The sequence below is a fragment of the Streptomyces sp. 796.1 genome (assembly GCF_047525675.1).
Taxonomy (GTDB): Bacteria; Actinomycetota; Actinomycetes; order Streptomycetales; family Streptomycetaceae; genus Streptomyces.
This window is the reverse complement of sequence record NZ_JBLIWA010000008.1, coordinates 1-57,671: the sequence shown is the minus strand read 5'-3', so window position 1 is coordinate 57,671 and position 57,671 is coordinate 1. Positions and strand designations below refer to the sequence as shown.

Here is a 57,671-nt window from a genome sequence, read left to right as displayed (position 1 = left end):
CGCGGGTACTCGGCCTCGCCGCCGACGCCACGCCCTGGCTGTGGCAGCCGCGGGCGACGGGCCAGGCGTAGGCCACGCCGCCGTACCACTACGCCCGTACGCGACCCGAGCCCCGCGCGGGGCCGGCCCAGCCAGCAGGCAGGCCCCAGCACACCCAATTCAGCCTGCCCCCAACCAACCAGCCGGCAGCCAGCCACCTCACCCAGCCCAGCCCCCACCCAGCCGACAGACAACTGGCAGGCGGGGAGACAGGCAAGCAGACAGGCAGCCAACCTGCGCACGAAAAAACCCGGGCCCCACCCGCTGCGATGAGCGAGTGGGGCCCGGGTCTGAGCCACGCGGGGCGCGGCTTTCCGGCCCGTTGGGGCGCGTCGCCTCGCGAGGAAGCGTTCGCCCGGTGGGGTGGGGCTGCCGCGGGGGCCGCCCCGGCTCCGGGCCGGCCGCGCCCAAAGGCGCGGGCGACCTGGGGCCCGGAGGGGATCAGATCACTTGTTGATCTTGGTGACCTGACCGGCGCCGACCGTACGGCCACCCTCACGGATGGCGAACTTCAGGCCCTCTTCCATGGCGACCGGCTGGATGAGCTGGACGGACATCTCGGTGTTGTCGCCCGGCATGACCATCTCGGTGCCCTCGGGGAGGGTCACAACGCCCGTCACGTCCGTGGTACGGAAGTAGAACTGCGGACGGTAGTTGTTGAAGAACGGCGTGTGGCGGCCACCCTCGTCCTTGGAGAGGATGTAGGCCTGGGCCTCGAACTCGGTGTGCGGCGTGACCGAACCGGGCTTGATGATGACCTGGCCGCGCTCGACGTCCTCGCGCTTGATGCCACGGAGGAGCAGACCGACGTTCTCACCGGCCTGGCCCTCGTCGAGCAGCTTGCGGAACATCTCGATGCCGGTGACCGTGGTGGTGGTCTTCTCCTGCTTGATCCCGATGATGTCAACGGTCTCGTTGACCTTCAGGATGCCGCGCTCGATACGACCGGTGACGACGGTGCCACGACCAGTGATCGTGAAGACGTCCTCGATCGGCATCAGGAACGGCTTGTCGACGTCACGCTCGGGCTGCGGGATCGACTCGTCGACGGCCTTCATCAGGTCGAGGACGGACTTGCCCCACTCGGCGTCGCCCTCAAGGGCCTTCAGCGCCGAGACCTTGACGACCGGCAGGTCGTCGCCCGGGAACTCGTACTCGGAGAGCAGCTCGCGAACCTCAAGCTCGACGAGCTCCATGATCTCCTCGTCGTCCACCATGTCGGCCTTGTTCAGGGCGACAACGATGTACGGCACGCCCACCTGGCGGGCGAGGAGCACGTGCTCCTTGGTCTGCGGCATCGGACCGTCGGTCGCGGCGACCACGAGGATCGCGCCGTCCATCTGGGCGGCACCGGTGATCATGTTCTTGATGTAGTCCGCGTGACCCGGGCAGTCAACGTGGGCGTAGTGACGCGACTCGGTCTGGTACTCGACGTGCGCGATGGAGATGGTGATACCGCGCTGGCGCTCCTCAGGAGCCTTGTCGATCTGGTCGAAGGCCGAGGCCTCGTTCAGGTCCGGGTACGCGTCGTGCAGCACCTTGGTGATCGCCGCGGTAAGCGTCGTCTTACCGTGGTCGATGTGACCGATGGTGCCGATGTTGACGTGCGGCTTAGTCCGCTCGAACTTCGCCTTCGCCACTGGGGTCCTCCTGTGGACTGGTGCTGTACTCCATCCACACTTTGCGGATGGGTTCAGGTGGTCTTACCGAACCGACCAGGACCCCGAGGGGATGCCCTTGGCCGAATTCGCTTGGGGGCCGGCGCCCGGGGCCCCGCCACAGAAGCGTGGTGCGTTCTGTGGCGGAATGCCCCGATGCCTTTGCTCCAGCCTAAAGGCTGAGCAACGTAGAGGGCTCATCCCCACTGCTGCGGGGACGGGCCGACGTTACTCGCCCTTGGCCTTCGCGATGATCTCCTCGGCGACGTTCCGGGGAACCTCGGCGTAGGAGTCGAACTGCATGGAGTAGCTGGCGCGGCCGGACGTCTTGCTCCGCAGGTCACCGACGTAGCCGAACATCTCCGAGAGCGGAACCAGGCCCTTGACGACCTTGGCGCCGCTGCGGTCCTCCATGGACTGGATCTGGCCACGGCGGGAGTTGATGTCACCGATAACGTCACCCATGTAGTCCTCGGGAGTGGTGACCTCGACGGCCATCATCGGCTCCAGCAGAGCCGGCGACGCCTTCCGAGCACCCTCCTTGAACGCCATGGAGCCAGCGATCTTGAACGCGAGCTCGGAGGAGTCCACCTCGTGGTAGGCGCCGTCGAGCAGCGTCACCTTCACGCCGGTCAGCGGATAGCCGGCCAGCACGCCGAACTCCAGGGCCTCCTGGCAGCCGGCGTCCACGGACGGGATGTACTCCCGCGGGATGCGGCCACCGGTGACCTTGTTCTCGAACTCGTACCCGTCGCCCTCAAGCGGCTCGATCGCGATCTGCACCTTGGCGAACTGGCCGGAACCACCAGTCTGCTTCTTGTGCGTGTAGTCGATCCGCTCGACGGCCTTGCGCAGCGTCTCGCGGTACGCGACCTGCGGCTTGCCGACGTTGGCCTCGACCTTGAACTCGCGCTTCATACGGTCGACCAGCACGTCGAGGTGCAGCTCGCCCATACCCGCGATGATGGTCTGGCCGGTCTCCTCGTCGGTGTGGACCTGGAACGACGGGTCCTCTTCGGCGAGGCGCTGGATGGCGACACCCAGCTTCTCCTGGTCGCCCTTGGACTTCGGCTCGATGGCGACCTGGATCACCGGGGCCGGGAAGTTCATGGACTCAAGGATGACCGGGTTGGCCGAGTCGCAGAGGGTCTCGCCGGTGGTGGTCTGCTTGAGACCCATGACGGCGACGATGTCGCCGGCACCCACGCTGTCGATCTCCTCACGCTTGTTCGCGTGCATCCGGTAGATCTTGCCGATCCGCTCCTTCTTGCCCTTCACGGAGTTCAGCACCTGGGTGCCGGTGTCCATGCGGCCGGAGTAGATCCGGACGAAGGTGAGCTTGCCGAGGTGCGGGTCGCTCATGATCTTGAAGGCGAGCGCGGAGAGGGGCTCCTCGTCCGACGCCTTGCGGAAGATCTCGGTGTCCTCGTCGTCGACCTTGTGACCGGTCACGCCCTCGACGTCCACGGGGGACGGGAGGTACGCGACGACCGCGTCGAGCAGCGGCTGGACGCCCTTGTTCTTGAACGCGGTGCCACAGAAGACCGGGGTGAGGTTGCCGGCGATGGTGGCGCGGCGGATGCCGGCCTTGAGCTGCTCCTCGGTGGGCTCCTGGCCCTCCAGGTACAGCTCCATCAGCTCTTCGTCGCCCTCGGCGGCGGTCTCCAGGAGCTTCTCGCGCCACTCGGCCGCGGCCTCGGCGTGCGTGTCCGGGATGTCCAGGACGTCGTACATCTCGCCCTTGGCGGCCTCGACGGGGTAGACGAGGGCCTTCATCTGGACGAGGTCAACCACGCCCTTGAAGTCCGCCTCGGCACCGATCGGGAGCTGCATGACGAGCGGGGTCGCACCGAGGCGGTCGACGATCATGTCGACGCAGCGGTGGAACTCGGCACCGACGCGGTCCAGCTTGTTCACGAAGCAGATGCGCGGAACGTTGTAACGGTCGGCCTGACGCCACACCGTCTCGGACTGCGGCTCCACACCGGCAACACCGTCGAACACCGTCACGGCGCCGTCGAGCACGCGCAGCGAACGCTCCACCTCGACGGTGAAGTCGACGTGGCCCGGGGTGTCAATGATGTTGATGGTGTGATCGACGTTGTTCACCGGCCAGTGACAGGTGGTCGCGGCCGACGTGATCGTGATGCCGCGCTCCTGCTCCTGCTCCATCCAGTCCATGGTGGCAGCGCCATCGTGGACCTCACCGATCTTGTAGCTCACACCGGTGTAGAACAGGATCCGCTCGGTGGTCGTCGTCTTGCCCGCGTCGATGTGGGCCATGATCCCGATGTTGCGGACCTTGGCCAGGTCAAGTGAAGTGGTGGCCATCTGGCTCAGTCTTCTCTCGGTTCTCGATGGGGGTAGCGACTACCAGCGGTAGTGCGCGAAGGCCTTGTTGGACTCGGCCATCTTGTGAGTGTCCTCGCGGCGCTTGACCGCGGCGCCCAGACCGTTGCTGGCGTCCAGGAGCTCGTTCATCAGACGCTCGGTCATGGTCTTCTCGCGACGGGCGCGCGAGTAGCCCACGAGCCAGCGCAGCGCGAGGGTGGAGGCGCGACCGGGCTTGACCTCGACCGGCACCTGGTAGGTGGCGCCACCGACGCGGCGGGACTTCACCTCAAGGGTGGGCTTGATGTTCTCCAGCGCGCGCTTGAGCGTGATGACCGGGTCGTTGCCGGTCTTCTCGCGCAGCCCCTCCATGGCACCGTAAACGATGCGCTCAGCGGTGGAGCGCTTGCCGTTCAGCAGCACCTTGTTGATGAGGGAGGTGACAAGAGGAGAGCTGTAGACCGGGTCAATGATGACCGGGCGCTTCGGGGCGGGGCCCTTACGAGGCATTCTTACTTCTCCTTCTTGGCGCCGTAGCGGCTGCGAGCCTGCTTGCGGTTCTTGACGCCCTGGGTGTCGAGCGAGCCACGAATGATCTTGTAGCGAACGCCCGGCAGGTCCTTCACACGACCGCCACGCACGAGCACGATGGAGTGCTCCTGCAAGTTGTGGCCCTCACCCGGAATGTAAGCGGTGACCTCGATCCCGCTGGTCAGACGCACACGCGCGACCTTACGCAGGGCCGAGTTCGGCTTCTTCGGGGTGGTCGTGAAAACACGCGTGCAGACGCCACGACGCTGGGGGGAACCCTCCAGCGCAGGCGTCTTGTTCTTCTCGACCTTGTCCTGCCGGCCCTTGCGGACCAGCTGCTGGATCGTAGGCACCGTTTCTCCGGTTTCTGTGTGCCGTCTAGTAAAGCTAACCTGGGGTTTCTCCGACCCACGCGGTCGGGTGTGTCGCGCGCTCTAGACCGCTGCGATGAGCGAGAGAGTGCGGAGTCTGGGTGCAGAACACCTCGGTCCCCCAGAAACTGGGGGAACTCCTCCGGACTCCGGCTCGGGCACCTCACCCCGACGAAGATCGGGGAAGTGTGCGCGCACGGGAGCCCAGGGACACGCCAGGCACAAGGTCAGAGCGTACCTACCGCATCGGCTGTGGTCAAAACAAATGCACACGCGTAGGACACGCCGGGCGGCTTACGGCGCTGCCGCTACCGTAGTGCGCCCACCCCCGCCGCGGAACCGTGTCTCAGCCGTCGAACGCCCCCCGACATCCGGCCGTCACATCCCACGCCGCATCGGCTCCCGCCGGCCCTCACGAACGCCAGCGCGCCCCACCGGCGGCCCCACCCGACCGGCCGGCCCACCGCTCGGGTGACCCACCACCCGAGCGGCCGGCAGCGCGATCACCTCAGGCCCACCGCCAGCGCCACGGCCACCACCACCAGCGCCACGAAGCCGATCACCAGATAGCCGAGCACCAACCCGGCGACCGCCATCCCGTCGCCCTGCTCGCCGCTGCGTCGGATCTCCGCCCGCGCCTTGTGGCCCAGGACCACCGCAGGGATCGCGGTGATGCCGACCATGGTGCCGAGGATGCCGCAGACCAGGGCCCCCGTCGCACTGCTGTTGGTCCGCGGCGGCGCCGGCAGGAAGGTCTGCGGTACGGCCGGGGCCACCGGCCGCGGCGTGAACTGCACCTGCGGGACCGGCCCCTGCGGCAAGTCCCCGACCAGTACCTGGAGTTCACCGTACGTCTGCGCCTGGTAGGCCCGAGTGATGCGCTGCTCGTACTCCGGCTGTGGCAGCCGCCCCTCGGCGAAACCCGCCTTGAGCACGTCGACGGCGCGCTCCCGGTCGGCGTGCGAGGCCCGCATCGTCGGTGAGTTGTTCGTCGGCTGGGCCGGCTGCCCGCCCTGCCACGGTTGGAACGCCACCCTGAAACCTCCCCCAGCTAGACAGCTCCCTCCATCATCCACGACGAACCGCGGGGCGGTCATCCCAGTCTGGGATGACCGCCCCGCGGTTCTCACCGTATGCACGCCCTCCGGTTGGCCGACCCGGGTGCGCCCCGACTCCGCGGGGCGCACCCGGACCTGACGCCGGTCTGGGGCCTACTGGTTGTACGGACCGTAGTCGTAGTCCTCCAGCGGCACGGCCTGACCCGAACCCGTCCCGAAGGGCGAGTAGTCGATGTCGTCGTAGCCGACGGCCGAGTACATCGCGGCCTTGGCCTCCTCGGTCGGCTCGACCCGGATGTTGCGGTAGCGGGACAGGCCCGTACCGGCCGGGATGAGCTTGCCGATGATGACGTTCTCCTTGAGGCCGATCAGGGAGTCCGACTTGGCGTTGATCGCCGCGTCGGTGAGCACCCGGGTCGTCTCCTGGAAGGACGCCGCCGACAGCCACGACTCGGTGGCCAGCGACGCCTTGGTGATGCCCATGAGCTGCGGACGACCCGAAGCCGGGTGGCCGCCCTCCTGCACCACGCGCCGGTTCTCGTTCTCGAAGCGCGAGCGCTCCACGAGCTCGCCCGGCAGCAGCTCCGCGTCGCCGGACTCGATGATCGTCACGCGGCGCAGCATCTGCCGGATGATGATCTCGATGTGCTTGTCGTGGATCGACACACCCTGCGAGTTGTAGACCTTCTGGACCTCGCCGACCAGGTGCACCTGGACGGCGCGCTGGCCGAGGATGCGCAGCACGTCGTGCGGGTTGGTGGCACCGAGCGTCAGCGCCTGGCCCACCTCGACGTGGTCGCCCTCGCCCACCAGCAGACGGGCTCGCTTGGAGACGCCGTAGGACGTCTCGTCCGAACCGTCGTCCGGGGTGACGACGAGCTTCTTGGTCTTCTCGGTCTCCTCGATGCGCACCCGACCGGCCGCCTCCGAGATGGGGGCGACACCCTTGGGCGTACGGGCCTCGAAGAGCTCGACGACACGCGGCAGACCCTGGGTGATGTCGTCACCGGCCACACCACCGGTGTGGAAGGTACGCATCGTGAGCTGGGTGCCGGGCTCACCGATGGACTGGGCCGCGATGATGCCGACGGCCTCGCCGATGTCGACCAGCTTGCCGGTGGCCAGCGAGCGGCCGTAGCAGAAGGCGCAGGTGCCGACGGCGGACTCGCAGGTGAGGACCGAGCGGGTCTTGACCGTGGTGACGCCGTGCGCGACGAGCTGGTCGATCAGGACGTCGCCCAGGTCGACGTTGGCCGGCGCGATGACCTTGCCGTCCACCACGACGTCCTCGGCGAGCATCCGCGCGTACACGCTGGTCTCGACGTCGTCCGTCTTGCGCAGCGTGCCGTCCGCGCCCTTGACCGCGATGGCCAGCTTCAGGCCGCGCTCGGTGCCGCAGTCCTCCTCGCGGATGATCACGTCCTGCGAGACGTCCACCAGACGACGGGTCAGGTAACCCGAGTCGGCGGTGCGCAGGGCGGTGTCCGCGAGGCCCTTACGGGCACCGTGGGTGGCGATGAAGTACTCAAGAACGGAGAGGCCGTCACGGTAGGACGCCTTGATCGGGCGCGAGATGGTCTCGTTCTTGGCGTTCGACACCAGACCACGCATACCGGCGATCTGACGCATCTGCATCATGTTTCCGCGCGCGCCGGACTCGATCATAATGAAGATCGGGTTGGTGCGCGGGAAGTTCCGCTGCATGGCCTCGGAGACCTCGTTGGTCGCCTTGTTCCAGATGACCACGAGCTCCTGGTGGCGCTCGTCGCGGGTGATCAGACCACGCTCGAACTGCTTCTGGACGTGCAGCGCCTTGGCCTCGTACTCGTCCAGGATCGCCGGCTTCTCCGGCGGGCCGAGGATGTCGGAGAACGCCACGGTCACACCCGAGCGGGTGGCCCAGTGGAAACCGGCCGCCTTCAGGTTGTCCAGCGTCGCCGCCACGATGACCTTGGGGTACCGCTCGGCCAGGTCGTTGACGATCTCGGAGAGCTGCTTCTTGCCCACCGAGTAGTCGACGAACGGGTAGTCCTCGGGCAGCAGCTCGTTGAAGAGCGCACGGCCCAGCGAGGTGGTCAGCCGGAAGCTGTCACCCGGCTGGTACGGGCGGGAGAGCTCGCCGTTCTCGTCCTCGGTCGGCTCCGGCGGGGTCCAGCCCCGCGGCGGCATGGTGCCCACCGGGAACCGGATGTCGATCTTCGCCTGGAGCGACAGCTCCCGGTTGTCGAACGCCATGATCGCCTCGGCCGTGGAGCCGAAGGACCGGCCCTCGCCGACCGCCTTGCGCTCCGCCTCGTCGGTGGTGAGGAAGAACAGACCGAGGACCATGTCCTGGGTCGGCATCGTCACCGGCCGGCCGTCGGCGGGCTTGAGGATGTTGTTCGAGGACAGCATCAGGATGCGGGCCTCGGCCTGCGCCTCCGCGGAGAGCGGCAGGTGCACGGCCATCTGGTCACCGTCGAAGTCCGCGTTGAACGCGGTGCACACGAGCGGGTGGATCTGGATGGCCTTGCCCTCGACGAGCTGCGGCTCGAAGGCCTGGATGCCGAGGCGGTGCAGGGTGGGCGCACGGTTGAGCAGCACCGGGTGCTCGGCGATGACCTCTTCGAGCACGTCGTACACGACGGTCCGGCCGCGCTCGACCATCCGCTTGGCGCTCTTGATGTTCTGCGCGTGGTTGAGGTCAACCAGGCGCTTCATCACGAACGGCTTGAAGAGCTCCAGCGCCATCGCCTTGGGCAGACCGCACTGGTGCAGCTTGAGCTGCGGGCCGACGACGATGACGGAACGGGCCGAGTAGTCGACGCGCTTGCCGAGCAGGTTCTGCCGGAAACGACCCTGCTTGCCCTTGAGCATGTCGCTCAGGGACTTCAGCGGACGGTTGCCGGGACCGGTGACCGGGCGACCGCGGCGGCCGTTGTCGAACAGCGCGTCGACGGCCTCCTGGAGCATCCGCTTCTCGTTGTTCACGATGATCTCGGGGGCACCGAGGTCAAGGAGACGCTTGAGGCGGTTGTTCCGGTTGATCACACGACGGTAGAGGTCGTTGAGGTCGGAGGTGGCGAAGCGGCCACCGTCGAGCTGCACCATCGGGCGCAGGTCCGGCGGGATGACCGGGACGCAGTCCAGCACCATGCCGTTGGGGCTGTTGCGGGTCTGGAGGAACGCGGAGACGACCTTGAGCCGCTTGAGCGCACGGGTCTTCTTCTGGCCCTTGCCGGTGCGGATGATCTCCCGCAGCCGCTCGGCCTCCTCTTCGAGGTCGAAGGACTCCAGGCGCTTTTGCAGCGCGGCGGCGCCCATGCCACCCATGAAGTAGGTGCCGAAGCGGTCGCGCAGCTCGCGGTAGAGCAGCTCGTCGCCCTCCAGGTCCTGGACCTTGAGGTTCTTGAAGCGGTTCCAGACCTCGTCCAGGCGGTCGATCTCGCGCTGGGCACGGTCGCGGAGCTGCTTCATCTCGCGCTCGGCGCCCTCGCGGACCTTGCGGCGGACGTCGGCCTTGGCGCCCTCGGCCTCCAGCTCGGCGAGGTCGGTCTCCAGCTTCTTGGCGCGCGCCTCCAGGTCGGCGTCGCGACGCTGCTCGACCTGCTGCCGCTCGACGGAGACGTGCGCCTCCAGCGAGGGCAGGTCGCGCGTACGGCGCTCCTCGTCGACCCAGGTGATCATGTACGCGGCGAAGTAGATGACCTTTTCCAGGTCCTTCGGCGCGAGGTCGAGCAGGTAGCCCAGGCGCGACGGGACGCCCTTGAAGTACCAGATGTGGGTGACGGGCGCGGCCAGCTCGATGTGGCCCATCCGCTCGCGGCGCACCTTGGCGCGGGTGACCTCGACACCGCAGCGCTCACAGATGATGCCCTTGAAGCGGACGCGCTTGTACTTGCCGCAGTAGCACTCCCAGTCCCGGGTGGGGCCGAAGATCTTCTCGCAGAAGAGTCCGTCCTTTTCGGGCTTCAGGGTGCGGTAGTTGATGGTCTCCGGCTTCTTGACCTCGCCGTGGGACCACTGCCGAATGTCGTCCGCGGTGGCCAGGCCGATCCGCAGCTCGTCGAAGAAGTTGACGTCGAGCACTTGTCGTCAATCCCTCTTTCAGGGTCGTGCCCCTCGCGTCAGCGAAAATGGGGGCTCTTCATCATGGTCTGTACGGGTCCTGGGCGACCGGGGCGCCTTGACGTGCGCCCCGGTCAGGCCCGTCAGACCTCTTCGACGCTGCTCGGCTCGCGCCGGGACAGGTCGATTCCGAGCTCCTCCGCCGCGCGGAAGACATCTTCGTCAGTGTCACGCATCTCGATGGACATGCCGTCCGAGGACAGCACCTCCACATTGAGGCACAGGGACTGCATCTCCTTGATGAGCACCTTGAAGGACTCCGGGATGCCGGGCTCCGGGATGTTCTCGCCCTTGACGATGGCCTCGTAGACCTTCACGCGACCGGTGACGTCGTCGGACTTGATGGTCAGCAGCTCCTGGAGGGCGTACGCGGCGCCGTAAGCCTCCAGCGCCCACACCTCCATCTCACCGAAGCGCTGGCCACCGAACTGAGCCTTACCACCCAGCGGCTGCTGGGTGATCATGCTGTACGGGCCGGTGGAGCGGGCGTGCAGCTTGTCGTCCACCAGGTGGTGCAGCTTGAGGATGTACATGTAGCCGACCGAGATCGGGTCCGGGAACGGCTCGCCGGAGCGGCCGTCGAAGAGCCGCGCCTTGCCGGACGGCTGGACCATCCGCTCGCCGTCCCGGTTCGGGATCGCGGCCTCGAAGAGACCGGCGATCTCGTCCTCGCGGGCGCCGTCGAAGACCGGGGTGGCGACGTTGGTGCCGGAGGCCACGTCGTCCGCGCCGATCGCCTGGAGGCGGCGCATCCAGTCCTCGTCGCCGTCGACCTTCCAGCCCTGCGAGGCCAGCCAGCCCAGGTGGATCTCCAGGACCTGTCCCGGGTTCATTCGGGAGGGCACGCCGAGCGGGTTGAGGATGATGTCGACCGGGGTGCCGTCCTCCATGAACGGCATGTCCTCGACCGGCAGGATCTTCGAGATGACGCCCTTGTTGCCGTGTCGGCCGGCGAGCTTGTCACCGTCGGTGATCTTGCGCTTCTGGGCGACGTAGACGCGGACGAGCTGGTTGACGCCGGGCGGCAGCTCGTCGCCCTCCTCGCGGTCGAAGACGCGGACGCCGATGACCTTGCCGATCTCGCCGTGCGGCACCTTCAGCGAGGTGTCACGCACCTCACGGGCCTTCTCACCGAAGATCGCGCGCAGCAGCCGCTCCTCGGGGGTCAGCTCGGTCTCACCCTTGGGGGTCACCTTGCCGACCAGGATGTCGCCCGCGACGACCTCGGCACCGATGCGGATGATGCCGCGCTCGTCGAGGTCGGCCAGCACCTCTTCGGAGACGTTCGGGATGTCCCGGGTGATCTCCTCGGGGCCGAGCTTGGTGTCCCGCGCGTCGACCTCGTGCTCCTCGATGTGGATCGAGGAGAGGACGTCGTCCTGCACCAGCCGCTGGCTGAGGATGATCGCGTCCTCGTAGTTGTGGCCCTCCCACGGCATGAACGCCACCAGGAGGTTCTTGCCGAGCGCCATCTCACCCTCGTCGGTGGACGGACCGTCGGCGAGCACCTGACCGGTGATCACGCGCGCGCCCTCGTCCACGACGACCTTCTGGTTGAAGGAGGTGCCCTGGTTGGAGCGGGAGAACTTGGCCACCCGGTAGGTGGTGTACGTGCCGTCGTCGTTGGCCACCGTCACGTAGTCGGCGGAGACCTCCTGGACGACACCGTCCTTCTCGGCCTTGATGACGTCGCCGGCGTCCACCGCACAGCGGTACTCCATGCCGGTGCCGACCAGCGGCGCCTCCGCCTTAATCAGCGGCACGGCCTGGCGCATCATGTTGGAGCCCATGAGCGCGCGGTTGGCGTCGTCGTGCTCAAGGAAGGGGATCATGGCGGTCGCGACCGACACCATCTGGCGCGGCGAGACGTCCATGTAGTCGACTTCTTCGCCCGGGATGTAGTCGACCTCGCCGCCACGGCGGCGCACCAGCACGCGGGACTCGGCGAACCGCAGCTCGTCGGTGAGCGGCGCGTTGGCCTGCGCGATGACGAAGCGGTCTTCCTCGTCGGCGGTCAGGTAGTCCACCTCGTCGGTGACCTGGCCGCCGGTGACCTTGCGGTACGGGGTCTCGACGAAGCCGAAGGCGTTGACCCGGCCGTACGAGGCGAGCGAGCCGATCAGACCGATGTTCGGGCCTTCCGGCGTCTCGATCGGGCACATCCGGCCGTAGTGCGACGGGTGCACGTCACGGACCTCGAAGCCGGCCCGCTCACGGGAGAGACCACCGGGGCCGAGCGCCGACAGACGACGCTTGTGGGTCAGGCCCGACAGCGGGTTCGTCTGGTCCATGAACTGGGAGAGCTGGCTGGTGCCGAAGAACTCCTTGATGGAGGCGACGACCGGCCGGATGTTGATCAGGGTCTGCGGCGTGATCGCCTCGACGTCCTGGGTGGTCATGCGCTCGCGCACGACGCGCTCCATCCGCGCCAGACCCGTGCGGACCTGGTTCTGGATGAGCTCGCCGACGTTGCGCAGACGACGGTTGCCGAAGTGGTCGATGTCGTCGGTCTCGACGACGATCGAGTTGCCGTTCTCGCCCAGCGTCTCGGTCTCGCCCGCGTGCAGCTTGACCAGGTACCTGATCGTCGCGATGACGTCGTCGGTGGTGAGCACGCCGGCGTCCAGCGGCTGGTCGGCGCCGAGCTTCTTGTTGACCTTGTAGCGGCCGACCTTGGCGAGGTCGTAGCGCTTGGGGTTGAAGTACAGGTTCTCAAGGAGCGTCTGCGCGGCCTCGCGCGTGGGCGGCTCGCCCGGACGCAGCTTGCGGTAGATGTCGAGCAGCGCGTCGTCCTGCCCCTGGGTGTGGTCCTTCTCCAGGGTGGCGCGCATGGACTCGTACTCGCCGAACTCCTCCAGGATCTGCTCGGTGGTCCAGCCGAGCGCCTTCAGGAGTACGGTGACGGACTGCTTGCGCTTGCGGTCGATGCGCACGCCGACCATGTCGCGCTTGTCGACCTCCATCTCCAGCCAGGCACCCCGGGACGGGATGATCTTGGCGGTGAAGATGTCCTTGTCGGAGGTCTTGTCGATCATGCTGTCGAAGTAGACGCCCGGCGAGCGGACCAGCTGCGAGACGACGACACGCTCGGTGCCGTTGATGCAGAAGGTGCCCTTGTTCGTCATGAGCGGGAAGTCGCCCATGAAGACCGTCTGAGACTTGATCTCACCGGTCTCGTTGTTGGTGAACTCCGCGGTGACGAAGAGCGGCGCGGCGTACGTGAAGTCGCGCTCCTTGCACTCGTCGATGGAGTTCTTCGGCGGCTCGAAGCGGTGGTCGCGGAACGTGAGCGACATCGACCCGGAGAAGTCCTCGATCGGGGAGATCTCCTCGAAGATCTCCTCCAGACCGGACTTGGTGGGAACGTCCTGCCCACTCTCCAACGCGGCCTCGACGCGAGCCTTCCAGGCGGCATTTCCGAGCAGCCAGTCGAAGCTTTCGGTCTGCAGCGCGAGGAGGTTCGGGACCCCGAGGGGTTCCTTGATCTTCGCAAATGAGATGCGCAGCGGGGCAGTGCTGTCGCCGGTGTTCATATTGGCAGTCGAGGCGTTGCGCGAGGCGGCCAAGAGGGGGTCCTTCCGAGGGCTCGGACTCACTACGCGCATACCGGTCCCCTACGGAGCACACAGAGGAAAAGCCCTGGTCAGGGTGTTTCGATCGGCGTACTCACGTGCGGGCATGCCCCTGGTGACGGGCAGGGAGCAGCTAAACGGCAGCGCAAAGGGTCAGTGTAGCCACTTGGCCCACTGATGTCCAGAGCGGATATCCGGAGACTGGCAGTGCCAACCTCTCCCTCCGGGAGGGGTCTCCCCCTCGTTGTCATCCCACGCCGTCTTCCAACGCCTGCGGCAAGGCTTCCCGCTTCGCGCTCGTTCCATGCCTCGGCACGGAGACCGAATCTGCGCCCGGCCTGACCTCGCGTCCTGAGAATTGCGCGCCTCGTGCCGTTCGTCAAGAGCCACCCGGGCGCCGAGATCATCACAGCCACACCGGTGGAGCAACCGAAGATCACCATACCCGCAGGTACCGACAAGCGATCGACAAGACACCGTACCCCGTGCCCGAACGCGCCAGGGCGACCACCCACATGGGTGATCGCCCTGGAAACGATCGAGTCAGCGACTCAAGCCACGCGCCGGAGCGCGCGGAGGGAGGTCTTACTTGACCTCGACGGAGGCGCCGGCGCCCTCAAGGGACTCCTTGGCCTTGTCCGCGGCCTCCTTGTTGACCTTCTCAAGAACCGGCTTCGGGGTGCCGTCGACGAGGTCCTTGGCCTCCTTCAGACCCAGCGAGGTCAGCTCACGCACGACCTTGATGACCTGGATCTTCTTGTCGCCGGCGCCGGTGAGGATGACGTCGAACTCGTCCTTCTCCTCGACGGCCTCGGCGGCGGCGCCACCAGCGGCACCGGCGGCGACGACGGCGGCCGGGGCGGCAGCGGTGACGTCGAACTTCTCCTCGAAGGCCTTCACGAAGCCGGCGAGCTCGATGAGGGTCATGTCCTCGAACTGGGCGAGCAGGTCTTCCTGGCTGAGCTTCGCCATGATGGCGGTCCTTCCACTAATTCGGCTGGTGCCGGATGTACATGTCGGCGGGCGTGTGCCTGACGGCATTGCTCCGTAGACGGGCCCGCTGCGACCGTCGCCCTAGGCGGCGGTCAATGCGTGAGCCGAATTACTCGGCACCGCCCTGCTCGGCCTGCTTGGCACGAAGCGCCTCCGCGGTGCGGACGAACTTCGAGGGAAGCGCCTGGAAGAGCGCGGCAGCCTGGGACTGCTTGCCCTTCATGGCGCCCGCCAGCTTGGCGAGCAGAACCTCGCGGGACTCAAGTTCCGCAAGCTTGCTGATCTCTTCTGCGGAGAGCGGCTTCCCGTCAAGGACGCCGCCCTTGATGACGAGGTGCGGGTTCTCCTTGGCGAAGTCACGCAGACCCTTCGCCGACTCCACCGGGTCACCGGTGACGAAGGCGATCGCCGTCGAACCCGTGAACAGGTCGTCGAGCGAGCTGATCCCGGCCTCGTTGGCCGCGATCTTGGTCAGCGTGTTCTTCGCCACGCTGTACTGGGCGTTCTCACCGAGAGCGCGCCGCAGCTCCTTGAGCTGCGCAACGCTCAGACCGGTGTACGCCGTGACCACTGCGGCGTTGGAGCTACGGAACTTGTCCGTCAGCTCGGCAACCGCGGCAGCCTTGTCGGGCCTCGCCATGAGCCTCGGCCTCCTTCCGGGTGATCGGACCGAACTGGCTGAAGGAAGGAGACTGGGCAAAACGAAACGCCCCGGCGCAGGCGCACGGGGCGTAGCTCAACCGGAAGGAATCCGGGAACTCATCCACAGTCACCTGCGCGGGCCGTCCGCAGCTAGCGGAATCCTTCGGTCACCGCGTCCTTTGCAGGACACCGTGACGACCAGCGGTCTTTGGCTTCTGTGGAAGAGTACGTGAAGGCATCGCGACCGGGCAAATCCGGACTCCCGGACGTGCCCGCTGCGCTTCTCCGGCGCTCGCTCGGTGCCTCCTGGGGCCTGGCCCGGATCCCCGGTGGTCCCTACTGCTGCATGACGTCCGCGAAGTCCGCGGTGTCCGAAGCGTCCGGCAGCTCGACCGTGACCGGGGTGCCGTAGTCGGTGTAGAAGACCGTCGCATCGAAGGTGCCGTTACTGCTCTGCGCCTGCTCGCGCTTCTTGACCAGCAGGTTGTCCCCGTCGATCCACAGGTCGATGGTCTCGGTCTCCGTACCGGCCTGCTCAAGCTGCTCCTGGAGCCCGGCCAGGTCTTCCTTGGACAGCTCCTCGGACTGCATCTCGGCGAGCTCCGAGACGTTGACCACGCCCGTGTAGTGGGTGGTCTTCGTGCCCCGTACGTCCTCCTTACCGACCTCGCGCACCTTGCCGGTGGCGATGAGGACCTGCACGGCGCGCGCCGGGTCCGTGTTCTGCATCTGGTCCTTGAGGAACTTGCCGGCGGGGCCCGCCTGCTCGGCGAGCGTGGCGTAGTCGTACTTCAGCCAGTGCTTGCCGGCGGCCTGCGGGGCCTTGGCGAGCTGGTCGCCGAGGTTCATGTACATCGCGTCGGGCGTGTACAGGGCCTCGCGGGGCTGGCCGCTCACGCCCTGCTGCTCGGCCGCGGCGCCGGACTGGGTGAGGGTCATCGAGGCGCGCATGCCGTTCGACCAGTCCATGCTCCCCTTCATGGTGGACGTCGCGCCCGCCATGACCGTGGTGCCGTCGACCTTGGCGGAGTGCTGCTTGGTGGTGCTCTGCGAGGCCAGTTGGAGCGCGGCTATCGCGTTCTTGGGGGCCTCGTCGACCTTGCCGATCGGCTTCTTGGCACCCTCGTCGCCCGAGTCGCTGCCGCACGCGGTCAGGCCCGCCAGCAACGCCAGCCCACCCACCGCTGCGGCGGCGCGGGTACCCAGCCGTGCTGCCATCCGAGAATTACGCACAAGTCCCCCTCTTTAACCCACGTTTACTTCCTTTAGGAGGGTAGCCGAGCCACGGGAGACCGCAATGCGTGAGCCCCGCATCTCCACGAAGGTGGAGATGCGGGGCTCGGGTGCGTACGCGCTGCCGACTAGCGGATCAGACGGCGTCTTCCTCGGTGAGGAGGTTGCGGGTGCGGTTCGAGTCGAGCGGGATGCTCGGGCCCATGGTGGTGGTCACCGCGGCCTTCTTGATGTACCGGCCCTTCGCGGCGGACGGCTTCAGACGGAGGATCTCCTCCAGCGCCGCGGCGTAGTTCTCGACGAGCTGCTGCTCACCGAACGACACCTTGCCGATGATGAAGTGCAGGTTCGAGTGCTTGTCGACGCGGAACTCGATCTTGCCGCCCTTGATCTCGGTGACGGCCTTGGCGACGTCGGGGGTGACGGTGCCGGTCTTCGGGTTCGGCATCAGACCACGCGGGCCGAGCACGCGGCCGAGGCGGCCGACCTTGCCCATGAGGTCCGGGGTCGCGACGACGGCGTCGAAGTCGAGACGGCCCTTGGAGACCTCGTCGATCAGTTCGTCGGAGCCGACGATGTCGGCGCCCGCGGCCTCCGCGGCAGCAGCACGGTCACCGGTCGCGAAGACCAGGACCCGGGCGGTCTTGCCGGTGCCGTGCGGCAGGTTCACGGTGCCGCGGACCATCTGGTCGGCCTTGCGCGGGTCAACGCCCAGTCGCATGGCAACCTCGACGGTCGCGTCGAACTTGGTGGTGCTGGCGGTGTCCTTGGCGAGACGGACGGCCTCAAGCGGGGCGTACAGCCGCTCCCGGTCGATCTTCTCGTCCGCGCCGCGGAGAGCCTTGCTGCGCTTCACTGCTGCTCCTGAGAGTCACACCCGCGGCTGCCGCCGCGAGTCAGGGTTGGAGTCGTGGTCCGGGCCAGCGCCTGGCCCTGCCACAGAGGGGCCGTGGCCCCGGGGACGTGGAGGTGATCAGCCCTCGACCGTGATGCCCATCGAACGGGCGGTGCCCGCGATGATCTTCTCGGCGGCGTCGAGGTCGTTGGCGTTCAGGTCGGGCATCTTGGTGGTGGCGATGTCGCGGACCTGGTCGCGGGTGATCTTGGCGACCTTGGTCTTGTGCGGCTCGCCGGAGCCCTTGTCCACGCCCGCGGCCTTGAGGATCAGCTTGGCGGCCGGCGGAGTCTTGGTGATGAAGGTGAAGGAGCGGTCTTCGTAGACCGTGATCTCCACCGGCACGACCATGCCACGCTGCGACTCGGTCGCGGCGTTGTAGGCCTTGCAGAACTCCATGATGTTGACGCCGTGCTGACCCAGCGCGGGGCCGACCGGCGGAGCCGGGTTGGCGGCACCGGCCTGGATCTGGAGCTTGATCAGCCCCGTGACCTTCTTCTTCTTGGGAGGCATGTGCTCTCTCCGGGTCTAAGTGAGAGGTTTTCGCCCACCCATCCGGTGCTCCGGATGGAGGCATACCGCACAACGATAACGGGTATAGCTATGCGGCCAAAAACCGAGCAGGTCAGACGGCTGCCCGCGGCCCCGCTCGGGGGCCTGGGGGAGCCGGTCCGACCTGCTCGGCAGTGGCTGGTGTGACCCGAAGGGGTCAGTTCTTCTGGATCTGGTCGAAGCTGAGCTCGACCGGCGTCTCGCGACCGAAGATCTCGACGAGGCCCTTGACCTTCTTCGAGTCGGCGTTGATCTCGTTGATCGTCGCCTGGAGCGTCGCGAACGGGCCGTCGGTGACGGTGACCGAGTCGCCCACCTCGAAGTCGAGCACCTGGACCTCGACCTTGCGGCTCGGCGCCGGGACGCCGGCCTCGGCCGCGGCGGCCTTGGCGGCTGCCTCCTCGGCCTCCGGGGCGAGCATCTTGACGATCTCGTCCAGGGTCAGCGGGTACGGGTCGTAGGCGTTGCCCACGAAGCCGGTGACGCCGGGGGTGTTGCGCACCACGCCCCAGGACTCGTTCGTCAGGTCCATGCGGACCAGCACGTAGCCGGGGAGCTTGTTCTGCCGGACGGTGCGGCGGTCGCCGTTCTTGATCTGGACGACCTCTTCCTGCGGCACCTCGGCCTGGAAGATGTAGTCCTCGACGTTGAGCGAGACGGCGCGCTGTTCGAGGTTGGTCTTCACGCGGTTCTCGTAACCCGCGTAGGTGTGGATCACGTACCACTCGCCGGGCAGCGTGCGCAGTTCCTCGCGCAGCGCCTCGACCGGGTCCACGGCGACCTCTTCTTCGGCGTCCTCGGCCGCTTCATCCGCTTCGTCAGCGGCTTCGGCGTCGTCCGTCGCTTCCGCGCCCTCGGACTCCTCGCCGTCCGTCGCGTCGTCGGCGTCGGCTTCCTCCGCCGCCCCGTCCCCGCCCTCGGCCGTGTCGTCCTCGGTCACGCCCTCGGCTTCGGCGGCAGCCGCCGCGGCGTCCGCGTCGGCCGGAGCAGCCGCCGGGTCGGCCGTCGCCGCAGCCTCTTCGCCCTCGCGGGGCTCGATGGCTTCGTTCAGGTTCGGGTCAGACACGGTGGCTGCTTCTTCCTGGCTATCAAGAGGGGTGGAACGTGCGATAGGGGCGCCGCGCGGGTGCACGGAGCCCTACGCGGGATCAGCTGAAGATGTACTTGACGGCTTCGTTGAACCCGTAGTCAATCACGGTAACAAGACCGATCATGATGACGACGAAGACGATCACTACGGTGGTGTACGTCGAGAGCTGATTGCGCGAAGGCCAGACGACCTTGCGGAGCTCCGCGACCACCTGGCGGTAGAAGAGCGCGAGGCGGCCGAACGGCCCCTTCTTCCCGCGCTTACCGCCACGGCGGCCCTTCTTGGCGGCCTCATCGTCTTCTGGACGACCGCTTTCAGGCGTTGCGGTGGAGCCAAGGGCTTCCGTCACTCGTCCTCACCTGAATCCGGGTCGTGGCCGTGCCGCGTCCGGTCCGGCCGCACAGCGGTGCATTTGAGTTACTTACGCATGCACACACCCGTACGTGCTGGATGTGTGTAGCAGGGCCGGAGGGACTTGAACCCCCAACCGCTGGTTTTGGAGACCAGTGCTCTACCAATTGAGCTACGACCCTTTGTGGCCCCCAACGTACAGCATCCGGCCGGTTCCACGGAGTGCGTGGACGGATGCGGTTGTTGGGACCCGACGACGCATGAGTGTACGTGCTCAACGGCCCCCCGTCGAACGTTCGGCAAACGCAACGGCCTGCCAAACCGCCGTGCCGCCTTCCCGGCCGGTCTGCGACGATGCAGACATGACCGCTGCTACTCCGCAAGAGACCGCTCCCACCGACCGCCGGGTCTCGGCCCGCGTCGGGTCGATTTCCGAGTCCGCCACGCTCGCCGTGGACGCCAAGGCCAAGGCGCTGAAGGCCGCCGGCCGTCCGGTGATCGGGTTCGGTGCGGGCGAGCCGGACTTCCCGACGCCCGACTACATCGTCGAGGCCGCGGTGGAGGCCTGCCGCGACCCGAAGAACCACCGCTACACCCCGGCCGGCGGGTTGCCCGAGCTGAAGGCCGCCATCGCCGCGAAGACGCTGCGCGACTCGGGGTACGAGATCGAGGCGGCCCAGGTGCTGGTCACCAACGGCGGCAAGCAGGCGATCTACGAGGCGTTCGCCGCGATCCTGGACCCGGGCGACGAGGTCATCGTCCCCGCCCCGTACTGGACGACCTACCCGGAGTCGATCCGGCTGGCCGGCGGCGTGCCGGTGCCGGTGGTCGCGGACGAGACGACCGGCTACCGGGTCTCGGTCGAGCAGCTTGAGGCCGCCCGCACCGAGCGGACCAAGGTCGTGCTCTTCGTCTCGCCGTCGAACCCGACCGGTGCGGTCTACCCGCGCGAGCAGGTCGAGGCGATCGGCCGCTGGGCCGTCGAGCACGGGCTGTGGGTGCTGACGGACGAGATCTACGAGCACCTGGTCTACGGCGACGCCGAGTTCTCCTCGCTGCCGGTGGTCGTGCCGGAGCTGCGTGACAAGTGCATCGTGGTCAACGGCGTGGCCAAGACGTACGCGATGACCGGCTGGCGGGTGGGCTGGGTGATCGGCCCCAAGGACGTCATCAAGGCCGCGACCAACCTCCAGTCGCACGCCACCTCCAACGTCTCCAACGTGGCCCAGCGGGCGGCGCTGACGGCGGTGTCCGGGGAGTTGGACGCGGTCGCCGCGATGCGGGAGGCGTTCGACCGGCGGCGCAAGACGATCGTGCGCATGCTGAACGAGATCGAGGGCGTGGAGTGCCCCGAGCCCGAGGGCGCGTTCTACGCGTACCCCTCGGTCAAGGCGCTGCTCGGCAAGGAGATCCGCGGCAAGCGGCCCGCCACGTCGGTGGAGCTGGCCGGGCTGATCCTGGAGGAGGTCGAGGTCGCGGTGGTGCCCGGCGAGGCGTTCGGCACCCCGGGGTACCTGCGGCTGTCCTACGCGCTGGGCGACGAAGACCTGGTCGAGGGCGTGGCGCGGATCCAGAAGCTGCTGGCCGAGGCCCGCTGACGGCGGGTCCTGGCCCTGCGGCGGCCTGGTCGAAACGGGCGTCCGGCGTGTGCCGGGCGTCCGTTCGCGTGTACGGGCCGCCCATCCGATCGGTGAAAGTGGGTTCCGGGCGCGTCGCGCCATGCGGCAAAATCTGGGGATGTTGCACTTCCCCGCCCTCACTTCTCCCGGCGGGCGCACCGCCGACGCACCCGGACGGGACCTACGGCTGTTGCCCAAGGCCCATCTGCACCTGCACTTCACCGGCTCGATGCGCACGGACACGCTGCTTGAGCTGGCCGACAAGTACGGCGTACACCTCCCGGAGGCGCTCAGCAGCGGCGAGCCGCCCAAGCTGCGGGCGACCGACGAGCGTGGCTGGTTCCGCTTCCAGCGGCTGTACGACATCGCCCGTTCCTGCCTGCGCGCCCCCGAGGACCTGCAACGACTGGTGCGCGAGGCCGCCGAGGAGGACGTGCGGGACGGCTCGCGGTGGTTGGAGATCCAGGTCGACCCGACCTCGTACGCGCCCCGGCTCGGGGGGCTCATCCCCGCGCTGGAGATCATCTTGGACGCGGTGGACGCGGCGAGCCGGGACACCGGCCTGAACATCCGGGTGTTGGTGGCCGCCAACCGGATGAAGCACCCGCTGGACGCCCGCACGCTGGCCCGGCTCGCGGTGCGGTACGCGGACCGGGGCGTGGTCGGGTTCGGGCTGTCCAACGACGAACGGCGCGGCTTCGCGCGCGACTTCGACCGGGCGTTCGCCATCGCCCGCGAGGGCGGTCTGCTGGCCGCGCCGCACGGTGGCGAACTGGCCGGCCCGAGCAGCGTGCGCGACTGCCTGGACGACCTGTACGCGGCCCGGGTCGGGCACGGCGTACGGGCCGCCGAGGACCCGCGGCTGCTGCGCCGGCTGGCGGACCGGCAGGTGACCTGCGAGGTGTGCCCGTCGTCCAACGTGGCGCTCGGGGTGTACGAGAAGGCCGCCGACGTGCCGCTGCGGGCGCTGTTCGACGCGGGGGTGCCGATGGCGCTGGGCGCGGACGACCCGCTGCTCTTCGGGTCACGGCTCGCCGCCCAGTACGAGCTGGCGCGCGAGGTGCACGGGTTCACCGATCCGGAACTGGCCGAGCTGGCCCGCCAGTCGGTCCGCGGCTCGGCGGCCCCGCCGCAGGTCCGCGACGCGCTGATCACCGAGATCGACGGCTGGCTGGCGGCGGGGGCGTAGCGCGGGGCGGTCGGCGCGGACGGGTCAGCTCAGGCCGCGGAGGACGCAGCGGGCGAGGTCCGCGGCGAACTCCTCCAGCGGTGGCTCGTTCTCGTCCGTGCTGAGCAGGAAGGCGCGCTGGCAGCAGGCGCCGATGAGGAGGGCGGCGGCGCTGTCGCAGTCGGCGTCGGGGCGGATGCGGCCGGCGGCGCGTTCGGTCCTCAGGTACGCGGCCAGGCCCTCCAGCGGGCGGCGCGGGCCGGCGTCGATCTCCCGCAGCCCCTCGTTGTGGCGCTGGAGCAGGGTCGGCTCCGCGTACAGGGCCGCGACGATCGGGACGCTGGAGGCGTAGAACTCGGCTGCCCTCCGTACGATTTCGGCCAGGTTGTCGACGACGTCGCGCTCCTGCGGATGCTCGGTCAGTTCGGCCAGCAGGGGTCCGAGCCTCGGCAACCGCTCCTCCAGCACGTGGACGAAGATGTCCTCCTTGTTGCGGAAGTGCTTGTAGAGGGCGGCCTCGGAGCAGCCGGCGGCGCGGGCGATCTCCTTGGTGGTGGTGCGGGCCAGCCCGATGGTGCGCAGCAGCCGTTCGGCGGCTTCCAGAATCCGGGCCCGGGTGGGCTGCATGGCGAGGCTCCCTGGTGACGTGGCCGCGCCGAAGATCGACGGGCCGGGTCCGGCATGACTTGACGTAGCGGTGAGCGAATACTCACCCTAGTGGTGAGTGAATACTTACCCACCTCTGGAGGGAAGGCCATGCGACTCACAGTCTTCGGGGCGACCGGCGGCACCGGCGGTCACCTGGTGCAGCAGGCGGTGCAGGCGGGACACGAGGTCACGGCGGTGGTCCGGGACCCGGCCCGGCTCACGGTGGCCCACCCCGACCTACTGGTGATCACCGCGACCGACCTCACCGACGCGGCGGCCCTGCGGTCCGCCGTCGCCGACCGGGACGCGGTGCTCTCGGCCGTCGGCGCACCGACCAACAAGCAGGCGGGCATCGCGTCGGCCGCCACCCGCGGCATCCTGGAGGCCATGGCGGCCAGCCGCGTACGGCGCTTCGTCGCGATCAGCGCGGCGCCGGTCGGCGAGATCCCGCCGGGTGAGGACCTACTCGGCAGGAAGCTGGTGTTTCCGCTGATCAGAACCGCTTTTCGGAAGATCTACGCGGACCTGGCCGCCATGGAACGCGTCATCGCCGCCTCATCCACCGACTGGACCGTGCTCCGCCCGCCGCGGCTGCTCGACGGGCCCCTCACCGGCCACTACCGCACGGCGATCGGCGCCAACGTGCCGAACGCCCGCAGCATCTCCCGCGCCGACCTGGCGCACGCCATGCTGACGCTGCTGGACGAGCGCACGGCGGTGCGGCGGGCGGTGGGCGTGGCGAACTACTAGCCACCGCGCCCGCCCGTCGTCGGGTGGCCGCCCACCGGCAGCCCGCCCCTGCCCCCGTACGGACCGGCGGCCGGCCGCGCGAGCCGCCCTACAGCTCCACGCCGACCATCACCGGCTCGTTGACCAGCGTGATGCCGAAGGCTGCACGCACCCCGTCCACCACCTCGCGGGCCAGGGCCAGCAGGTCGTCGGTGGTGGCCGCGCCCCGGTTGGTCAGGGCCAGCGTGTGCTTGGTGGAGATGCGGGCCGCGCCCTGCCCGTACCCCTTGGTGAAGCCGGCCCGGTCGATCAGCCAGGCCGCCGACGTCTTGGTCAGCCCCTCGCCCGCGGGGTAGGCCGGCGGCGCCACGTCCGGGCCGAGCCGCTCCGCGACCCGGGCCAGGAACGCGGTGTGCTCGGCCGCGGTGAGGATCGGGTTGGTGAAGAACGAGCCGGCCGACCAGGTGTCGTGGTCCTCGGGGTCGAGCACCATCCCCTTGCCGGCGCGCAGCCGCAGCACCGTCTCGCGCGCGGTGCCCACCGGCACCCGGTCGCCCGGCTGCACGCCGAGCGACCGCGCCGTCTCCGCGTACTTCAGCGGCGCCGAGAGCCCGTCCGCGTCCTCCAGGGCGAACCGCACCCGCAGCACCACGTGCCGGTCGGGCTCCTGCTTGAAGCGGCTGTGCCGGTAGGCGAAACCACACTCCGCGTTCGGAATCGTGACCACGTCGCCGCTCTGCCGGTCGTACGCCACCACCTCGGTGATGGTGGTGGAGACCTCCTGCCCGTACGCCCCCACGTTCTGGATCGGGGTGGCGCCGGCCGAGCCGGGGATGCCGGCCAGGCACTCGATCCCGGCGAAACCGGCCTCGACCGTGCGCGCCACGGCCTCGGACCAGTTCTCGCCGGCCGCCAGCTCCAGCGTGGGGCGGCCGTCGGGGCCCGCTGCGTCGAGCACGAAGCCGGTGGTGGCGATGCGCAGCGCGGTGCCGTCGAAGCCCTTGTCGGAGATGACCAGGTTGCTGCCGCCGCCGACGAGCAGCAGCGGCGTGCCGGCGTCGTCGGCCGCGCGCACGGCGGCTATCACCTCGTCGTCGGTGGTGGCCGTGGTCAACCGGGCGGCCGGCCCACCGAGCCGGAAGGTGGTCAGCGGGGCGAGGGGGGCGTCATGGAGTTCCTGCACGCGCTCAAGCGTACGGAACCCCTCCGACAGCCGACGCCCGGCGCGGGCCCACGGCGCGGATCGAGGCTGACCGCCCGGGCTCGCCCCGGGGCCGCACCCGGCTCGCCCCCGACCGCCCCCGCACCCGCCCCGCCGTACGAGGTCCACCACCGCCCCCGCCCCGTACGCCCACCGGACCCGCGCGCCCACCGGCCCGTACGACCCGCCGGCGCTCCGGCAGCCCCTCCCCTCAGCGCCGGGCGGAGGACCGGGCCGGCTCCGCCCCGGCCCCCGGCCCGCTCCCGGCGGTCGGCCGCACGTCACCGGTCCCGACGGCTCCCCCGCTGATCACCGAGGTGTCGGCCACCGCACCCGCCACCGCCGCATCCTCGTCCCCCACCGCCCGCGCCGGGCGGGGGCGCGGCGCCAGGAGCACCAGGAGTGCCGCCACGGCCAGTGCGCCCGTGCCGACCCACAGGGCGGGGGTCAGCCCGTCGGTGAACTCCTTGGGCGAGCCGTACCCGCCGCGGGCGCTGAAGACCGAGGCCAGCAGGGCCACGCCGATCGTGCCACCGGTCTCGCGGAGCGCGTTGCTGGCGCCGGAGGCGATGCCCTGTTCGGTGGGGCGTACGGAGTTCATCACCAGGGCCGCGACCGGCGCGAAGAACAGCGCCATGCCGGCGCCGCTGACGGCGAAGGCCGGCACCTGGGCCGCGTACCCGACATCGGGCGCGGCGATCGCGGCCTGCCAGCCGAGGCCGATCGCCATCAGCACCAGGCCGGTCGCGACGATGTACCGCCCGTCGATCCGGTCCGCGAGGGCGCCGGCCAGCGGCGCGACGAGCATCGGCATCGCCGTCCACGGCAGCATCCGCACCCCGGCCTCCAGCGGCGAATAACCCTGGATGAGCTGGAGGAACTGGGTGAGCAGGAAGATCGAGCCGAACATGCCGAGGTACATCAGCAGCCCCGCCGCGTTGACCAGGCTGAACATCCGGGAGCGGAAGAGCCGCATGGGCAGCATCGGGGCGTCGGTGTGCAGTTCCCACCGGACGAACGCCACGAGGAGGGCCGCGCCGAGCCCGAACCCGGCCAGTACGGGGACGCTGCTCCAGCCGTCGATGTTGCCCTGGATCAGCGCGAAGACCACGCCCAGCAGGCCGAGGCTGGCCAGCACGGTGCCGACGACGTCGAGCCGGTCGGCCGGGCCGCGACTCTCCGCCAGCCGCAGCCGGGACAGCGGCAGCAGCAGGACGCCGACCGGCACGTTCAGCCAGAAGATCCACTGCCAGGACATGTGCTCCACCACGGCGCCGCCGATCAGCGGCCCGGCGGCGACCGCGAGCCCGTTGACCGCGCCCCAGATGCCGTACGCCATGCCGCGCCGCTCCGGCGGCACCGCGCCGGCCAGCAGGGTCAGGCTGAGCGGCATCAGCAGCGCGGCCCCGACCCCCTGGGCGGCGCGCGCGGCGATCAGGGCGCCGCTCTCCGGGGAGAGCGCAGCCGCCGCGGAGGACGCGGTGAACAGGGCGATGCCGACGAGGAACATGCGCCGACGCCCGAAGCGGTCACCGAGCGCCGCACCCAGCATGAGCAGCACGGCGAAGCTCAGCGTGTACGCGTTGACGGTCCATTCCAGCTCTTCGAGCCCGCCGCCGAGGTCCTTGCCGATGTCCGGGATGGCGGTGGTGACGATGAGGTTGTCCAGCGCCGCCATGAAGCCGGCGATGCTGGTGATGATCAGGGTCCAGACGGCGGTGGCCCGGCTGCCGGGCCGTTCGGTCTGCATAGCGCCTCCTAAATTAGTTATTACTCACTAAGTTTCTGGGTCAAAAAAACACGCCGCACGCAGCCGCCAGCGCGCCATCCCGCCAACGCCCGGGCACGCCCCGGCACGTGGCCACCAACCCCACCGCGACGCCCCACGGGCGACGCGGCGCCCGCCCCCTATCCGGCCATTCGACCCGTAGCGCCCTCACCCGACACCGGGTCCACCCGGACCTTCGCCGGCGGCGTCCGGCGGACCGTCCGGCGCCGCTTCCGCCGCGGCCGTGGCGGCGGCCTTGCTGTACTCGTCGAACGTCGCCCAGCACTGGTTGTCACCCGGCACACCCAGCGCGACCAGCACGTTGATGAGCATGCCGCGCGAGAAGAACTGCTCAAGCTCCTCCTCTGACGCGCCGCTCAGCCCCCGGACGACCTCCCACAGGTCCATCCAGCCCTGCCGTACGTACGTGACGATCGCCTCGTCGTCCGTGCCGCCGGCCGTCACGTAGAGCTGCATCTGCATCAGCAGCAACTCGCGGTCGACGATCAGCTTGGAGTAGGCCTCGCCCATCGCCTCCAGCGCTTCTCCCCCGCGCAGCCCCTCCGCGGCGCGCACGAGGGCGTCCGTGGTTCGCTGGAAGCAGAGTTCGGCGGCGGCCTGGAAGAGCGCCTTCTTGTTGGGGAAGAGCCGGAAGAGATACGGCTGGGAAACCCCGACCCGCCGCGCGATGGCCTCGGTCGACGTGCCGCTGTACCCACCCTTGGCGAACTCCGACATCGCCACGCGAACGGCGACCGCACGTCGCTCGTCCGCACTCATCCGGGGTGTGGAGTGCGCCATGCGGGCTAAGTTATTACTCAATAACTTACGCGTCAAGGCGTCCGCGGCCACCCCGGCGCACCACCCCCGCCGGCTGCCGTACGGACGCCGGCGGGTCCGCCGGCACAGCACGACGCCCCCGGCCGGGCGCTGGTGGAACCAGGCGCGGTCGGGGGCGGGTTGCGCGGTTGACCTGCGGCGCGGCCGGGCGCCACGGTACGGCGGGCCCGGCCTGCGGCCGGCTCAGGCCAGCCGCACCACGGCGCGGGAGCGGCCGAGCACCTTCAGTTCGTTGCTGACCGCGGTGAGGTCGACGCGCACCGTACGGGCCTCGTCGTCCAGCTTGGCGCTGACCTTGGCGCTCACCTCGATCAAGGCGCCCTTTTCGTCGTTCGGTACGACGACGGGCTTGGTGAACCGCACTCCGTACTCGGCGATCGCTGCCGGGTCACCCACCCAGTCGGTCACCACGCGAATGGCCACCGCCATGGTGAACATGCCGTGTGCAATCACATCCGGCAGTCCGACCTCCTTGGCGAACTTCTCATTCCAGTGGATCGGATTGAAGTCGCCGGAGGCGCCCGCGTACCGCACCAGAGTCTCGCGGGTCACCGGAAAGGACTGGGCGGGCAGTTCGGTGCCGACCTCGACGTCGTCGTACGCAATCTTCGCTGTCATCTGTCTCACTTCCCGTCAGCGCCACGGGCCACGAGCATCGTGCGCGCGGTCACCACGAGTTCGCCACCCTTATCGTGCACGTCTCCGCGCACGACGAGGATGTCGTTACCTGCCATGGTTCGGACCGACTCAATGGTGGAAGTGACCGATAGCCAGTCCCCCGCCAGGACCGGGCGGACATAACTGAAGCCCTGATCGCCATGGACGACGCGGTTGTAGTCCAGGCCGAGCTGCGGATCGTGCGTGACCTGATGCGCGGCACGGTAGGAGAGGGAGAACACAAAAGTCGGCGGGGCGACCACGTCCCGGTATCCATGGGCCCGGGCCACCTCGGGGTCGGTGTAGATCCCGTTGGTCTCCCCGATCGCCTCGGCGAACTCACGGATCTTCTCGCGGCCCACTTCATACGGTTCGGTGGGCGGATAGGTCCGTCCGACGTAGCCCTCGTCGAGCGGCATCGCTCGCACCTCCTAGACGGTCGTGATCTTGCGGAAGAACGCCACGAGGCCGCCCCCAGGCTGGGAGCGGCCTCGTGAACGAGCCTGAAATTATCGCGTCTCGCGGTGCGCGGTGTGCGAGTTGCAGCGCGGGCAGTGCTTCTTCATCTCAAGACGGTCCGGGTTGTTACGCCGGTTCTTCTTGGTGATGTAGTTCCGCTCCTTGCACTCCACGCAGGCCAGCGTGATCTTCGGGCGGACGTCGGTGGCAGCCACGTGAGTGCTCCTTGAACGTGGGGCCGCCCCAAGGAGTCGGTCCGAGGGGGCGGGTGGATGAACGCATAAAAGAGTAGCCGATCGAAGGACCGACCCCACAATCGGCTACTGTCAGTAGCGGTGACCGGACTTGAACCGGTGACACAGCGATTATGAGCCGCTTGCTCTACCGACTGAGCTACACCGCTGTGATGCGAGGGGCACCTATCTGGCGAACCAGATAGGTAACCTCACACATCAGAGCCCCAATACGGAATCGAACCGTAGACCTTCTCCTTACCATGGAGACGCTCTGCCGACTGAGCTATTGGGGCGAGCGATGAAGACATTACACGCTCTGCCGCCGATCGTGAAATCCGTATCGCCCCGCCAGACGGGTCGCCCCGTGGCCGGCCGGCGCACGTCCCCCGGCACCACACCGGTACGACTATTCGGCTCCTCCTCGAAGCCGTCCCGACCGCGCCCTAGGCTCGAAGCGCGCCGAGTGATCTTGGCGCAGCGCGCCTTTGCGCGCCCGCGCACGCCCCGTCGCCCGTCCGGCCCCCACCCGGGCCGTCACCCGGAACCGCCCCCTGGACCCTCCGCCCCCACCCCTTCGGACGCCACCCGCCCCACGACCGGTCGGCCGAAGAACACCGCAGGTCACGGCCCCTCCCCCGGCCGCACTTCTCGCCACTTCAGGAGCGCGATGCCCGATAGCCAGCCGCAGCCCCCCAGACCCGATGGCGCCACGTCCGACGCCTCCGCGCTGCTGCTCAGCGGTGCCAGGCTCGCGGACGGGCGCACCGTCGACGTGCGGCTCAGTGGCGGTCGCGTCGACGCGGTGGGCACCGCGGGCAGCCTCGCCCCCGGCACCCGCGTGGACCTCAGCGGCTATCTGCTGCTGCCGGCCCCCGTCGAGCCGCACGGCCACGCGAACACGGCCCTCACCGCGGAGGCCGACGGGCCCGCCGCGTACGCCCCCGACGACATCCAGCGCCGCACCACCGAGGCCGCGCTGCTGCAACTCGGCCACGGCGCGACCGCGCTCCGCACCCACGTGCAGATCGGCGACGTGACGGGGCTCGCCCCGCTGGAGGCCGTGCTGCACGCGCGCCGGGCCCTGAACGGGCTGATCGACGTCTTCGCGGTCGCCATGCCGCGGACGCTGACCGGGATCGCCGGCGCCGACGGGCTCGCGATGCTGCGGGACGCGGTGAAGATGGGCGCGTCCGTGGTCGGCGGCTGCCCCGACCTGGACCCCGACCCGACCGGCCACGTCGAGGCCGTACTCGGGCTCGCCGCCGAACACGGCCTCCCCGTCGACCTGCACCTGGACGGCGACGACCCGGCGCTGCTCGCCCGGTTCGCGGCGATGGCCGGTGGGCTACGGCCCGGGGTCACGCTCGGCCCGTGCGGCGGGCTCACGCAGTTGCCGCGCCAGCTCGCCCTGCGCGCGGCCGACCAGTTGGCCGCCGCCGACATCACGGTGTGCTGTCTGCCACAGGCGGAGTGCGGCGCGCTGGAGGAACGGCGCTCGCCCGTCTCACCGTGCGCTCCGGTACGCCTGCTGCGCGCCGCGGGCGTACGGGTCGCCGCAGGCAGCGGCACGCTCCGCGACACCGCGAACCCGGTGGGCCGCGGCGATCCGCTGGAGGCCGCGTTCCTGCTCGCCTCCCGGGAGGGCCTGACGCCGCAGGAGGCGTACGGGGCGGTCAGCGACCGGGCCCGGGCCGCCATGGGACTGCCGGCCGTTCGGGTGGAGGCGGGGTTCCCCGCGGAGTTGCTCGCCGTACGCGGGGAGAGCGTGGCCGGCGCGCTCTCGCTCGCCTACAGCCGGGTGGTGGTGCACCGGGGCCGCGTGGTGGCGCGCACCAGCGCGGTCCGCGAGTACTGCGATTCGGCGGCGGTCGTCGCGCTCGACCTGCCCCGCCAGGCCCGCCCCGACCAGGGCGAAGGCCGCCAGCCGCCGCGTGCTTGAGCAGTCCGCCGCCCCGCGGGGGGTGCTCTGCGCCGGAATGCTCCGGGCGTACGTCGGTGGGGCCGTACGCCCGCGGGGCTTGCTTCCCTACTCCCGTGGGGCCGTACGCCCGTGGGGTCTGCTCCCGACGGGCGTACGGGGCCGTACTCCTGTGGGCCCTGCCCCTGCTCCCGTGGGCCTTGTTCCGTACGCGCCGGCCGGCCCGCCCCGGTTGTGGCCGTGGTCGGCGGAAGGGCGAGCCAGGGGGACGCCAGGCGGGAGCGGTCGTGAGCGGTCGGAAGGTGGTCGCTGACCGGTCGGCGAGGGGACGCGGACCGGTCAGCAGACGATCGTGAACCGGTCTCGGACCGGCCCGGGTCAGCCGTTGGAGTCGAGGCTCAAGCCCACGTCGCTGGCGTCGGCCTCGTCGCCGAAGAGGCTGTCGGACGCGTCGGGACCGCCGTCCAGCGCGTCCGCGCCGAAGCCGTCGGAGAAGAGCGAACCGAGGCCCATCATCAGGTCGTTGACGTCGACCTTCGTGGCGCCGGCCGGGGCGCCGACGTCGGTGGGCTCGTCGAACGCCAACTGCAACGGCAGCTTGTCGCCGCCCTTGGCCGCCAGCTTCGCCTTCAGCTTCTCGTCCAACTGCACCAGGTCCACCGTCGCGCCGCTGAGCTCGCCCTTCTTGAGCGCGAAGTCGACGGTGACCTTGTTGTTCGGGAGCTCCTTGATGTCCTTCGCGGTGGGGAGTTCCTTCGCCCCGCCCGGCAGCTCCTTGGCGATCGGGCGCACCGCGTTGACCAGCGCCGTCACCAGCGGCTGCACCGATGCGGTGGCGCGCACGAGGTCCGCGCCGTCCTTGCTCCCGGCCTTCTCGGTGACGACCTGCCCGGCGAACGCGTTCTTCAGCGACGTCACCAGCTTCTTGCTGGTCTCCGCGCTGAGCGTGGGGTCGCTGCTGGGCTTCTCGGCGCCGGACTCCTCGTCGGCGAGTTCGCCCATGTCGCGCTGAAGCGCCTTGATGTCGGCCATGTCGATCTTGATCCACTTGCCGGCCAGGATCGCCTCGGCGGCCTCGAAACCCTCCGGGAGCTGCCCCTTCAACTCGTCGACGGAGGGCGCGGGCTCGCCGGAGAGCTTGGCGAACTGCGCCAGGTTCATCCGGTAATAGGCCGTATCGCCCACGAGCCGGTACTCGGCGACGTCCCCGCCCGGCCCCGATATCTTGAGCTGGCTGGCCGTCACATCGGCCTCGGACGAGGACTCCAGCGGCTTCTTGGACCGTGTGGAGAACGTCACCTGCGCCTTCGACAGGAACTCGGCCGCCTCCAGCGGCATCGGATCGTCCTTGTCGTCGGCCAGCACCTGGAGGTGCTCGGGCGCCGCGTCGATGGACATCTGCACGGAGATCGAGTCCCGCTCACCGAGCTGGTCGGTGGCGCGCGAAAGGCGCTGACCAGCGGAGAGGTTCTCCTCGCTACCGCAGGCGGTGGAACCGGCTGCGAGCGCCACGGTGCAGCCGACAGCGACCAGGGACTTACGGATGGCGGTAATGGCAGGCTCCTCTTGCATGGCGGCGCGACCGAGGCTGCCCTCCCCGCGCTCCCTCTTGACCACATGTGTTCGCACATGGATCACGATGTGTCCGGCCAGCGGGTCGGCGCCCCGTTGCGCCGCCCTCCACTCGCCGGAAGACATCTGACGCAGAGATGGTACGTACGAGCCACGGCCGTGGCTTCCCCATAACGGCCATCGCGTCCGCGCACGCCGCGTACTTCCCTGTGCTCCCCCACCGGGTTTCGGCGCGCTCCTCCCCACGGTGGAGCGCGCGTTACTCCCCCGAGAGGCCGCCCAAGCATCCGGCGGGAGGCGGGTGCGCGGTGGGTGCGCGGTGGGTGCGCGGTGGGTGCGCGGTGCGGGAGGAAATGGCTGCGGGGGGCCGGGGGGTGCGGCTGTGGGCGCCGCGGGCCGGGGAGGCAGTGGGGGCTCCCGTGCCGGGGATGTGGCTGCGGGGTGCCGCGTCTCGGGAAGGTGACCGTGGGCGGCGCGCCGTCCGCCCGCAGTCCGAAGAGCCCCCGTCCACTCCCCGGGGAGGCCCCGGCCCCTCCCCCGGGAGCAGGCACGGCAACTTCCGGGGCGCGCCGGTGGAGTGGGAGCGGCGGCGGTCGCCCGCCGGTCGGCACGGCGTACGGTCGAAGCATGCGCATTGTCATCGCTGGTGGACATGGTCAGATCGCGTTGCGGCTGGAACGACTGCTCGCCGGGCGCGGGGACGAGGTGGCGGGCATCATCCGCAGACCGGAGCAGGCGGGCGACCTACTGGCCGCGGGTGCCGAACCCGTCGTGTGCGACCTGGAGCACGCGTCGATCGCCGACGTCGCCCAGCACCTGGAGGGCGCGGACGCGGCGGTGTTCGCTGCCGGCGCCGGCCCCGGCAGCGGCGCGGAACGCAAGGAGACGGTGGACCGGCGCGCCGCGGTCCTGTTCGCCGACGCCGCCGAGAGCGCCGGCGTACGCCGCTTCGTCGTCGTCTCGGCGATGGGCGCCGACAGCGAGCCCGCGCCCGACACGGACCCGGTCTTCGCCGCGTACCTGCGGGCCAAGGGTGCGGCCGACGCTGCGGTACGCGCCCGCCCCGCGCTCGACTGGACGATCCTGCGCCCCGGCCGCCTCACCGACGACGCCGGCACCGGCCTGGTCACCCTGGCCGATTCGACCGGCCGCGGCGCGGTCCCCCGCCAGGACGTGGCCGCGGTACTCCTAGCCCTCCTCGACGCCCCGAGCACCGCGGGCCGCACGCTGGAACTCATCGACGGCACGACCCCGATCGCGGAAGCGGTGCGGGCGGCGACTGCGGGTTAGCGCATTCGGGCTGGGCGGGTCCGGGCCGGTGGTCCGGACCCGCCCAGCCCGCGCACGACGCGCTGCCAGCGGGTGCGCCGCCCGCGCGCGATGGGGCGACGCAGCCCGGGCCCGTCCCCGCGCCCCGTACCCCCACGGAGAAATACCGGGGCGAAATGCATGGCACGCCATTCCACGCGCCGCCGCGACAAGACGCGCGAACGGCGACACCAGCGCCTCGGAATTCACGACCATCGAGGTGAACCGACTAGGCGCGAGCACACCGGGGGGAGTCAGGCCATGGGGGATTCCGGGCCGTAGGCACAACAAAACGGCCCCCGATCCGCGTTCCCGCAGATCAGGGGCCGTCTCCCAAAGCGTGGCGGCGCCAGGATTCGAACCTGGGTAGGCTAAGCCGACGGATTTACAGTCCGCTCCCATTGGCCACTCGGGCACACCGCCTGGGATATCGCCAGTAATTCGGCCCTTCGCTTGGTTCGCTCGGGGCTTCCTGGCAACGACGTAAACCATACCCGATACCGGGGGGTGGTCCGCCACCGGGTTGATCGCCGCTGGAGCACGGCCGGGGTAGCTAGGCTGGCAGCGCGGTCCGCCGGGCCGCTTCCCTGACGGATCTACGTACGAGGAGCCAACTCAATATGGCCGACTCCAGTTTCGACATCGTCTCGAAGGTCGAGCGGCAGGAGGTCGACAACGCCCTCAACCAGGCCGCCAAGGAGATCGCGCAGCGCTACGACTTCAAGGGCGTGGACGCCTCGATCGCCTGGTCGGGCGAGAAGATCGAGATGCGGGCCAACGCCGAGGAGCGGGTGAAGGCCGTACTCGACATCTTCGAGACGAAGCTGGTCAAGCGCGGGATCTCGCTGAAGGCGCTGGACGCGGGCGAACCGCAGGCCTCCGGCAAGGAGTACAAGATCACCGCCTCGTTGCAGGAGGGGATCACGCAGGAGAACGCGAAGAAGGTCGCCAAGATCATCCGCGACGAGGGCCCCAAGGGCGTCAAGGCACAGGTCCAGGGCGATGAGCTGCGCGTCTCCTCGAAGAGCCGGGACGACCTCCAGGCCGTCCAGGCCCTCCTCAAGGGCAAGGACCTCGACTTCGCGTTGCAGTTCGTGAACTACCGCTAGCCCCCACCGCCGGGCTGCCGGAAGTCGGCAACGCCCCGACCTCCGACAGCCCGGCGCCCGGTTTGAGCCGGCCCGCCCGAGGCCGCGCACTCGCCCCCACCGCGCCCGGGCCAACGGCTTCGTACCAGGTCAGGGCCGATTGTCAGTGCCTTCCCTTACGGTTCGTGCCATGGCCTTCCAAGACGTCACGCGGGCAGCGGTGCTGTGCGCCATCGAGGAGTGTGACCGGCTGGGGCGAGACGCCTTCCTCCAGTCGTACGGCTTCGGCGCGGCACGCCGACTCCGGCTGTCGCACGAGGGCCGGCTCTACGACTCCAAGGCCATCGTGGGCGCCGCGCACGGCCATCTGCCGGGGCGGTCGGCGCTCGGGCCTAAGGACTTCTCCGGTGGGGTGGCGACGGTGGTGGCGGTGTTGCGGCGGCTGGGATTCACGGTGGTCGAGGCCGAGGAGCCGGCCCAAGCCGCGCCCGCGGCAACCACCGCTACGGCTGTGGCTGTGGAGACGTCCGAGGAGGGCGACGCGGGGCAGCGGACGGCGCAGGAGTACGGCACGTTCGAGGCCGCCATCGCCGAGCTGCGCATGCGGTCGACCGCCCATGGGCCCGCGCTCTACCAGCCGATACTGCTGTTGTGGGCCATCGGGCGGGCCCGGCACGGCGAGGCTCGGCTCGCGCCGTGGAGCACGGTCGAGCGCGAGGTGGGACGGCTGCTGTCCCGGCACGGAGCACGCGGCGAGCGCCCCCGCCCCGACTACCCCAGCGCTGCCCTGCACCACGCCGGCCTGTGGGTCATGCACGACCACCCCGGCACGGCTCCCCGTGCGCACGGGGACAGCACGGTGGCCAAGTGGTTCAGAGACCACCAGCCGCGTACGGGACTGTCCCCCGCGGTGTACGCGACGATGCGCGACTCCGGACCGGACCGCGCGCGCTGCGTGCACATCCTGCTCGCGTACTTCGACGGCGTCTCCGCCGACACCCTGCACGGCCTGCTCGCCGACGTCGGGCTGGGCGACGAGGCGTTCCTTTCACCCCCGCCCGGCCCGTCGCCCCTCCCGGGACAAGCGCCCCGCCCTGCCGCGTCCGCCCGCGCATCAGACGGCGAGCAGGACGCGATACCGCGGGACGTGCTGATCGCCGCGCGGTACGAGCGGCTGTGCCAGCTCGTGGAGCACGACGAACCGGCTCGGCACGGGCAGCGGGTGCCGCGGCAGTCGGAGCAGCCACTGCGTTCGCGGCGGGCGCGTGAGGCGGCGCTGCTCCGTAGCCATGGGCAGTGTGAGAACCCGCGCTGCTCCGGGCAGCCGCAGGACGTGACGGACCGCGGGCAGCCCATCCTTGAGGTCGACCACGTACGGGAGCTGACAGCCGGCGGGCGCGACCACCCTTCGCAGATGGTGGCCCTGTGCCCCAACTGCCATGCGATCAAGACGCGCGGGAGCACGCGCGAGAGCCTACGGGCCGAGTTGGCCGCGGTCGCCGAGCGTCGGCACGACGGCATACGTGCTAGTGCGGTAGGCGCGTAGCGGCGGTCGGCGTGCCTGGTTGGCGTTGGCTGGTGGCTCGGCGGCGGGCGGCCCAGGCGGTAGACGGTCGCTGGCCCGGTGGGCGAAGGGCCAGAAGGGCGGTGGGCCGGTCCGGGCGGGGGAGCGGTGCGGTTCGCGGGGTGTGGGGGCGATGTGCGCGGCAGGTGTGACGGGGTCGGTGCGCCTGCTCCCCCGGCCCGTGGACCAGTCAGCGTGCCGCGAAGGGCTGGTCGGTGGGGACGATCTCGCGGCCCAGCGGGGTCAGGGAGACGGGGATCAGCTTGAAGTTGGCCACGCCCAGCGGGATGCCGATGATCGTGACGCAGAGCAGGAGGCCGGTGATGACGTGGCCCAGCGCCAGCCACCAACCGGCGAGGACCAGCCACAGGACGTTGCCGACGCAGGACGGGGCGCCGGCGTCGCGGCGTTCCACCGCGGTGTAGCCGAAGGGCCACAGTGCGAAGCGGGCGATGCGGAAGGAGGCGATGCCGAAGGGGATGCCGATGATCGTGATGCAGAGGATGAGGCCCGCCAACACATAGGCACAGGCCAGCCAGAAGCCGGACAGGACCAGCCAAATGACGTTCAGGATCGTCTTCATCGGCCTAGTGTCCCGCCATTTTCTCCAGCCGACTGATGCGTTCTGCCATGGGCGGATGCGTGGAGAACAGCTTGGCCATGCCCGCCCCCGGCCGGAACGGGTTGGCGATCATCATGTGGCTCGCCGTCTCCAACCGGGGCTCCGGCGGGAGGGGCAGCGCCTTCGTACCGGCTTCGAGCTTGCGCAGGGCGTTGGCCAGAGCGAGCGGATCGCCGGTGAGCTGTGCGCCCGAGGCATCCGCCTCGTACTCACGGGAGCGGCTGACGGCGAGCTGGATCACTGACGCGGCCAGCGGGCCCAGGATCATGATCAGCAGCATGCCGAGGAAGCCGGGGCCGTCGTCATCGTCGGACCGGCCGATGGGGATCAGCCAGGCGAAGTTCACCAGGAACATCACCACGCTCGCCAGCGCGCCCGCGATGGAGGAGATGAGGATGTCGCGGTTGTAGACGTGGCTCAGCTCGTGGCCGATGACGCCGCGCAGCTCGCGTTCGTTGAGGAGCCGCAGGATGCCGTCGGTGCAGCACACGGCCGCGTTGCGGGGGTTGCGCCCGGTGGCGAAGGCGTTGGGCGCGTCGGTCGGCGAGATGTACAGCCGGGGCATCGGCTGCCGCGCGGCCGTGGAGAGCTCGCGCACCATCCGGTAGAGCTCGGGTGCCTCGAACTCGCTGACCGGCCGCGCCCGCATCGCCCGCAACGCCAGCTTGTCGCTGTTCCAGTACGCGTACGCATTGGTGCCGAGCGCGACGACGACAGCGATGATCAAGCCAGTACGGCCGAACATCCCGCCGATGACGATGATGAGGGCGGACAGTCCCCCGAGGAGCACGGCGGTCTTGAGCCCATTGTGCCGGCGGTGCACGGTACGCCCTCCAAGTGGTACGGCAGGGGGAACCCTTTCGCGGTTTCTCCAGCTTCCAGTGGACCCTCCATCACTGGTCAACGCCAGATGAGAGGTCCTAGTTCCCTTGTGCCGTAGCGCCCGTCGGGTCCACCGCACGGGGATTCCCGGGCAGTGGTCGGCGTCCTACGCGGATGGTCGGTACGGGTGCCGATGCCGCCGCCCAGGGCGTTCGGGCAGGTCACGGCCGGGTGGGTGGTGGGTGCCGAGGTGGCGTGATCATGGCCCTCACGGGCGATGCGCGGGACCTGGCCGTACGGGCCGGCCCCTCATCGACCTCAACCGGCCCGACCCGGCTCACCGGGTGAGTGCCGCCACACCGTGCACGGGGGCGGCCCCGCGGACACCCACCCCCCGCGCGCCGTGCAGTGGTCCGCACGCGCACAGCGGCCAGGCCGAGGGCGCCCGGGGGGGGCGAGGGGCGACCGGGGCGACCGAGGTGGAAGGGTCCGGAGGCGGAGGGGGCTGCGGTGGAGGCGGTCCGTCAGAAGAGTGTTGCCGAGGCGAAGTGCAGGACGAGTTGGGGGGCGCCGGAGAGGGCGATGCCGATGGCGGTGGTCAGGGCGATGGTGGCCAGGAGGGGGGCCGGGATGCGAGGGGTGTCGGAGCCGGCGGTGGGGGCAGTGGGCCGGCGGGTGGCGAGCGCCGTGGGGGTACCGGACGGGGCCTGAGGTGCGTTGTCCGGCCCGTCGGCGGGCGTGGCCTGGCCGGGCGGGGCCGGCGTACCGGGCCGGCCCTCTGCCACCGCGCCGGGGGCGTCTGCGGCGGAGCCGGCCGGGGCGGGGCCTGCCACGGCAGCGGGAGCTGCCGCCGCGGGGGCCCGGAAGAGGGACGCCGTCCACTGGAGGTAGTAGTAGAGCGCGATCACGACGTTGAGTGCCATCACGACGGCGAGCCAGCCCAGCCCCGCGTCGACCACCGCGGAGAAGACCGCGACCTTGGCGAACAGGCCGATGACGCCCGGCGGCAGGCCGGCCAGGCAGAGCAGGAAGAAGCCGAGCGCGAGAGCGGCCAGCGGATGCGTCGCGTACAGGGCGCGGTGGTCGGTGAGGCGGTTGCCCTCGACCTGGTTCTGGCCCGGGCCCTGGCCCGTACGGCCGGCGGGGCGGCGGTGGGCGACGAGGGCGACCACCGCGAACGCGCCGATGTTCACCGCGGCGTACATCAGCGCGTAGGCGACCGTGGCGCCGACGGCGTGTTCGGCGTCCGTGGTGGAGTCCGCGTAGCCGGCGGCGGCGATGGGGACCAGCAGGTAGCCGGCCTGCCCGACCGACGACCAGGCCAGCAGGCGGACGGCACTGTGCGGGTGGTCGGGGCGCTGGCGCAGGGCCGCCACGTTGCCGATCGTCATGGTGAGCGCGGCCAGGACCGCCAGCGCAGGGCCCCAGACGTCTGCGTACGAGGGGAAGGCGCGGACGGTGACGATGATCAGGCCGGTGAAGCCGACCGCCTTGCCGATGACGGAGAGGTAGGCGGCGATCGGCAGCGGCGCGCCGACGTAGGTGTCCGGGACCCAGAAGTGGAAGGGGACCGCCGCGGTCTTGAACGCGAAGCCGATCAGGGTGAGCGCGACGCCCGTCTGGGCGAGGGTCTCCAGGCGCGGGTCGACGTGGGTGAGGCCGTCGGCGACCTTGGCGACGTGCATGCTGCCGGTGGTGGCGTAGACGAAGCTCACGCCGAGGAGCGTGACCGCGGTGGCGGCGACCGACGACAGGAAGAACTTGAGCGCCGCTTCCGACGAGCGCCGGTCGCCGCGGCGCAGGCCGACGAGGGCGAAGGCGGGCAGCGAGGCCACTTCCAGGGCGATGACCAGGGTGGCCAGGTCGCGGGAGGCCGGCAGCAGCGCGGCGCCGGCCGTGGAGGAGAGCAGCAGGAACCAGTACTCGCCCACCGGAAGCTTCTGTTCCGTCACGGCAGGCAGCGACAGCAGGGCCGTCAGCAGCGCGCCGCCGAGCACCAGGAGTTGCAGCGCGACCGTGAAGTCGTCGGCCATGTAGCTGCACACCGAACCGTCGTTGACCAGGCAGAACGTGCTGCGGTCGGTGGTGCGCAGCGGCAGCAGGGACAGGCCGGCGACGGCGAGTCCGGCCACCGAGACCCAGCCGAGCAGCGGCTTGCGGCGCTCGCTCAGGAACAGGTCGGCGACCAGCACGACCAGGCCCACGACGGCCGTGATGGTGGGCGGGGCGATGGCCACCCAGTCGATGGACTGGACGGCGCTCGCGGCGGTGGTGTTCATCAGCTCCCGCCTCCGAGAAGGTGCTGCACGGCCGGGTCGGTCAGGCCCAGGAGGACCGCCGGCCAGAGTCCGGCGATGACGGTGAGGGCGACGAGGGGCGCCCAGGTCGCGAACTCGTGGCCGTGGACGTCGTCGATGGCGCCCGCCGGTCGCACGCCCCCCCCCCCCCCCCCCCCCCCCCCCCCCGCGGCCCGCGCCCGGGTCGGCGGGGTGCGCGCCGGCGGGTTGGGTTGCTGCGGCGGCGGGCGGACCGCCGTCCGCCGTCATGGCCGCCGCGACCGCGGCCGGGACGGCCGCCGGGGTGCCGCCGGCCGCGCCCGTACCCCTGTCGGTCGCGCCGTCGCCGCTGGTCACGGGGGTGGTGCCGGCGTCCGGCTCGCCCATGCAGACCCGGCGTACGACGATCAGCAGGTACGCGGCGGTGAGCAGGGTGCCGAAGGCGGCGAGGGCGAGGAAGGTGAGGTAGGCGGGGCGGCTGAGGCCGGCGGCGGGTTCGTACGCGCCGAACATGGCGAGCATTTCGCCCCAGAATCCGGCGAGTCCTGGCAGTCCGAGCGAGGCGACGGCACCGAAGACGAAGAGGCCGCCCAGCCGTGGCGCCCTGCCGTACAGCGCGGCCCCCGCGGCCCGCGCGCCACCCGCGAGCTGGTCCAGGTCGCTGCTGCCGAACCGCTCCTTGACCGCGCCGACCAGGAAGAACAGCAGCCCGGTGATGAGGCCGTGGGCGATGTTGGCGAACAGCGCGCCGTTGACGCCGGTCGGAGTGAGGGTGGAGATGCCGAGCAGGACGAAGCCCATGTGGCCGACCGACGAGTAGGCGATCAGGCGCTTGAGGTCGGCCTTGGGGCGGGTGGGCGCGAGGGCCGCGGCGGGGCCGACCGCGCTGTCGCCGGTCGAGGTCGGCAACGCCAGCGCGAGGCAGGCGAGCGACCCGTAGAGGATGCCGACGACCGCGAACGCCGCGAGGTACGGGGCGAAGGTGTGGGCGCCGTCCGGCGCGATCGGCAGCACGATGCGGACGAGGCCGTAGGTGCCCATCTTCAGCAGCACGCCGGCGAGGAGTACGGAGCCGACGGTGGGGGCGGCGGTGTGCGCGTCCGGGAGCCAACTGTGCAGCGGCCACATCGGGGCCTTCACGGCGAGTCCGATGCCGATCGCCAACACCGCGATGACCTGCGTGGAGTGGCTGAGCCCGGCCCCGTTGTCAGAGGCGAGTGCCACCATGTCGAAGGTGCCGCCCTTGAGTCCGATGAGGAGGAGGCCGAGCAGCATCACGACGGAACCGAGCAGGGTGTAGAGGATGAACCGCCAGGCGGCGCGCTCGCGTTCGCTGCCGTGCGCGGTGGCTTCGGTCCCCGTGGGCGCGGCGGGGCTCGGTGTGCCCTCCTGGCCGCCCCAGCGGGCGATCAGGAAATACATCGGGATGAGCACCATCTCGAAGGCGAGGAAGAAGAGGATCAGGTCGAGCACGGCGAAGGTGGCGAGGGTGCCGGACTCCAGCACCAGCAGCAGCGCCACGAAGGCCATCGGGGAGGGGCCCGCGGGCATCCGGAAGTAGCTGTAGAGCGCACAGAGGAAGGTGAGCAGCGCCGTCATGACGAGCAGCGGGAGTGAGATGCCGTCGATGCCGAGGTGGATACGGATGTCCAGGGCCGGAATCCACCGGATGTCGGTGGTCGCCTGCATGGCCTCGGGCCGGTCGTGGTCGAAGCCCACCGCGAGGGCGATGGACAGGGCCAGGACGAGGCCGGTGACGGTGACGCCGTGCCGGAGCACGGCCTGCTCCGGGTCGCGCCCGCGCAGCCCGGGCGGGGCGGGCAACAGCGCGGCGACGGCGCCGAGCAGCGGGAGGACGACGACGGCCGCGAGGAGGAGTTGCATCACGTTCTGATTCACCTCAAAGGCTCCTCGGGGTGGCGGCCGTGCGGTGGACGGGCCGGGGCCGGTTGCCCAGGCCGGCCGGGGCCGTGGTGCGCGCGATCAGCCGGGTACGGGGACGGCGTCCGCGCGGGGCGGTGGTACGGGGTGGGCTGGCCACTGCGACGACGCGTACGCGGTGGGCGGGCGCACCATTGCCCACCGGCGCCGGCCGGCCAGCAGCCGCCGGTGAACCGGCCGCGGCGGGGCCAGCGGGGGCCGGTGCGTACGGGGATCGCTGCACGTCAGCCTCCCGTCGCGGTGAGGACGACGGCCACGACGAGGACCAGCGAGCCGGCCAACAGCGCGCTCAGATAGGTCTGGACGTTGCCGGTCTGCGTCCGGCGGACGAGCGTGCCCAGCAGGCCGGGGGCGGTGCCGGCGCCCTTCACGTACGTCTCCACGACCTCGCGGTCCAGGAAGCGCACGAGGTGGGCGGCGGCGCGTACGGGACGGACGAAGACGGCCGCGTACAGCGCGTCCAGGTGGAAGCCGACCGCGGCGTGCCGGTGCAGCGGGCCGAGCAGCAGCCGGCCGGGGTCGGCCGGGTCGGGCGCGGATTCGACGCTGCCGTAGGCCGGTTCGTGGCTGGCGATGGCCTCGGCTTCGGAGACGGCGGGGTCGGCCTGCGGGTGGGCGGCGACGGCGCCGAGCGCCGGCCGGCCGGCGAGCGCGGTGGTGTGCCGCCAGGTCCCGTACGTCATGATCACGCCGACCAGGGCGAGGCCGGTGCCGAGCACGGAGGTGGCCAGGGTCGGGTCCAGGGAGTGGTCGTCGAACCAGCTCGGGAGGCGGCCGACGGTGACGCCGAGCGCGGCGGTGGGCACGAACAGCACCCACAGGACGGCGTTCATGGCCCACGGCTGCTTGCCGTGGTCGGGCGCGGCGGGGCCGCTGCCGCGGAACGCCAGCAGCCACAGCCGGGTCGCGTACCCGGCCGTGAGCAGGGCGGTGAGCAGGCCGGCGATCAGGACGACCCAGCCGACGGCGCCCGGCACGTGGTAGGCGTGGTCGGTGGCGCCGTGCCCGGTGGCCACCGACTCGGCCGCGCCCAGCACGGCCTCCTTGGAGAAGAAGCCGGCGAACGGCGGGATCGCGGCGAGCGCGAGCAGCGCCACGCTCATCGTCCAGTACGCGTCGGGGATGCGCTGGGCGAGGCCGCCCATGCGCGACATGGCGGCCAGCGAGTTCGTCCCGGCGGCGTGGATCACGACGCCGGCGCCGAGGAAGAGCAGGGCCTTGAACGCGCCGTGCGACATCAGGTGGAAGACCGCGGCACCGCGGTCGCCGACGGCGAGTGCGCCGGTCATGTAGCCGAGTTGGCCGACGGTCGAGTAGGCGAGCACCCGCTTGATGTCGTCCTGGGCGAGCGCGGCGAGCGCGGAGCCCACCATGGTGACGGCGGCCAGCACCGCGAGGACGGCCAGGGCTGCGGCCGACGCGGCGAAGACCGGCAGCAGCCGGGCGATGAAGTAGACGCCGGCGGCGACCATCGTCGCGGCGTGGATCAGCGCGGAGACCGGGGTCGGGCCGGCCATCGCGTCCGGCAGCCAGGTGTGCAGCGGGAACTGCGCCGACTTGCCGGCGACGCCGGCGAGCAGCAGCAGGGCGATGAGCGTCGGGTGGTCGAGCGCGAAGCCGCCTGCCTCGCCGGCGCCGGCGGTCAGCCCGGTGTAGATCTCGCTGATCCGGAACGTGCCGGCGTCCGTCGCCAGCGCGAAGATGCCGATCAGGAACGGCACGTCACCGAGCTTGGTGACCAGGAAGGCCTTGAGCGAAGCGGAACGCGCGGCGGCCGTCTCCCAGTAGTGCCCGACCAGGAAGTACGAGCAGATGCCCATCACTTCCCAGCCGACCAGCAGCACGATCAGGTCGTCGGAGTAGACGACCAGCAGCATCGCCGAGGTGAAGAGCGAGACGAGCGCGGCGTACGAGGGGTAGCGCGGGTCCTCGCGCAGGTAGCCGGTCGAGTACGCCTGCACGCAGGTGGCGACGGTGCCGACCAGCACCGCGACCAGGGCCGCGAAGCCGTCGATGTGGAACGCGAGGTCGATCGGGATCGACCCGGTGTCGGTGAGCTTGGTCGCCGCGTCGACCGGGTCGTCTCCGCCCTGTCGGACGGCGACGATGACGGCGAGCACGGCGGCGGCCAGCGTGGGCAGCACGGCGAGCGGCCGGACGAACCCGGGGGCCCGACGGCCGCACAACAGCCCCGCGACGGCGCCGATGAAGGGCAGTACGGGAACGAGGACGGCGGTGGTCGTGATCGTCACGCGGCGGCCTCTCCGCTGGTCAGACGCTTGCCATCGGCGAGGTCGGCGGCATTGTCAGTGGTGGCTGGCATGCTGTCGGCAGCGGTGGGGACATCGGCGAGATCGCGGAGCCTGTCGATGTCCGAGGTGCCGCGGTTGCGGTAGACGAGCAGCACGATGGCGAGGCCGATGCCGATCTCGGCGGCGGCGATGGCAATGGTGAAGAGGGTGAGCGCCTGGCCCGCGTGGAGGGTGTCGCGGAGCCAGACGTCGAAGGCGACCAGGTTGAGGTTGACGGCGTTGAGCATCAGCTCGACGGACATCAGGACGAGGATCGCGTTGCGCCGGGCGAGTACGCCGTACAGGCCGATGCAGAAGAGGAGGACGGCGAGCACAGCGGGATAGACGAGGTGCATCAGCTAGTGCCCTCCCTCGGGGCGCGCTCGGCCTGGTCTTCGCCGGTGGGACCGGTGGAGTCGGTGGGACCGGCGGGCTCGGTACGCGGGCCGGCGGTGTCCGCTTCGGTGGTGGCGGCCGGGGCGGGGCGGTCGGCGGGCGCGCTGGGAGTGGGCTGCGCCTGGTCGGTGGCGGGTGGCGCCTGGTCGGTGGCTGTCCGGGCCGGTGCGGGGGTAGTCCGTGGGGTCCGGGCCGGGGGCGACGTGGAGGCGTCGGCCGTGGCCCGGGCGCGGGGGGCCGCCGTGCGGGGCGTCGTACGGGCCGTCGTGCGAGGCGGTGCGGTACGGGCAGTGGGGTTGGGCTCGGGCTCGGCCGGGGCACCCCCGCGCGCGCTGGAACCGGCGGTGGGTGCGGCAGCAGGTGCGGCCGAACCCCGGCCGGCGGGGGTGGTCGTGGTGGACGCGGGCTTGGTCGGCGCGGGGCCGGTGCGCCGGCCGGACCTGCCGCCGACCGGGCCCGTACCACCGGCGCCGCCACCGGTGCGGAGCCGGCGGCCCGCGGGGCCGCCGGTCTCCGTGCGGTCCTTGCGGGAGAGCACGATCGCACCGACGAGGGCCGCGAGCAGCAGTACGGAGAGCGCTTCGAACGGCAGCACCCAGTGCCGGAACAGGAACTCCCCGGTGACCCGGGTCGACCCGGGACCGCCCTCGGGCAGGGCCGCGTCCAGGTCGATCCAGGTGGCGCGGAAGGCGTCCACGACCACCCACACCAGGGTGGCCGCGGCGGCCACCGCGACAGCGAGGGCGACCCACCGGTTGCCGGAGTCCGCGTCCGGCGAACGGCCGATGGGCGCCCTGGTCAGCATCAGTCCGAACAGCAGGAGGACGATCACCGAACCGACGTAGATCAGTACCTGTACCCAGGCGATGAACTCCGCCGTGAGCAGGAGGTATTCGACGGCGAGGCCGCCGAGCGCCACCACCAGCCACAGGGCCGCGTGGACCAGTTGTCTGGTGGTGACGGTGATGACGGCCGCGCCGAGCGTCGCGATGCCGACGAGGAGGAAGGCGACCTCCACGCCGGTGGGCGAGAGGAAGCCGTGGCCCGCGGCGAGGGCCTGGCCCGCAGCGAGGGTCATGACGGCGCTCCTTCACCCGAGGCACCCGAAGCACCCGAGGCACCCGTTGTGCCTGTCGCGCCTGAGGCTCCTGGTGCTTCCGCCGCGCGCTGGGCCAGCAGCTTGTCGGCGGTCTTGCGGGCGGCGGCGACCTCCTTGGGTTCCTCCGCGCCCGGGTCGAGCGCCGGCGGCGCGGGCACGGTCCACATCCACTCGCGGAGCTTGTCCCGCTCGTGGGTCAGCTCGTGGATGTCGGTCTCCGCGTACTCGAACTCCGGGGACCAGAACAACGCGTCGAAGGGGCACACCTCAATGCAGATACCGCAGTACATGCAGAGCGAGAAGTCGATGGCGAAGCGGTCGAGCACGTTCTGGCTGCGCTCCCGGCCGCCCGGGGTGGCTGGCGGCACCGTCTCCTTGTGGGAGTCGATGTAGATGCACCAGTCGGGGCACTCGCGCGCGCAGAGCATGCAGACGGTGCAGTTCTCCTCGAACAGGCCGATCACACCGCGGCTGCGCGGCGGCAGTTCGGGCAGCACGTCGGGGTACTGCGCGGTCTGCGTCTTGCGCGTCATGGTGCGCAGCGTCACGGCCAGCCCCTTGGCCAGGCCGGAGCCGGGCCAACCGGACTTCTTCTGCGGCGGGTTGTCCAGTGCCATCAGGAGATCACCACCTTCACGACGCCGGTGAGGGCGATCTGGGCCAGCGCGAGCGGAATCAGTACGGTCCAGGCGAGCCGCTGTACCTGGTCCTCGCGCAGCCGGGGGTAGGTCACCCGGAGCCAGATCACCACGAAGGCCAGGGCGAGCGTCTTCACCAGCGTCCACAGCCAGCCGAGCTGGTCGGCGAACGGCCCGTGCCAGCCACCGAGGAACAGTACGGACGTGAGGGCGGAGAGCACGACGATGCCCGCGTACTCGGCGAGCAGGAACAGCGCGAAGCGCAGCCCGGTGTACTCGGTGTACGCGCCGAAGATGATCTCGGAGTCGGCCACCGGGGCGTCGAACGGCGGCCGTTGCAGCTCGGCGAGCCCGGCGGTGAAGAACACCACGCCGCCCACGATCTGCCAGGGCACCCACCACCACTCGAAGGCGTCGAGCATGTCGGGCAGCGAGACCGTGCCGGCGGCCATCGCGACCGAGGCCGCGGCGAGCAGCATGGGCAGTTCGTACGCCATGAGCTGGGCGGCCGTGCGCAAGCCGCCGAGCAGGGAGAACTTGTTGGCCGAAGCCCAGCCGGCCATCAGCGAGCCGAGCACGCCGACGCCCATCACGGCGAGGACGAAGAAGATGCCCGCGTCGATGACCTGGCCGACGGCGTTGTCGGGGCCGACCGGGATGGCGATGAGCACCAGCAGGTACGGCAGCAGGGAGACCGCGGGCGCGAGGTGGAAGACCCGGCGGTCGGCGCCGGTCGGGACGACGTCTTCCTTCTGCGCGAACTTCACGCCGTCCGCGACGAGCTGGGCCCAGCCGTGGAAGCCACCGGCGTACATGGGGCCGAGACGGCCCTGCATGTGGGCCATCACCTTGTGCTCGGTCTGGCCGACGACCAGCGGGAGCACCAGGAAGACCACGAACACGGCGATCAGCCGCAGCGCGAGATCGAGGGTGTCGTTCACGCGTCCCCTCCGTCCCTGCGCCCGGCCCCGCCGGCGGCCCCACCATCGGCCTCCGCCCCGGCCCCGGGGTCCGTCTCAGCCGTGCGGTCGGCTTCCGTCTTGGGCTCGGCCGCAGCTTCCGGCTCGGGCTTGGCCGCTGCCTCCGCCTCGGACACCGCCGCGGTCGCTTCCCGCTCTCGTCCCTGGTCCTGGCCCTGGTCCTGCTCCTGCGTACGCGGCGTGCCGGTCGGCTCCGGCTCGGGCCGGTGAGCCGTACGCGGCGTCGCGGCCGGCTCCGGCTGCTCAGCCGTACGCCGGGCCTCGGCCGATTCCGAGCCTTCGGCCGGGCGGCCCGCCTCAGCCGCAGGCCGTGCCCCGGCCTCCGGCTCAGCCCCGGTCTCCGGCTCAGCCCCAGCTTCCGGTCCCGCCGCGGCGGGACGAGGTGTCGTCGGTGGTTGGTCCGTCGCCGGGTGGGGGTCGTGCCACGGGGCGTCGGGGGTGTGGCGGGCGGATCGGGGGGCGGCGGCAGCCGTGCTGCCGGACGTGTCCCGGGCCGGGCCCGCGGTGTCGGCCGCGTCCGGGGTGGCGCCGGAGCGCTCCGGGCGCTGGCTCGCCGAACCCGCGCTCGCGCTCCGGGTGCGCCGGGGCGGGCGCGCCGCGGCTGCGCCGCCTCCGGCGCCCGCGGCCCGCGCCCCTTCCGCACCGGCGCTCGCGCCCGTACCGGCTCCGGCGCCCGCTCCGGCGGCATCCGTCGAACCGGCCGCCTGCTGGCTGGCCGAGCCTGCGCTGACCGAACGGGTGCGCCGGGCCGGGCGTTCGCCTGCCGCACTTGCCGCGCGGGCGCCGCGCGCCGGGCGGGCCGGTGCGGGCGGGAGCTGGCCCTTGAGCGGGCCCCAGTCGTTCGGGTCGGGCACGCCGGGCGGCAGCATCTGCCGCCGCTTGGGCCCGCCGTGGTCGGACTCCCCCGGTTCCTTCGCGCCCGGCCACGCCTTGGCGACCCGGGCCGCGAGGACGAAGTCCTTGCGCAGCGGGTGCCCCTCGAACCCGTCCGGCAGCAGCAGCGGGAGCAGGTGGGGGTGGTCGGTGAAGTCGACGCCGAACATCTCGTGCGTCTCCCGCTCGTGCCAGGCGGCACCCGGGTAGACGTCGACGGCGGTGGGCAGCACCGGGGCGTCGTGCGGCACGGTGGTCCGGATCAGGAGGCGTCGCAGCCCCGTACCGGCGGCCCCTTCGGCGGGGTGTGCGCCGGCGTCGGCGCGCCCGGTCTCGGCCGCGGGCGCACCACCGGGCGCGGACAGCGCCGCGCGCGCCGCCTCGGCCGCTGCCTCCGCCACGGCCACCGCCTGCGCATCGGGCAGACCGGCCACGTGAGCGGCGACGCGCAGCCCCGTGCCCGGCTCGTCGACCGCGCTCAGCCAGTCGAAGAACGTGCAGGCCAGCGCCGTACGAGCGGTCTCAAGCGCGGAAATCCACGACTCGGCGGGGACGTCGACGGTCAGTAGGTCGTAGCTCTCTTCGGCCCGGGCGCCGGGGCCGAAGAGTTCCGCTGCGGACCTCGGCAGCCAGCCCACCGGAGCCGCGACCGCCGCATCAGCCACATCGACCCCACCGGCTACGTCAGCCGCACCGGCCTCAGCCGCCCTGTCCGCAGCCCCAGCAGGCCCCTCCGCAGACCCAGCAGACCCCGCAGGCTTCGCAGACCCAGCAGTCCCACCGGCCGCTTCCGTGTCTCTCCCGGGCTGGTCGGCCGTGCTCATCGGGTGTCCTCCGGCGTCGGTTCGGGCCGCTCGGGCGCCGGGACCAGCGGGCTGCGCAGCGCGGCGACGGACGGCCGCCGGCCGCGGTCGCCGTGCGGGTAGCGGCCGGCCAGGGACTCCGCCGCGATCTTCTCCTGGAGCTTGAGGATGCCCTGGAGCAGCGCTTCGGGGCGGGGCGGGCAGCCCGGTACGTACACGTCGACCGGAATGATCTGGTCCACGCCCTTGGTGACGGAGTACGAGTCCCAGTACGGGCCGCCGCAGTTGGAGCAGGCGCCGAAGGAGATGGCGTACTTGGGCTCGGGCATCTGCTCGTACAGCCGCTTCACGGCGGGCGCCATCTTGTCCGTCACCGTGCCCGAGACCAGCATCAGGTCGGCCTGGCGCGGGCCCGGTGCGAAGGGGATCACGCCGAGTCGGATGAAGTCGTGCCTGGCCATCGACGCGGCGATGAACTCGATCGCGCAGCAGGCGAGGCCGAAGTTGAAGACCCAGAGGCTGTAGCGGCGCCCCCAGTTGAGGATGACCTTCATCGGCTCGGGGGCCAGGCGGGCCAGCGGGCCGAGGGAGCCGGTGCCGGCGGCGGGCCGCGCCACCGTGGGCTCGGGGAGGTCCACGGGGTTCGTCCGGGGGGTCACGTCCATTCGAGGACGCCCTTCTTCCATGCGTACAACAGGCCGACGGTGAGGAAGCCGAGGAAGACGAACATCTCTACCAGCGTGGTACCGCCGAAACCCGGCTCGGCGAAGACCGTCGCCCAGGGGAAGAGGAAGATCGAGTCCACCGCGAAGATCACGTACAGGAACGCGTACACGTAGTAGCGGACCTGGGTGTGGGCCCAGCCCTCGCCGACCGGGTCGACGCCGCACTCGTAGGTGAGCAGCTTCTCGGGCGTCGGGGCGATGGGGCGCAGCAGGCGGTTGCCGACGAAGGCGACGATCAGGAAGAGCACCCCGACCACCGCGAGCAGACCGACGGCCGCGTACCCGTCGAAGTACTCCGCGGCGAGTCGCACCGGCGCGTCGGCGGCCGACTCCACCGTCCGACCGGGCACGCCGTCGACGGCCCGTACGCCTACGGCCCGTACGGGGGTCCCGGCAGCGGGCGCGACGATCACCTCCGGCACGTCCGTCACATACGTCACGTCCGCCCCTCGCTCCCTCTGCCGCTTTCGTGCTCGGTGACTTGTTCACCGCCCAGCTCACCGCCGCATTTCCGCTGATTCGCGACGCTGGCGGTCCGTACGCACGGGAGTCTAGGCCCTGTCTCCACCGAGATGGACAGCCCGCCGGCCCGGGGGTGGGGTTATCCCCAGTCCGTCGGAGGGTCTTTCCCCATGGTCTTTTGGGGACTTGGCCCGGCAGGCTAGGGGGTATGAACGCCAGATCTACGGCTGAAGCCGCCACGAGCGGGCGCCGTATGAGCCATGCGTGGCGTATGCACTGCATGCGCCGTCCGAGGCGTACGGGCCGCGCGGGCTGCGCGGGCCGCAGTCGCGGTCCGGGCCCCGTGGTTCACACCGGGGCGGCTCCGACTGGCACTATTCCGGCTGGCGCGGTTCCGGCGAGCGGCACCCCGCCGCGCACGGTGCCGGCTGGCGCAGTGCAGGTCGGCACAGCGCAGGTCGGCACGGCGCAGGACGGCACGGTACGGACCGGCACGAACCGGACCGGCACGAGGGCGCGAACGGGCCCGGCTCGGCCGGTCCCAGCACGAACGGACCCGGCTCCTCCGGGCCCCGCACAGGCACAGGCGTAGGCGTAGGCACAGTGACACCGGCGGTCCCGGCTCGGCCGGGCCCGGTATGAAGGGACCCAGCATGAACGGACCCCGTCCACACGGGTCGGGAGACGTGCCGGGAGGCGGGTCAGGGGACGGGTCGAGAGGCGGCGCGGGCCGTGCGGCCGGCGGCGCGCGGACCCGGCGCAACGGCGACGGCTCCGGGCCCGCGCGCACCAAGGGAACCGACAGCGCGTCGGGAACCTCATCCGGTGCGTCAGCCGGCGCCCCCTCCGGCGCGTCAGCCGATCCGTCGTCCAGCGAGAAGCTGCCCCGCGTGCCGGCCTTCGGCTTCCCCGGATCGACCTGGCGCGAGATCGCGTACCTGCTGACCAACCTGCCGATGGGCATCTTCGGCTTCGTGTACGTCACGAGCTGGCTGTTCATCGGCGCCGCGCTGTCGATCACGGTGGTGGGGCTGCCGATGCTGGCGTTCGGGCTGCTCGGCAGCCGGCAGCTCGGCAAGTTCGAGCGGGCGCGCGCCCGGCTGCTGCTCGACCTACAGGTCGATGAGCCGAGCCCGCTGCGCCACCGCACGCACGGCGGGTTCTTCCCCTGGCTGTGGAGCAGCCTGAAGGACCCGGTCGGCTGGCGGCACACGCTCTACCTGCTGATCCGGTTGCCGTGGGACATCATGACCTTCACCGTGACGCTGGTCGGCCTGTTCGTGGCCTGGCCGGTGCTGCCGTGGGTCGCGCGCGGGCTGACCGTGGTGGAACGGGCGATGGTACGGGCGCTGCTCTCGCCGTCGGACGAGTTGGAGCGGCGGATCGCCGAGCTCGAATCGGACCGGGGTGTGGTGGTGGACACCGCCGCCGCCGACCTGCGCCGCATCGAACGCGACCTGCACGACGGCGCCCAAGCCCGCCTCGTCGCCCTCGCCATGGACCTCGGCCTCGCCAAGGAAAAACTCACCGAAGACCCCGAAGCCGCCGCCAAAATGGTCGACGAAGCCCACGGCGAAGTAAAGATCGCCCTCCAAGAACTCCGCGACCTCGCCCGCGGCATCCACCCCGCCATCCTCACCGACCGCGGACTCGGCCCCGCCCTCTCCGCACTCGCCGCCCGCTGCACCGTCCCGGCCACGATCTCCATCGACATCGAGGAGCGGCCGGCACCGGCGATCGAGGGCATCGCGTACTTCACCGTCTCCGAACTCCTCCAGAACATCAGCAAACACAGCCGCGCCAAGGCGGCCACGGTCGAGCTGTGGCGCACCGAGCACCGGCTGTTGCTCCAGGTCTGGGACAACGGGGTGGGCGGCGCCGACACCAGCGGCGGCGGCCTCGCGGGGCTGAGCGAGCGGCTCGGTTCGGTCGACGGCCTGTTCGTCATCGACTCCCCGGCCGGCGGCCCCACGACCATCACCGCCGAACTCCCTTGGCGCGACCGCACCCCCTAAAACCACCCGCACGCCCCTACGCACGCCCCAGCCGCCCACGCGCCCCCGCCCGTCGGCTGCGGGACGGCCCGCGTACGGCCGCTGACCTGCACAGATGCGAGCACTTCCGGTCGCGACCGGTCCGTGGGCAGGGTAGGGGCGGTGCGCCGTGGGTACGGGCGGATGGCCGCTGCGGAACGCGGAGGTGTCGTCAGCCCGCCGGAGGGGGTGGGGAAAACCCCCTCCCCAAGATGCCGACCGCCTCCATGGTCGAAGCGGGCCGGGTGGGCCAGCCTTGAGGTAGTCGAGGGGCACTCGCCTCCGCGCCGCACCTGGCGACGCGATCGAAGGACCGGAGGACGGACGAAGAGATGGCTACTGCATACGGATCTGATTCGCACAGCGCCGATCCGCACGGCCACCGGCTGCCCGCGGGGCTGCGCGCCCCGTTCGAGGCCCGCACCTGGCGCGAGCTCGGCTATCTCTTCCTGAACCTGCCCATCGCCCTGGCGTCCTTCACCTACGCGGTGACCATGATCAGCCTGGGCGTCGGCCTGCTGATCACCTTCCTCGGGGTGCCGCTGCTGGCCCTGACCCTCGCCGGGGTGCGCGGGCTCGGCGCGGTCGAGCGGGCCAGGGCCCGGGTGCTGCTGCGGCACGACGTCGCCGCGCCGACGCCGGTACGGATCAAGGGCGAGAAGGGCGGGCCGCTCGCCTGGATGGGCGCGATGCTCAAGAACGGCGACTCCTGGCGGCAGATGCTGTACGCCGTGCTGCTGCTGCCGTGGGCGCTCTTCTCCTTCGTCACCGCGGTGGTCGTCACCGTGAACGGCTGGGGGCTGCTCACCTATCCGCTCTGGCACTGGGTCTTCCCGCGCCACATGGACGAGCCCGGCATCAAGCTGTGGGGCGGCGAGAACAGCGGCTTCTACCTGGACACGCCCTTCGAACTGGCCCTGACCTGCGCCTTCGGCGCCACGATCGTGCTGATCGGCCCGTGGCTGATCCGCGGCATGACGTACGTGGACCGGCTGATGATCTCGGGGCTGCTCGGCCCCTCGCAGCTCGCGAGCCGGGTGACGGAGTTGGAGACCGACCGGGGTGTGGTGGTGGACACCGCCGCCGCCGACCTGCGCCGCATCGAACGCGACCTGCACGACGGCGCCCAAGCCCGCCTCGTCGCCCTCGCCATGGACCTCGGCCTCGCCAAGGAAAAACTCACCGAAGACCCCGAAGCCGCCGCCAAAATGGTCGACGAAGCCCACGGCGAAGTAAAGATCGCCCTCCAAGAACTCCGCGACCTCGCCCGCGGCATCCACCCCGCCATCCTCACCGACCGCGGACTCGGCCCCGCCCTCTCCGCACTCGCCGCCCGCTGCACCGTCCCGGTGAAGGTGCTGGTGGACGTCGACCAGCGCCCGGCGCCCGCCATCGAGGGCATCGCGTACTTCACCGTCTCCGAACTCCTCCAGAACGTCAGCAAGCACAGCCAGGCCAGGAACGCATCGGTCGATGTCTGGCGTGTCGAGAACCGGCTGATGTTGCAGGTCAGCGATGACGGCAGGGGCGGCGCCGACGCCTCCACGGGCTCGGGGCTCGCTGGCCTCGCCGAGCGGCTCGACGCGGTGGACGGCCTGCTGGTGGTGCACTCCCCCGTCGGCGGTCCGACGTCGATCACGGCCGAACTGCCCTGGCGGGGCTGACCTCCCGCGACCGGTTCGGCGACGGGGTGGGAGGGCGGTACGGGTACACCGCGGCCCGGCGGCCCGGCGATCCCAACGGCCCCGCGGCCCGGCGGCCGGGCCGCCGGCCGCCAAACCTTCCGCGGCCCCCAGAACGGTGCGGAAGGCCACCCCTGCGCACCCCCACCCGCGCCCGCCACGATCTCAGCCGCCCCCAGGCTCCCCTCCCGTCACGGGGCATCCGGGCGGAAAACGCCCCCCTACATCTCAGCAATCAGTCCCGGAGCATCCCGTTCCGGGACCGATTGCTGAGATGCTGTGTCCAAGGTGTCGATGTCGGGGGGCCAGAAATTGTGGAGGACAGGGTGCGGGTGGTCATCGCCGAAGATTCGGTACTGCTTCGGGAGGGCCTGACCCGGCTGCTGACCGACCGAGGACACGACGTCGTGGCGGGCGTGGGCGACGCCGAGGCGCTGCTCAAGTCGGTGGCTGAGCTGGCCGCCGACGGCGCGCTGCCGGACGTGGTCGTGGCCGACGTCCGGATGCCCCCGACCCATACCGACGAGGGTGTACGAGCAGCGGTCCGACTCCGGCGCGACCATCCTGACCTGGGCGTCCTGGTGCTGTCGCAGTACGTCGAGGAGCAGTACGCCACGGAGCTGCTCGCCGGCAGCAGCCGTGGGGTCGGCTACCTCCTCAAGGACCGGGTGGCCGAGGTCAGGGAATTCGTCGACGCCGTGGTGCGGGTCGCCCAGGGCGGGACCGCGCTCGACCCCGAGGTGGTGGCCCAACTCCTCGGGCGCAGCCGCAAGCAGGACGTGCTGGCCGGGCTGACACCGCGCGAGCGCGAAGTCCTAGGACTTATGGCCGAGGGCCGGACGAATTCCGCCATTGCCCGGCAGTTGGTCGTCAGTGATGGCGCGGTGGAGAAACACGTCAGCAATATCTTCTTGAAACTGGGCCTCTCCCCCAGCGATGGCGACCACCGCCGCGTACTGGCCGTACTCACCTATATCAACTCCTAACGCACGACGTACCCGGCGGCGGCCCGGAATGGGCACACCGGCCGAGCGAGCGAGTCGTACAACAAAAGTCCGGCGGAGGGCAGCACAACAGCGAGGGCCGAGCCGGCCTGAGGAATGCGCACCAGGGGCGAACAAATGATGGCAAACCACTCCATAAACGTGGCGCACGCCACCATCCATCATGTGATCCGCCCCAGGAAGGTGACCCTTACCCCCGTACGATGGGCCAGGGACGAACCCATGGCGCCGCCCGGGGACCGGAAAACATTTCCGGCGCCAACCAGCCCGTCGCGAGCCGCCGCCTCGAAGGAGGTCCGAAGCAGTGACCAGCCAGGTCAATAGCACGGCCGAGCAGGCCGATAACGCCGAGCAGGCCGACCCGACCACCGAGAGCCAGCGCGGGCCGGGGCTCGCCGAAGGCCAAGGGCCCGGGGCAGACAAAGAGGTCCGCCGGCTAGACCGAGTCATTATCCGTTTTGCGGGTGATTCGGGTGATGGTATGCAGTTGACGGGTGATCGGTTTACTTCGGAGACGGCTGCGTTTGGGAATGACTTGTCGACGTTGCCGAATTTCCCGGCGGAGATTCGGGCGCCGGCGGGTACGTTGCCGGGGGTGTCCTCGTTCCAGTTGCATTTCGCGGATCATGACATCCTCACGCCGGGAGACGCGCCGGATGTATTGGTCGCGATGAACCCGGCCGCGTTGAAGGCAAACGTGAGTGACCTTCCCCCGGGTGGGGTGTTGATCGTGAACACGGACGAGTTCACGAAACGCCCGATGGCGAAGGTCGGTTATGCCACGAGTCCGTTGGACGATGGTTCGTTGTCGGCGTTCCAGGTGCATGGGGTGCCGTTGACGACGTTGACGGTCGAGGCGTTGAAGGAGTTCGGGCTTTCCCGGAAGGAGGCCGAGCGGAGCAAGAACATGTTCGCGCTCGGCCTGTTGTCGTGGATGTACCACCGGCCGACGGAGGGTACCGAGGCGTTCTTGCGGAAGAAGTTCGCGAAGAAGCCACAGTTGGCACAGGCGAATGTGACGGCGTTTCGGGCGGGGTGGAACTTCGGGGAGACCACGGAGGACTTCGCCGTCTCCTACGAGGTCGCGCCGGCGTCCTCGGCGTTCACTCCGGGTGTGTATCGGAACATCTCCGGCAACCTCGCCCTTGCGTATGGTCTGGTGGCGGCTTCGGTGCAGGCGGAGTTGCCGTTGTTCCTGGGGTCGTATCCGATCACACCGGCCTCGGACATTTTGCACGAGCTTTCCCGGCACAAGAATTTCCAGGTGCGCTCGTTCCAGGCAGAGGATGAGATCGCGGGGATCGGTGCGGCGTTGGGGGCCGCCTTTGGTGGGTCGTTGGCGGTGACGACGACGTCGGGGCCCGGGGTGGCGCTCAAGTCGGAGACGATCGGGCTTGCGGTGTCGTTGGAATTGCCCCTGTTGGTGGTCGACATTCAGCGTGGTGGTCCGTCGACGGGGTTGCCGACGAAGACGGAACAGGCCGATTTGTTGCAGGCGATGTACGGGCGTAATGGTGAGGCGCCGGTACCGATCGTCGCCCCGGCAACGCCAGCGGATTGTTTCGACGCAGCCCTGGAAGCGGCTCGGATCGCGCTGACGTACCGGACGCCGGTGTTCTTGCTCTCGGATGGATATCTGGCCAACGGGTCGGAGCCGTGGCGGGTGCCCGAGGTGGCCGATCTACCGGATCTGCGGGTGCAGTTCGCGTCCGAGGCCAATCACGAGTTGGCTGATGGTAGCCGGGTGTTTTGGCCCTACAAGCGTGATCCCCACACGTTGGCCAGGCCCTGGGCGGTCCCGGGGACGGCGGGGTTGGAACACCGGATCGGTGGGATCGAGAAGCAGGACGGTAGCGGCAATATCTCCTACGATCCGGCCAACCATGAATTCATGGTCCGGACCCGGCAGGCGAAGGTCGACCAGATCCAGGTTCCCGACCTGATCGTGGATGATCCTGAGGGCGGGGCCGGGACGTTGGTGTTGGGGTGGGGGTCCACGTACGGGCCGATCGCCGCGGCGGTCCGCCGCCTGCGGTCCCAGGGCGTGGCGGTCGCCCAGGCCCATCTGCGGCATCTGAATCCGTTCCCGGCGAACACGGGTGCGGTGCTGGCGGGGTATGAGCGGGTGGTGATCCCGGAGATGAACCTGGGCCAACTCGCCTCACTGATCCGAGCGAAGTACCTCATCGACGCGCATTCCCACACCCAGATCAACGGAATGCCCTTCAAGGCCGAAGAGCTGGCCACCGCACTGAAGGAGGCCATCAATGCCTAACCCCACCACACCCGCCACCACGTCCGCCGCCACCTCGGCGGTGAACGGCACCAACCCCACAACCACCCCCGCCACATCCCCCGCATCGGGTTCGGCGCCGGGTTCGGGTTCGGGGTTGGGGGCGTTGGCGTTGGTGCCGCGGGCTGCGGGGAAGCAGTCGATGAAGGACTTTAAGTCGGATCAGGAAGTGCGGTGGTGTCCTGGGTGTGGGGACTACGCCATCCTGGCGGCGGTGCAGGGTTTCATGCCCGAGTTGGGGTTGGCTCGGGAGAACATCGTGTTCGTATCGGGGATTGGTTGTTCCAGCCGGTTCCCGTACTACATGAACACCTACGGCATGCATTCCATCCATGGCCGGGCCCCGGCCATCGCGACGGGGTTGGCGACCTCACGACAGGACCTGTCGGTGTGGGTCGTCACCGGTGACGGCGATGCCTTGTCTATCGGTGGGAACCATCTCATTCACGCGTTGCGGCGGAATGTGAACCTAAAGATCCTGTTGTTCAACAACCGGATCTACGGGTTGACCAAGGGCCAGTACTCCCCGACCT

At 70.3% G+C, this 57,671-nt stretch carries 44 protein-coding genes, 4 tRNA genes and 3 pseudogenes (1 of these 51 running past the window's edge); 13 read left to right on the top strand and 38 right to left on the bottom strand.

The window, feature by feature from the left end:
* Window positions 1–71, top strand: the final stretch of a protein-coding gene (locus ACMA1D_RS07710) for a PIG-L family deacetylase (RefSeq protein ID WP_414723121.1). 2,098 nt of this gene lie to the left of the window's left edge; only the last 71 of its 2,169 coding nucleotides appear in the window; the start codon falls outside the window, past its left edge; its stop codon occupies window positions 69–71.
* Window positions 72–485: 414 nt separating this feature from the next.
* Here ACMA1D_RS07710 and tuf read toward each other — a convergent pair whose 3' ends face one another.
* The 15 genes from tuf to ACMA1D_RS07635 all read right to left on the bottom strand — a co-directional run bounded on the left by tuf (window position 486) and on the right by ACMA1D_RS07635 (window position 19,605).
* Window positions 486–1,679, bottom strand: a complete 1,194-nt coding sequence (gene tuf / locus ACMA1D_RS07705; RefSeq protein WP_176163497.1) for an elongation factor Tu — start codon at window positions 1,677–1,679, stop codon at window positions 486–488.
* A 246-nt stretch (window positions 1,680–1,925) separates the two neighbouring features.
* Complete coding sequence (gene fusA / locus ACMA1D_RS07700; RefSeq protein WP_414723120.1) at window positions 1,926–4,028, bottom strand: elongation factor G; 2,103 nt, start codon at window positions 4,026–4,028, stop codon at window positions 1,926–1,928.
* A 39-nt stretch (window positions 4,029–4,067) separates the two neighbouring features.
* On the bottom strand, window positions 4,068–4,538 hold the full coding sequence (rpsG, locus tag ACMA1D_RS07695) for a 30S ribosomal protein S7 (protein ID WP_176163495.1): 471 nt from the start codon (window positions 4,536–4,538) through the stop codon (window positions 4,068–4,070).
* A gap of 2 nt (window positions 4,539–4,540) precedes the next feature.
* Window positions 4,541–4,912 (bottom strand): 30S ribosomal protein S12, encoded by a 372-nt coding sequence (rpsL, locus tag ACMA1D_RS07690; protein WP_003948652.1) that lies wholly within the window; start codon window positions 4,910–4,912, stop codon window positions 4,541–4,543.
* A gap of 521 nt (window positions 4,913–5,433) precedes the next feature.
* Window positions 5,434–5,904, bottom strand: a complete 471-nt coding sequence (locus tag ACMA1D_RS07685) for a DUF1707 and DUF4190 domain-containing protein (RefSeq protein ID WP_414723203.1) — start codon at window positions 5,902–5,904, stop codon at window positions 5,434–5,436.
* Window positions 5,905–6,141: 237 nt separating this feature from the next.
* Complete coding sequence (locus ACMA1D_RS07680; protein WP_414723119.1) at window positions 6,142–10,056, bottom strand: DNA-directed RNA polymerase subunit beta'; 3,915 nt, start codon at window positions 10,054–10,056, stop codon at window positions 6,142–6,144.
* 122 nt (window positions 10,057–10,178) lie between these two features.
* Window positions 10,179–13,661 carry a DNA-directed RNA polymerase subunit beta gene (rpoB, locus tag ACMA1D_RS07675; protein ID WP_414723118.1) on the bottom strand — a complete coding sequence of 1,161 codons (3,483 nt, stop codon included), beginning with the start codon at window positions 13,659–13,661 and terminating at the stop codon, window positions 10,179–10,181.
* A gap of 591 nt (window positions 13,662–14,252) precedes the next feature.
* Window positions 14,253–14,639: a 50S ribosomal protein L7/L12 gene (gene rplL, locus ACMA1D_RS07670; protein ID WP_349992207.1), complete on the bottom strand. Its 387-nt coding sequence runs from the start codon at window positions 14,637–14,639 to the stop codon at window positions 14,253–14,255.
* Window positions 14,640–14,769: 130 nt separating this feature from the next.
* Window positions 14,770–15,300 (bottom strand): 50S ribosomal protein L10, encoded by a 531-nt coding sequence (gene rplJ / locus ACMA1D_RS07665; RefSeq protein ID WP_414723117.1) that lies wholly within the window; start codon window positions 15,298–15,300, stop codon window positions 14,770–14,772.
* Window positions 15,301–15,638: 338 nt separating this feature from the next.
* Window positions 15,639–16,520, bottom strand: coding sequence for a hypothetical protein (locus tag ACMA1D_RS07660; protein WP_414723116.1), 882 nt, complete (start codon window positions 16,518–16,520; stop codon window positions 15,639–15,641).
* A gap of 151 nt (window positions 16,521–16,671) precedes the next feature.
* Entirely contained in the window at window positions 16,672–17,391 is a 720-nt protein-coding gene (gene rplA / locus ACMA1D_RS07655; RefSeq protein WP_414723115.1) for a 50S ribosomal protein L1, read from the bottom strand.
* 117 nt (window positions 17,392–17,508) lie between these two features.
* Window positions 17,509–17,943 carry a 50S ribosomal protein L11 gene (gene rplK / locus ACMA1D_RS07650; RefSeq protein WP_055471151.1) on the bottom strand — a complete coding sequence of 145 codons (435 nt, stop codon included), beginning with the start codon at window positions 17,941–17,943 and terminating at the stop codon, window positions 17,509–17,511.
* A 196-nt stretch (window positions 17,944–18,139) separates the two neighbouring features.
* Window positions 18,140–19,048, bottom strand: coding sequence for a transcription termination/antitermination protein NusG (gene nusG, locus ACMA1D_RS07645; RefSeq protein ID WP_414723114.1), 909 nt, complete (start codon window positions 19,046–19,048; stop codon window positions 18,140–18,142).
* Between the two features lie 82 nt (window positions 19,049–19,130).
* Window positions 19,131–19,421 carry a preprotein translocase subunit SecE gene (secE, locus tag ACMA1D_RS07640; protein ID WP_414723113.1) on the bottom strand — a complete coding sequence of 97 codons (291 nt, stop codon included), beginning with the start codon at window positions 19,419–19,421 and terminating at the stop codon, window positions 19,131–19,133.
* Between the two features lie 111 nt (window positions 19,422–19,532).
* Window positions 19,533–19,605: transfer RNA gene (locus ACMA1D_RS07635), tRNA-Trp, on the bottom strand.
* Between the two features lie 180 nt (window positions 19,606–19,785).
* Here ACMA1D_RS07635 and ACMA1D_RS07630 point away from each other — a divergent pair.
* Window positions 19,786–21,021, top strand: a complete 1,236-nt coding sequence (locus tag ACMA1D_RS07630; RefSeq protein ID WP_414723112.1) for a pyridoxal phosphate-dependent aminotransferase — start codon at window positions 19,786–19,788, stop codon at window positions 21,019–21,021.
* Between the two features lie 139 nt (window positions 21,022–21,160).
* Window positions 21,161–22,231 (top strand): adenosine deaminase, encoded by a 1,071-nt coding sequence (locus ACMA1D_RS07625; protein WP_414723111.1) that lies wholly within the window; start codon window positions 21,161–21,163, stop codon window positions 22,229–22,231.
* 24 nt (window positions 22,232–22,255) lie between these two features.
* On the opposite strand, the gene ACMA1D_RS07620 is transcribed toward ACMA1D_RS07625, so the two are convergent.
* A complete protein-coding gene (locus ACMA1D_RS07620; RefSeq protein ID WP_414723110.1) occupies window positions 22,256–22,837 on the bottom strand; it encodes a TetR/AcrR family transcriptional regulator in 582 nt (193 codons plus the stop codon).
* A gap of 129 nt (window positions 22,838–22,966) precedes the next feature.
* On the opposite strand from ACMA1D_RS07620, the gene ACMA1D_RS07615 reads away from it, so the two are divergent.
* Entirely contained in the window at window positions 22,967–23,608 is a 642-nt protein-coding gene (locus ACMA1D_RS07615; RefSeq protein ID WP_414723109.1) for an NAD(P)-dependent oxidoreductase, read from the top strand.
* A gap of 88 nt (window positions 23,609–23,696) precedes the next feature.
* Here ACMA1D_RS07615 and ACMA1D_RS07610 read toward each other — a convergent pair whose 3' ends face one another.
* The 8 genes from ACMA1D_RS07610 to ACMA1D_RS07575 all read right to left on the bottom strand — a co-directional run bounded on the left by ACMA1D_RS07610 (window position 23,697) and on the right by ACMA1D_RS07575 (window position 29,041).
* Window positions 23,697–24,770 carry a UDP-N-acetylmuramate dehydrogenase gene (locus ACMA1D_RS07610; RefSeq protein ID WP_414723108.1) on the bottom strand — a complete coding sequence of 358 codons (1,074 nt, stop codon included), beginning with the start codon at window positions 24,768–24,770 and terminating at the stop codon, window positions 23,697–23,699.
* Window positions 24,771–24,999: 229 nt separating this feature from the next.
* A complete protein-coding gene (locus tag ACMA1D_RS07605) occupies window positions 25,000–26,538 on the bottom strand; it encodes a DHA2 family efflux MFS transporter permease subunit (RefSeq protein ID WP_414723107.1) in 1,539 nt (512 codons plus the stop codon).
* Between the two features lie 186 nt (window positions 26,539–26,724).
* On the bottom strand, window positions 26,725–27,357 hold the full coding sequence (locus ACMA1D_RS07600; protein ID WP_414723106.1) for a TetR/AcrR family transcriptional regulator: 633 nt from the start codon (window positions 27,355–27,357) through the stop codon (window positions 26,725–26,727).
* Between the two features lie 222 nt (window positions 27,358–27,579).
* A complete protein-coding gene (locus ACMA1D_RS07595; protein WP_349993741.1) occupies window positions 27,580–28,014 on the bottom strand; it encodes a MaoC family dehydratase in 435 nt (144 codons plus the stop codon).
* A 5-nt stretch (window positions 28,015–28,019) separates the two neighbouring features.
* Window positions 28,020–28,472: a MaoC family dehydratase N-terminal domain-containing protein gene (locus tag ACMA1D_RS07590; protein WP_414723105.1), complete on the bottom strand. Its 453-nt coding sequence runs from the start codon at window positions 28,470–28,472 to the stop codon at window positions 28,020–28,022.
* Window positions 28,473–28,562: 90 nt separating this feature from the next.
* Window positions 28,563–28,727 (bottom strand): 50S ribosomal protein L33, encoded by a 165-nt coding sequence (gene rpmG / locus ACMA1D_RS07585; protein WP_003956487.1) that lies wholly within the window; start codon window positions 28,725–28,727, stop codon window positions 28,563–28,565.
* A 115-nt stretch (window positions 28,728–28,842) separates the two neighbouring features.
* Window positions 28,843–28,915, bottom strand: a tRNA-Met gene (locus tag ACMA1D_RS07580).
* Window positions 28,916–28,968: 53 nt separating this feature from the next.
* Window positions 28,969–29,041: transfer RNA gene (locus ACMA1D_RS07575), tRNA-Thr, on the bottom strand.
* Between the two features lie 374 nt (window positions 29,042–29,415).
* Between ACMA1D_RS07575 and ACMA1D_RS07570 the strand changes: the two genes are divergently transcribed.
* The gene (locus ACMA1D_RS07570) at window positions 29,416–30,687 is read left to right on the top strand and encodes an amidohydrolase family protein (protein WP_414723104.1); all 1,272 of its coding nucleotides are present in this window, start codon (window positions 29,416–29,418) and stop codon (window positions 30,685–30,687) included.
* Window positions 30,688–31,044: 357 nt separating this feature from the next.
* Here the strand turns inward: ACMA1D_RS07570 and ACMA1D_RS07565 are convergent, their stop codons facing one another.
* Window positions 31,045–32,238, bottom strand: a complete 1,194-nt coding sequence (locus tag ACMA1D_RS07565) for a hypothetical protein (RefSeq protein WP_414723103.1) — start codon at window positions 32,236–32,238, stop codon at window positions 31,045–31,047.
* 627 nt (window positions 32,239–32,865) lie between these two features.
* Between ACMA1D_RS07565 and ACMA1D_RS07560 the strand changes: the two genes are divergently transcribed.
* Window positions 32,866–33,528 (top strand): NAD(P)H-binding protein, encoded by a 663-nt coding sequence (locus ACMA1D_RS07560; protein ID WP_414723102.1) that lies wholly within the window; start codon window positions 32,866–32,868, stop codon window positions 33,526–33,528.
* 359 nt (window positions 33,529–33,887) lie between these two features.
* Here the strand turns inward: ACMA1D_RS07560 and ACMA1D_RS07555 are convergent.
* A tRNA-Tyr gene (locus ACMA1D_RS07555) sits at window positions 33,888–33,969 on the bottom strand.
* Window positions 33,970–34,166: 197 nt separating this feature from the next.
* On the opposite strand from ACMA1D_RS07555, the gene ACMA1D_RS07550 reads away from it, so the two are divergent.
* Window positions 34,167–34,655 carry a YajQ family cyclic di-GMP-binding protein gene (locus tag ACMA1D_RS07550; protein WP_349993747.1) on the top strand — a complete coding sequence of 163 codons (489 nt, stop codon included), beginning with the start codon at window positions 34,167–34,169 and terminating at the stop codon, window positions 34,653–34,655.
* Between the two features lie 169 nt (window positions 34,656–34,824).
* A complete protein-coding gene (locus ACMA1D_RS07545) occupies window positions 34,825–36,180 on the top strand; it encodes an HNH endonuclease (RefSeq protein WP_414723101.1) in 1,356 nt (451 codons plus the stop codon).
* A 208-nt stretch (window positions 36,181–36,388) separates the two neighbouring features.
* Here ACMA1D_RS07545 and ACMA1D_RS07540 read toward each other — a convergent pair whose 3' ends face one another.
* The 12 genes and pseudogenes from ACMA1D_RS07540 to ACMA1D_RS07485 all read right to left on the bottom strand — a co-directional run bounded on the left by ACMA1D_RS07540 (window position 36,389) and on the right by ACMA1D_RS07485 (window position 50,014).
* Window positions 36,389–36,781 (bottom strand): YccF domain-containing protein, encoded by a 393-nt coding sequence (locus tag ACMA1D_RS07540; protein ID WP_414723100.1) that lies wholly within the window; start codon window positions 36,779–36,781, stop codon window positions 36,389–36,391.
* Between the two features lie 4 nt (window positions 36,782–36,785).
* Window positions 36,786–37,643: a zinc metalloprotease HtpX gene (htpX, locus tag ACMA1D_RS07535; RefSeq protein WP_414723099.1), complete on the bottom strand. Its 858-nt coding sequence runs from the start codon at window positions 37,641–37,643 to the stop codon at window positions 36,786–36,788.
* A 523-nt stretch (window positions 37,644–38,166) separates the two neighbouring features.
* Window positions 38,167–39,501, bottom strand: a pseudogene (locus tag ACMA1D_RS07530) (proton-conducting transporter membrane subunit); the annotation flags it as partial.
* Between the two features lie 419 nt (window positions 39,502–39,920).
* A pseudogene (locus tag ACMA1D_RS07525) lies at window positions 39,921–41,802 on the bottom strand (complex I subunit 4 family protein).
* A 281-nt stretch (window positions 41,803–42,083) separates the two neighbouring features.
* Window positions 42,084–44,111 (bottom strand): NADH-quinone oxidoreductase subunit L, encoded by a 2,028-nt coding sequence (locus ACMA1D_RS07520; protein WP_414723098.1) that lies wholly within the window; start codon window positions 44,109–44,111, stop codon window positions 42,084–42,086.
* Complete coding sequence (nuoK, locus tag ACMA1D_RS07515; RefSeq protein ID WP_349993492.1) at window positions 44,108–44,506, bottom strand: NADH-quinone oxidoreductase subunit NuoK; 399 nt, start codon at window positions 44,504–44,506, stop codon at window positions 44,108–44,110. Before nuoK ends, ACMA1D_RS07520 begins: the two co-directional genes overlap by 4 nt.
* A gap of 476 nt (window positions 44,507–44,982) precedes the next feature.
* Window positions 44,983–45,624: pseudogene (locus tag ACMA1D_RS07510) on the bottom strand (NADH-quinone oxidoreductase subunit J); the annotation flags it as partial.
* Complete coding sequence (locus ACMA1D_RS07505) at window positions 45,621–46,262, bottom strand: NuoI/complex I 23 kDa subunit family protein (protein ID WP_414723097.1); 642 nt, start codon at window positions 46,260–46,262, stop codon at window positions 45,621–45,623. The pseudogene ACMA1D_RS07510 and the gene ACMA1D_RS07505, both read right to left, overlap by 4 nt.
* Window positions 46,262–47,224, bottom strand: a complete 963-nt coding sequence (locus ACMA1D_RS07500) for a complex I subunit 1/NuoH family protein (RefSeq protein WP_414723096.1) — start codon at window positions 47,222–47,224, stop codon at window positions 46,262–46,264. The genes ACMA1D_RS07505 and ACMA1D_RS07500 overlap by 1 nt, the downstream gene beginning before the upstream one ends.
* Entirely contained in the window at window positions 47,221–48,801 is a 1,581-nt protein-coding gene (locus tag ACMA1D_RS07495; RefSeq protein ID WP_414723095.1) for an NADH-quinone oxidoreductase subunit C, read from the bottom strand. Before ACMA1D_RS07495 ends, ACMA1D_RS07500 begins: the two co-directional genes overlap by 4 nt.
* A gap of 155 nt (window positions 48,802–48,956) precedes the next feature.
* Window positions 48,957–49,604 carry an NADH-quinone oxidoreductase subunit B gene (locus ACMA1D_RS07490; RefSeq protein ID WP_414723094.1) on the bottom strand — a complete coding sequence of 216 codons (648 nt, stop codon included), beginning with the start codon at window positions 49,602–49,604 and terminating at the stop codon, window positions 48,957–48,959.
* On the bottom strand, window positions 49,595–50,014 hold the full coding sequence (locus ACMA1D_RS07485) for an NADH-quinone oxidoreductase subunit A (protein ID WP_414723202.1): 420 nt from the start codon (window positions 50,012–50,014) through the stop codon (window positions 49,595–49,597). The genes ACMA1D_RS07490 and ACMA1D_RS07485 overlap by 10 nt, the downstream gene beginning before the upstream one ends.
* Window positions 50,015–51,007: 993 nt before the next feature.
* Here ACMA1D_RS07485 and ACMA1D_RS07480 point away from each other — a divergent pair.
* The 5 genes from ACMA1D_RS07480 to ACMA1D_RS07460 all read left to right on the top strand — a co-directional run.
* Window positions 51,008–52,141 (top strand): sensor histidine kinase, encoded by a 1,134-nt coding sequence (locus ACMA1D_RS07480; RefSeq protein WP_414723201.1) that lies wholly within the window; start codon window positions 51,008–51,010, stop codon window positions 52,139–52,141.
* A 350-nt stretch (window positions 52,142–52,491) separates the two neighbouring features.
* Window positions 52,492–53,823, top strand: a complete 1,332-nt coding sequence (locus tag ACMA1D_RS07475) for a sensor histidine kinase (protein ID WP_414723093.1) — start codon at window positions 52,492–52,494, stop codon at window positions 53,821–53,823.
* A 344-nt stretch (window positions 53,824–54,167) separates the two neighbouring features.
* A complete protein-coding gene (locus ACMA1D_RS07470; protein WP_349996600.1) occupies window positions 54,168–54,827 on the top strand; it encodes a response regulator transcription factor in 660 nt (219 codons plus the stop codon).
* 322 nt (window positions 54,828–55,149) lie between these two features.
* Window positions 55,150–57,120, top strand: a complete 1,971-nt coding sequence (locus ACMA1D_RS07465) for a 2-oxoacid:acceptor oxidoreductase subunit alpha (protein WP_414723092.1) — start codon at window positions 55,150–55,152, stop codon at window positions 57,118–57,120.
* A partial coding sequence (locus ACMA1D_RS07460; RefSeq protein ID WP_414723091.1) for a thiamine pyrophosphate-dependent enzyme occupies window positions 57,113–57,671 on the top strand: 559 nt, incomplete at its 3' end. The genes ACMA1D_RS07465 and ACMA1D_RS07460, both read left to right, overlap by 8 nt.

Excerpts from the sequence above, each read along its gene's own strand:
- ACMA1D_RS07505 (WP_414723097.1), bottom strand. The coding sequence starts at position 46,262 with ATGGCACTGGACAACCCGCCGCAGAAGAAGTCCGGTTGGCCCGGCTCC.
- ACMA1D_RS07570 (WP_414723104.1), top strand. The coding sequence starts at position 29,416 with ATGCCCGATAGCCAGCCGCAGCCCCCCAGACCCGATGGCGCCACGTCC.
- ACMA1D_RS07560 (WP_414723102.1), top strand. The coding sequence starts at position 32,866 with ATGCGCATTGTCATCGCTGGTGGACATGGTCAGATCGCGTTGCGGCTG.
- ACMA1D_RS07595 (WP_349993741.1), bottom strand. The coding sequence starts at position 28,014 with ATGACAGCGAAGATTGCGTACGACGACGTCGAGGTCGGCACCGAACTG.
- rplJ (WP_414723117.1), bottom strand. The coding sequence starts at position 15,300 with ATGGCGAGGCCCGACAAGGCTGCCGCGGTTGCCGAGCTGACGGACAAG.
- rplK (WP_055471151.1), bottom strand. The coding sequence starts at position 17,943 with ATGCCTCCCAAGAAGAAGAAGGTCACGGGGCTGATCAAGCTCCAGATC.
- ACMA1D_RS07625 (WP_414723111.1), top strand. The coding sequence starts at position 21,161 with ATGTTGCACTTCCCCGCCCTCACTTCTCCCGGCGGGCGCACCGCCGAC.
- ACMA1D_RS07615 (WP_414723109.1), top strand. The coding sequence starts at position 22,967 with ATGCGACTCACAGTCTTCGGGGCGACCGGCGGCACCGGCGGTCACCTG.
- ACMA1D_RS07490 (WP_414723094.1), bottom strand. The coding sequence starts at position 49,604 with ATGGACGTGACCCCCCGGACGAACCCCGTGGACCTCCCCGAGCCCACG.
- ACMA1D_RS07550 (WP_349993747.1), top strand. The coding sequence starts at position 34,167 with ATGGCCGACTCCAGTTTCGACATCGTCTCGAAGGTCGAGCGGCAGGAG.
- ACMA1D_RS07540 (WP_414723100.1), bottom strand. The coding sequence starts at position 36,781 with ATGAAGACGATCCTGAACGTCATTTGGCTGGTCCTGTCCGGCTTCTGG.
- ACMA1D_RS07630 (WP_414723112.1), top strand. The coding sequence starts at position 19,786 with ATGACCGCTGCTACTCCGCAAGAGACCGCTCCCACCGACCGCCGGGTC.
- ACMA1D_RS07660 (WP_414723116.1), bottom strand. The coding sequence starts at position 16,520 with ATGGCAGCACGGCTGGGTACCCGCGCCGCCGCAGCGGTGGGTGGGCTG.
- fusA (WP_414723120.1), bottom strand. The coding sequence starts at position 4,028 with ATGGCCACCACTTCACTTGACCTGGCCAAGGTCCGCAACATCGGGATC.
- nuoK (WP_349993492.1), bottom strand. The coding sequence starts at position 44,506 with ATGCACCTCGTCTATCCCGCTGTGCTCGCCGTCCTCCTCTTCTGCATC.
- ACMA1D_RS07565 (WP_414723103.1), bottom strand. The coding sequence starts at position 32,238 with ATGCAAGAGGAGCCTGCCATTACCGCCATCCGTAAGTCCCTGGTCGCT.
- ACMA1D_RS07600 (WP_414723106.1), bottom strand. The coding sequence starts at position 27,357 with ATGGCGCACTCCACACCCCGGATGAGTGCGGACGAGCGACGTGCGGTC.
- ACMA1D_RS07605 (WP_414723107.1), bottom strand. The coding sequence starts at position 26,538 with ATGCAGACCGAACGGCCCGGCAGCCGGGCCACCGCCGTCTGGACCCTG.
- rpsG (WP_176163495.1), bottom strand. The coding sequence starts at position 4,538 with ATGCCTCGTAAGGGCCCCGCCCCGAAGCGCCCGGTCATCATTGACCCG.
- rplL (WP_349992207.1), bottom strand. The coding sequence starts at position 14,639 with ATGGCGAAGCTCAGCCAGGAAGACCTGCTCGCCCAGTTCGAGGACATG.
- ACMA1D_RS07545 (WP_414723101.1), top strand. The coding sequence starts at position 34,825 with ATGGCCTTCCAAGACGTCACGCGGGCAGCGGTGCTGTGCGCCATCGAG.
- ACMA1D_RS07475 (WP_414723093.1), top strand. The coding sequence starts at position 52,492 with ATGGCTACTGCATACGGATCTGATTCGCACAGCGCCGATCCGCACGGC.
- ACMA1D_RS07590 (WP_414723105.1), bottom strand. The coding sequence starts at position 28,472 with ATGCCGCTCGACGAGGGCTACGTCGGACGGACCTATCCGCCCACCGAA.
- ACMA1D_RS07685 (WP_414723203.1), bottom strand. The coding sequence starts at position 5,904 with ATGCGGGCCTCGCACGCCGACCGGGAGCGCGCCGTCGACGTGCTCAAG.
- ACMA1D_RS07620 (WP_414723110.1), bottom strand. The coding sequence starts at position 22,837 with ATGCAGCCCACCCGGGCCCGGATTCTGGAAGCCGCCGAACGGCTGCTG.